This window comes from Agrobacterium sp. B1(2019) (assembly GCF_008274755.1).
Lineage (GTDB): Bacteria > Pseudomonadota > Alphaproteobacteria > Rhizobiales > Rhizobiaceae > Agrobacterium > Agrobacterium salinitolerans.
In genome coordinates, this window is sequence record NZ_VTPB01000001.1 from 1,692,012 (window position 1) to 1,748,904 (window position 56,893).

50 protein-coding genes, 1 tRNA gene and 1 pseudogene (1 of these 52 running past the window's edge) are annotated in these 56,893 nt (G+C 59.9%); 25 read left to right on the top strand and 27 right to left on the bottom strand.

The window, feature by feature from the left end; all coding sequences use genetic code 11:
* Window positions 1-1,297, top strand: partial view of a globin-coupled sensor protein gene (locus tag AGR1_RS08420; RefSeq protein WP_137410016.1) — the 3' portion only. The gene continues 203 nt to the left of window position 1, outside the view; only the last 1,297 of its 1,500 coding nucleotides appear in the window; the start codon falls outside the window, past its left edge; it ends in the stop codon at window positions 1,295-1,297.
* Window positions 1,298-1,359: 62 nt separating this feature from the next.
* Here AGR1_RS08420 and smpB read toward each other — a convergent pair whose 3' ends face one another.
* A complete protein-coding gene (gene smpB / locus AGR1_RS08425; RefSeq protein ID WP_003524122.1) occupies window positions 1,360-1,842 on the bottom strand; it encodes an SsrA-binding protein SmpB in 483 nt (160 codons plus the stop codon).
* Window positions 1,843-2,002: 160 nt separating this feature from the next.
* Complete coding sequence (gene dapA, locus AGR1_RS08430; protein WP_026363477.1) at window positions 2,003-2,887, bottom strand: 4-hydroxy-tetrahydrodipicolinate synthase; 885 nt, start codon at window positions 2,885-2,887, stop codon at window positions 2,003-2,005.
* 362 nt (window positions 2,888-3,249) lie between these two features.
* Between dapA and AGR1_RS08440 the strand changes: the two genes are divergently transcribed.
* On the top strand, window positions 3,250-5,322 hold the full coding sequence (locus AGR1_RS08440) for a lytic transglycosylase domain-containing protein (RefSeq protein WP_187772086.1): 2,073 nt from the start codon (window positions 3,250-3,252) through the stop codon (window positions 5,320-5,322).
* A gap of 145 nt (window positions 5,323-5,467) precedes the next feature.
* Here the strand turns inward: AGR1_RS08440 and AGR1_RS08445 are convergent, their stop codons facing one another.
* The 3 genes from AGR1_RS08445 to AGR1_RS08460 all read right to left on the bottom strand — a co-directional run bounded on the left by AGR1_RS08445 (window position 5,468) and on the right by AGR1_RS08460 (window position 8,905).
* Entirely contained in the window at window positions 5,468-6,487 is a 1,020-nt protein-coding gene (locus tag AGR1_RS08445) for a porin (protein WP_149146684.1), read from the bottom strand.
* Window positions 6,488-7,034: 547 nt separating this feature from the next.
* Window positions 7,035-8,123 (bottom strand): porin, encoded by a 1,089-nt coding sequence (locus tag AGR1_RS08450; RefSeq protein ID WP_149146685.1) that lies wholly within the window; start codon window positions 8,121-8,123, stop codon window positions 7,035-7,037.
* Between the two features lie 691 nt (window positions 8,124-8,814).
* Window positions 8,815-8,905, bottom strand: a tRNA-Ser gene (locus AGR1_RS08460).
* A 162-nt stretch (window positions 8,906-9,067) separates the two neighbouring features.
* Between AGR1_RS08460 and AGR1_RS08465 the strand changes: the two genes are divergently transcribed.
* Window positions 9,068-9,409: a hypothetical protein gene (locus AGR1_RS08465; protein ID WP_077982618.1), complete on the top strand. Its 342-nt coding sequence runs from the start codon at window positions 9,068-9,070 to the stop codon at window positions 9,407-9,409.
* Window positions 9,410-9,497: 88 nt separating this feature from the next.
* A complete protein-coding gene (locus AGR1_RS29540; protein ID WP_162854288.1) occupies window positions 9,498-9,674 on the top strand; it encodes a hypothetical protein in 177 nt (58 codons plus the stop codon).
* A gap of 1 nt (window position 9,675) precedes the next feature.
* Here the strand turns inward: AGR1_RS29540 and AGR1_RS08470 are convergent, their stop codons facing one another.
* Window positions 9,676-10,476: an HpcH/HpaI aldolase/citrate lyase family protein gene (locus AGR1_RS08470; RefSeq protein WP_149146686.1), complete on the bottom strand. Its 801-nt coding sequence runs from the start codon at window positions 10,474-10,476 to the stop codon at window positions 9,676-9,678.
* 7 nt (window positions 10,477-10,483) lie between these two features.
* Window positions 10,484-11,701, bottom strand: coding sequence for an FAD-dependent oxidoreductase (locus AGR1_RS08475; protein WP_149146687.1), 1,218 nt, complete (start codon window positions 11,699-11,701; stop codon window positions 10,484-10,486).
* A 306-nt stretch (window positions 11,702-12,007) separates the two neighbouring features.
* Between AGR1_RS08475 and AGR1_RS08480 the strand changes: the two genes are divergently transcribed.
* Both AGR1_RS08480 and AGR1_RS08485 read left to right on the top strand, forming a co-directional pair.
* Entirely contained in the window at window positions 12,008-12,355 is a 348-nt protein-coding gene (locus AGR1_RS08480) for a hypothetical protein (RefSeq protein WP_035240153.1), read from the top strand.
* A gap of 158 nt (window positions 12,356-12,513) precedes the next feature.
* Complete coding sequence (locus AGR1_RS08485) at window positions 12,514-13,626, top strand: pyridoxal phosphate-dependent aminotransferase (protein WP_149146688.1); 1,113 nt, start codon at window positions 12,514-12,516, stop codon at window positions 13,624-13,626.
* A 387-nt stretch (window positions 13,627-14,013) separates the two neighbouring features.
* On the opposite strand, the gene AGR1_RS08490 is transcribed toward AGR1_RS08485, so the two are convergent.
* Window positions 14,014-14,277, bottom strand: coding sequence for a sel1 repeat family protein (locus AGR1_RS08490; protein WP_003524109.1), 264 nt, complete (start codon window positions 14,275-14,277; stop codon window positions 14,014-14,016).
* A 578-nt stretch (window positions 14,278-14,855) separates the two neighbouring features.
* Between AGR1_RS08490 and AGR1_RS08500 the strand changes: the two genes are divergently transcribed.
* The 7 genes from AGR1_RS08500 to AGR1_RS08525 all read left to right on the top strand — a co-directional run bounded on the left by AGR1_RS08500 (window position 14,856) and on the right by AGR1_RS08525 (window position 18,765).
* Window positions 14,856-15,194, top strand: coding sequence for a DUF2147 domain-containing protein (locus AGR1_RS08500; protein WP_080791053.1), 339 nt, complete (start codon window positions 14,856-14,858; stop codon window positions 15,192-15,194).
* Between the two features lie 163 nt (window positions 15,195-15,357).
* Entirely contained in the window at window positions 15,358-15,954 is a 597-nt protein-coding gene (locus tag AGR1_RS08505; RefSeq protein WP_149146689.1) for a hypothetical protein, read from the top strand.
* 147 nt (window positions 15,955-16,101) lie between these two features.
* Entirely contained in the window at window positions 16,102-16,284 is a 183-nt protein-coding gene (locus AGR1_RS29545) for a hypothetical protein (RefSeq protein WP_162927392.1), read from the top strand.
* Between the two features lie 11 nt (window positions 16,285-16,295).
* Entirely contained in the window at window positions 16,296-16,472 is a 177-nt protein-coding gene (locus AGR1_RS29550) for a hypothetical protein (protein ID WP_162520402.1), read from the top strand.
* 110 nt (window positions 16,473-16,582) lie between these two features.
* Window positions 16,583-18,082 (top strand): AMP nucleosidase, encoded by a 1,500-nt coding sequence (gene amn, locus AGR1_RS08515; protein WP_187772173.1) that lies wholly within the window; start codon window positions 16,583-16,585, stop codon window positions 18,080-18,082.
* Between the two features lie 66 nt (window positions 18,083-18,148).
* A complete protein-coding gene (locus tag AGR1_RS08520) occupies window positions 18,149-18,379 on the top strand; it encodes a type II toxin-antitoxin system VapB family antitoxin (RefSeq protein ID WP_077982994.1) in 231 nt (76 codons plus the stop codon).
* Window positions 18,376-18,765, top strand: coding sequence for a PIN domain nuclease (locus AGR1_RS08525; protein WP_003524104.1), 390 nt, complete (start codon window positions 18,376-18,378; stop codon window positions 18,763-18,765). Before AGR1_RS08520 ends, AGR1_RS08525 begins: the two co-directional genes overlap by 4 nt.
* 3 nt (window positions 18,766-18,768) lie before the next feature.
* Here the strand turns inward: AGR1_RS08525 and AGR1_RS08530 are convergent, their stop codons facing one another.
* The 3 genes from AGR1_RS08530 to AGR1_RS08540 form a co-directional block, all read right to left on the bottom strand.
* Complete coding sequence (locus AGR1_RS08530; protein WP_137410006.1) at window positions 18,769-19,239, bottom strand: OsmC family protein; 471 nt, start codon at window positions 19,237-19,239, stop codon at window positions 18,769-18,771.
* A 59-nt stretch (window positions 19,240-19,298) separates the two neighbouring features.
* A complete protein-coding gene (locus AGR1_RS08535) occupies window positions 19,299-20,675 on the bottom strand; it encodes an aspartate aminotransferase family protein (RefSeq protein ID WP_187772087.1) in 1,377 nt (458 codons plus the stop codon).
* 145 nt (window positions 20,676-20,820) lie between these two features.
* Window positions 20,821-21,729, bottom strand: coding sequence for a diacylglycerol kinase family protein (locus AGR1_RS08540; RefSeq protein WP_149146691.1), 909 nt, complete (start codon window positions 21,727-21,729; stop codon window positions 20,821-20,823).
* A 235-nt stretch (window positions 21,730-21,964) separates the two neighbouring features.
* On the opposite strand from AGR1_RS08540, the gene AGR1_RS08545 reads away from it, so the two are divergent.
* Both AGR1_RS08545 and mgtE read left to right on the top strand, forming a co-directional pair.
* The gene (locus AGR1_RS08545; protein WP_149146692.1) at window positions 21,965-23,209 is read left to right on the top strand and encodes an MFS transporter; all 1,245 of its coding nucleotides are present in this window, start codon (window positions 21,965-21,967) and stop codon (window positions 23,207-23,209) included.
* Window positions 23,210-23,493: 284 nt separating this feature from the next.
* Entirely contained in the window at window positions 23,494-24,867 is a 1,374-nt protein-coding gene (gene mgtE, locus AGR1_RS08550; protein WP_149146693.1) for a magnesium transporter, read from the top strand.
* Between the two features lie 65 nt (window positions 24,868-24,932).
* On the opposite strand, the gene AGR1_RS08555 is transcribed toward mgtE, so the two are convergent.
* Window positions 24,933-25,769 carry an undecaprenyl-diphosphate phosphatase gene (locus tag AGR1_RS08555; RefSeq protein WP_137410002.1) on the bottom strand — a complete coding sequence of 279 codons (837 nt, stop codon included), beginning with the start codon at window positions 25,767-25,769 and terminating at the stop codon, window positions 24,933-24,935.
* A 119-nt stretch (window positions 25,770-25,888) separates the two neighbouring features.
* Window positions 25,889-26,278, bottom strand: coding sequence for a helix-turn-helix domain-containing protein (locus AGR1_RS08560; protein ID WP_080791059.1), 390 nt, complete (start codon window positions 26,276-26,278; stop codon window positions 25,889-25,891).
* Window positions 26,279-26,381: 103 nt separating this feature from the next.
* On the opposite strand from AGR1_RS08560, the gene AGR1_RS08565 reads away from it, so the two are divergent.
* Entirely contained in the window at window positions 26,382-27,398 is a 1,017-nt protein-coding gene (locus AGR1_RS08565) for a zinc-binding alcohol dehydrogenase family protein (RefSeq protein ID WP_080791060.1), read from the top strand.
* A gap of 87 nt (window positions 27,399-27,485) precedes the next feature.
* Here AGR1_RS08565 and AGR1_RS08570 read toward each other — a convergent pair whose 3' ends face one another.
* From AGR1_RS08570 to AGR1_RS08580, 3 genes are all read right to left on the bottom strand, one after another.
* The gene (locus AGR1_RS08570) at window positions 27,486-28,229 is read right to left on the bottom strand and encodes a pentapeptide repeat-containing protein (protein WP_137410001.1); all 744 of its coding nucleotides are present in this window, start codon (window positions 28,227-28,229) and stop codon (window positions 27,486-27,488) included.
* Window positions 28,230-28,682: 453 nt separating this feature from the next.
* The gene (locus AGR1_RS08575) at window positions 28,683-30,347 is read right to left on the bottom strand and encodes an electron transfer flavoprotein-ubiquinone oxidoreductase (protein WP_080793086.1); all 1,665 of its coding nucleotides are present in this window, start codon (window positions 30,345-30,347) and stop codon (window positions 28,683-28,685) included.
* A gap of 354 nt (window positions 30,348-30,701) precedes the next feature.
* Entirely contained in the window at window positions 30,702-31,328 is a 627-nt protein-coding gene (locus AGR1_RS08580; RefSeq protein ID WP_149146694.1) for a TetR/AcrR family transcriptional regulator, read from the bottom strand.
* A 61-nt stretch (window positions 31,329-31,389) separates the two neighbouring features.
* On the opposite strand from AGR1_RS08580, the gene AGR1_RS08585 reads away from it, so the two are divergent.
* A complete protein-coding gene (locus AGR1_RS08585) occupies window positions 31,390-32,259 on the top strand; it encodes a DMT family transporter (RefSeq protein ID WP_149146695.1) in 870 nt (289 codons plus the stop codon).
* 37 nt (window positions 32,260-32,296) lie between these two features.
* On the opposite strand, the pseudogene AGR1_RS08590 reads toward AGR1_RS08585, so the two are convergent.
* Together AGR1_RS08590 and AGR1_RS08595 are read right to left on the bottom strand one after the other, a co-directional pair.
* Window positions 32,297-32,614 (bottom strand): annotated as a pseudogene (locus tag AGR1_RS08590) (cation transporter); the annotation flags it as partial.
* A gap of 209 nt (window positions 32,615-32,823) precedes the next feature.
* Window positions 32,824-33,171: a hypothetical protein gene (locus AGR1_RS08595; protein WP_149146696.1), complete on the bottom strand. Its 348-nt coding sequence runs from the start codon at window positions 33,169-33,171 to the stop codon at window positions 32,824-32,826.
* 198 nt (window positions 33,172-33,369) lie between these two features.
* On the opposite strand from AGR1_RS08595, the gene AGR1_RS08600 reads away from it, so the two are divergent.
* Window positions 33,370-34,479 (top strand): LuxR C-terminal-related transcriptional regulator, encoded by a 1,110-nt coding sequence (locus tag AGR1_RS08600; RefSeq protein WP_149146697.1) that lies wholly within the window; start codon window positions 33,370-33,372, stop codon window positions 34,477-34,479.
* 49 nt (window positions 34,480-34,528) lie between these two features.
* On the opposite strand, the gene AGR1_RS08605 is transcribed toward AGR1_RS08600, so the two are convergent.
* Complete coding sequence (locus tag AGR1_RS08605; RefSeq protein ID WP_137409995.1) at window positions 34,529-35,449, bottom strand: cation diffusion facilitator family transporter; 921 nt, start codon at window positions 35,447-35,449, stop codon at window positions 34,529-34,531.
* 181 nt (window positions 35,450-35,630) lie between these two features.
* Between AGR1_RS08605 and AGR1_RS08610 the strand changes: the two genes are divergently transcribed.
* On the top strand, window positions 35,631-36,419 hold the full coding sequence (locus tag AGR1_RS08610; RefSeq protein ID WP_080791066.1) for an SDR family oxidoreductase: 789 nt from the start codon (window positions 35,631-35,633) through the stop codon (window positions 36,417-36,419).
* Window positions 36,420-36,441: 22 nt separating this feature from the next.
* Here AGR1_RS08610 and AGR1_RS08615 read toward each other — a convergent pair whose 3' ends face one another.
* On the bottom strand, window positions 36,442-37,419 hold the full coding sequence (locus AGR1_RS08615; protein ID WP_187772088.1) for a sensor domain-containing diguanylate cyclase: 978 nt from the start codon (window positions 37,417-37,419) through the stop codon (window positions 36,442-36,444).
* Window positions 37,420-37,724: 305 nt separating this feature from the next.
* Between AGR1_RS08615 and AGR1_RS08620 the strand changes: the two genes are divergently transcribed.
* From AGR1_RS08620 to AGR1_RS08635, 3 genes are all read left to right on the top strand, one after another.
* A complete protein-coding gene (locus tag AGR1_RS08620) occupies window positions 37,725-39,023 on the top strand; it encodes an Hsp70 family protein (RefSeq protein WP_080793091.1) in 1,299 nt (432 codons plus the stop codon).
* Window positions 39,024-39,066: 43 nt separating this feature from the next.
* Window positions 39,067-39,966: a uracil-DNA glycosylase gene (locus AGR1_RS08625; RefSeq protein WP_149146698.1), complete on the top strand. Its 900-nt coding sequence runs from the start codon at window positions 39,067-39,069 to the stop codon at window positions 39,964-39,966.
* 152 nt (window positions 39,967-40,118) lie between these two features.
* On the top strand, window positions 40,119-40,310 hold the full coding sequence (locus AGR1_RS08635; protein ID WP_003509784.1) for a hypothetical protein: 192 nt from the start codon (window positions 40,119-40,121) through the stop codon (window positions 40,308-40,310).
* Between the two features lie 198 nt (window positions 40,311-40,508).
* On the opposite strand, the gene AGR1_RS08640 is transcribed toward AGR1_RS08635, so the two are convergent.
* Complete coding sequence (locus tag AGR1_RS08640) at window positions 40,509-41,444, bottom strand: DMT family transporter (protein WP_080791068.1); 936 nt, start codon at window positions 41,442-41,444, stop codon at window positions 40,509-40,511.
* 439 nt (window positions 41,445-41,883) lie between these two features.
* Between AGR1_RS08640 and pepN the strand changes: the two genes are divergently transcribed.
* Window positions 41,884-44,532 carry an aminopeptidase N gene (gene pepN / locus AGR1_RS08645; protein ID WP_080791069.1) on the top strand — a complete coding sequence of 883 codons (2,649 nt, stop codon included), beginning with the start codon at window positions 41,884-41,886 and terminating at the stop codon, window positions 44,530-44,532.
* Window positions 44,533-44,800: 268 nt separating this feature from the next.
* Window positions 44,801-47,137, top strand: a complete 2,337-nt coding sequence (locus AGR1_RS08650) for a PAS domain-containing sensor histidine kinase (protein ID WP_149146699.1) — start codon at window positions 44,801-44,803, stop codon at window positions 47,135-47,137.
* 197 nt (window positions 47,138-47,334) lie between these two features.
* Here the strand turns inward: AGR1_RS08650 and AGR1_RS08660 are convergent, their stop codons facing one another.
* A complete protein-coding gene (locus AGR1_RS08660; RefSeq protein WP_149146700.1) occupies window positions 47,335-50,304 on the bottom strand; it encodes a bifunctional [glutamine synthetase] adenylyltransferase/[glutamine synthetase]-adenylyl-L-tyrosine phosphorylase in 2,970 nt (989 codons plus the stop codon).
* A gap of 288 nt (window positions 50,305-50,592) precedes the next feature.
* On the opposite strand from AGR1_RS08660, the gene AGR1_RS08665 reads away from it, so the two are divergent.
* Window positions 50,593-51,456 (top strand): MipA/OmpV family protein, encoded by an 864-nt coding sequence (locus AGR1_RS08665; RefSeq protein ID WP_170985463.1) that lies wholly within the window; start codon window positions 50,593-50,595, stop codon window positions 51,454-51,456.
* A gap of 131 nt (window positions 51,457-51,587) precedes the next feature.
* Here the strand turns inward: AGR1_RS08665 and AGR1_RS08670 are convergent, their stop codons facing one another.
* The 5 genes from AGR1_RS08670 to AGR1_RS08690 all read right to left on the bottom strand — a co-directional run bounded on the left by AGR1_RS08670 (window position 51,588) and on the right by AGR1_RS08690 (window position 56,837).
* Window positions 51,588-52,013, bottom strand: a complete 426-nt coding sequence (locus AGR1_RS08670; RefSeq protein ID WP_149146701.1) for a DCC1-like thiol-disulfide oxidoreductase family protein — start codon at window positions 52,011-52,013, stop codon at window positions 51,588-51,590.
* 173 nt (window positions 52,014-52,186) lie between these two features.
* Window positions 52,187-53,596: an ATP-binding protein gene (locus AGR1_RS08675; protein ID WP_080791073.1), complete on the bottom strand. Its 1,410-nt coding sequence runs from the start codon at window positions 53,594-53,596 to the stop codon at window positions 52,187-52,189.
* A gap of 9 nt (window positions 53,597-53,605) precedes the next feature.
* Entirely contained in the window at window positions 53,606-54,364 is a 759-nt protein-coding gene (locus AGR1_RS08680) for a response regulator transcription factor (protein WP_080791074.1), read from the bottom strand.
* Window positions 54,365-54,666: 302 nt separating this feature from the next.
* Complete coding sequence (locus AGR1_RS08685) at window positions 54,667-56,220, bottom strand: Do family serine endopeptidase (protein ID WP_137409988.1); 1,554 nt, start codon at window positions 56,218-56,220, stop codon at window positions 54,667-54,669.
* 152 nt (window positions 56,221-56,372) lie between these two features.
* Window positions 56,373-56,837 (bottom strand): cytochrome c-type biogenesis protein CcmH, encoded by a 465-nt coding sequence (locus tag AGR1_RS08690; RefSeq protein ID WP_187772174.1) that lies wholly within the window; start codon window positions 56,835-56,837, stop codon window positions 56,373-56,375.
* Window positions 56,838-56,893 lie beyond the last annotated feature (56 nt).

Genomic DNA, 56,893 nt, shown 5'->3' on the forward strand with positions numbered 1-56,893 from the left:
CGCCAAGGGCATGCAGCTCAAGCACTGGGAGAGGATAGCCTCCGGCACATTCAACGCGGATTATACCGATGCCGTGACCGCCATCGGCCGCACCCATGCAAGACTGGGGCTGGAGCCGAGATGGTACATCGGCGGTTATGCGCTGATGCTCGATGGCATCGTCAAGGCACTGGTCGAGTCCGAGCTGAAGGGCCTTTTCATGGAAAAGAAGGCCAAAAAGGTGAAGGACGCCTTGTCGGCCACCATCAAGGCCGCCCTTCTCGACATGGATTATTCGATCTCCGTCTATCTCGACGTGTTGGCCGCCGAGCGGCAGAAGGTGGAAGCCGAACAGGCGCAGATGAAGAAGGAGCAGGAGCACGTTCTCGCACTGCTCAACAGCGCTCTCGACAGGCTGGCCAATGGCGACCTCACCTCCAGTATCGGCGAAAAAACCGCACCGCAATTTGAAGGGCTGGTCGCCAATTTCAACGCTGCGGTCGGCAATCTCTCCGGCGCATTTGCGCAGATCGTTGAAGAGGCGAACAAGATTTCCGGCAATACGCGCGAGCTGACATCTGCGACCGACGACATGGCTCGCCGCACGGAACAGCAGGCCGCCGCCCTTGAGGAAACCGCCGCCGCCGTCGAGGAAATCACCACCATTTCCAAATTGTCGGCGCAGCGTTCCGAAGAGGCCAAGGCCATCGTCGAAAGCTCGGCCGTTGAAGCCGCGCGCTCGCGCGATGTGGTAACGGAAGCGGTGAAGGCGATGGGAGCCATCGAGGACTCATCGCAGAAGATCACCCAGATCATCTCCGTCATCGACGAGATTTCGTTCCAGACCAACCTCCTGGCGCTGAATGCCGGCGTGGAGGCCGCGCGCGCTGGCGAGGCCGGCAAGGGTTTCGCCGTCGTCGCCCAGGAAGTACGTGAACTCGCACAGCGCTCCGCCACCGCCGCGAAGGAAATCAAGACGCTGATCGCCAAGTCTTCCGAAGACGTGATGCAAGGTGTTTCGCTGGTCAACAAGACGGGCGAATCGCTCAATACGATCGGCAACAAGGTGGATCACATTCAGGAACATATCGCCTCGCTGACCAAGGCGGCGCAGGAGCAGTCCGTCGGCATCCAGGAAATCAATGCCGCCATCAGCAGCATGGACAACCTGACCCAGAAGAATGCGGCCATGGTGGAAGAGACGAATGCGGCAACGCATAATCTGAGCGATGTCAGCGCCAATCTGGCGGCGCTTGTCAGCCGGTTCAGCGTTTCGACGACGAAGGCGCATGTGGAGCGGACGTACCGGGCGGCGTGACGGGCATCAGGCACCTCCCTCTCCTCATTCCTGTCTCGTCACAAGAATGAGGGAGGCGGGTCTCAGGCGTTGCCGCCCTTCAGCAACCGCGATTTCTGCCGGTTCCAGTCGCGTTCCTTCTCCGTCTCGCGCTTGTCGTGCAGCTTCTTGCCCTTGGCGAGCGCCAGTTCCAGCTTCGCGCGACCCCTATCGTTGAAATAGATTTTCAAGGGCACCAGCGTCATGCCTTCACGGTTGATACCGGCGCGCAGACGGTTGATCTCGCGCTTGCTCAAAAGCAGCTTGCGGCGGCGGCGCGGCTCGTGGTTGAAGCGGTTGGCCTGCAGATATTCCGGCAGGTGGGAATTGATGAGCCAGATTTCATCGCCCTCGTCCGAAGCGTAGGATTCGGCGATATTCGCCTTGCCTTCGCGCAGCGACTTGACCTCGGTGCCGGTCAGCACGAGCCCTGCCTCATAGGTGTCGATGATTTCGTAGTTGAAGCGAGCCTTGCGGTTTTCCGCAACGATCTTGTTCACCACGCGCTGGCTGCCTTTGGGGGCCATGATATTTCAATCCCTTGTTTTTCTTATTGCGCCTTCGGCTTACCGCCGAGAGCGGTTTTCGAACCCCTATTTAATGTTGTCGCCGCGAAAAGAAAAGGCGCGCCGAACGGCTTCTGTCGCGAAGCGGTTCAGGGCGCGCCTTAAACGCTTTCGGGCTGCCTCAGTTCATCAGGCCGGCATGCTTCAGCGCCGCATCGATGGCCGCTTCCGTTGCCGGTTCCAGCGTGCTCATCAAGGGCGAGCGGACCCGGCGATTGCCGCCGCGGGTCTTCGACAGCGCATATTTGGTGCCGCAGACGCCGGGCTCCATGAAGATCGCCTTGTGCAGCGGCATCAGGCGATCCTGATATTCCAGCGCCTTGGCATAATCGCCGGCGAGCATCGCCGCCTGGAATTCCGAACAGAGGCGCGGCGCGACATTGGCGGAGACCGAAATGCAGCCGACGCCGCCATGGGCGTTGAAGCCGAGCGCCGTGCCATCCTCGCCCGAAAGCTGGATGAAGTCCTTGCCGCAGGAAATGCGCTGCTCGGAAACGCGGTCGATCTTGCCGGTCGCGTCCTTGACGCCGACGATGTTCTTATGCGCCTTGACCAGCGCGCCCATGGTTTCCGGCGACATGTCCACCACCGAGCGCGGCGGGATATTATAGATGACGATCGGCAGTTTCACGGCTTCGGCGACTGCCGAGAAATGGGCGAACAGGCCTTTCTGCGTCGGCTTGTTATAATAGGGTGTGACCACCAGGAGCGCATCCGCGCCGGCTTCCTGCGCATGCAGTGCAAGCTCGATCGCCTCATCGGTATTGTTAGAGCCTGCGCCCGCAATGACCGGAACCCGTTTCGCCGCCACCTCGATGCACAGCTCAACGACACGTTTGTGTTCGTCGTGGGACAGGGTTGGAGATTCCCCTGTCGTGCCCACGGGCACAAGTCCGCTGCTGCCTTCGGCGATCTGCCATTCCACATGGGCGGCAAATGCCTGTTCGTCCACGGCGCCATTGTCCGTGAACGGGGTAATGAGGGCGGGAATTGATCCCTTGAACATGCAAAGCTCCTGGCGCCGAGCCGGTTCATGCTTCGGCCGCATTCGATGGTTAAAACCGGCACACATTAGAGCCAGCCCTTGACGCCGACAAGCGCAAAGGCACCGTATTTTGTCCGAAATTGTCGGAAGTGTGACAGTCTCCGGACCATGACCGGAAAGTGCAAAAAGCCGGCACCGAAAAGAGACGTCGCTCGCGGGCCGGTGAATAAAAGTTGATTGAATTGCGGGGCGGTTATTAAGATTTCATTAAGGCTGAAATCTCAAGATTCCGGTGTGGGACATCAGACCGTTTTCGGCAATCCTGCTGCAATGAAGCGATATTACAGGAAAGTCGGCAACGCCTTTACACAATGAAGAACGGCATGAAAAAGACAGTCTGGGGATTGATGGCGGCGGGTCTTGCCGCAACCGTTTGGAACGCATTGGCCGGGCCGCTGCCGGAAGGTGCGGCGCCGCTTCCCTATGTCAAGCCGAATGCGCCGACCGTTCCGGCCTTCATACCGGCCTCGCCAGAGATCACCGGCGCCATACCGCGCCTCAACCGTCCCGACGATATCAGCCAGTTGAAGGCCGGCCTCGACGCGCTTTCCAGCCGGGACGCGACCCGCGCAATTGCGCTGCGCAACACCATGCCGAGCGGCAGTCTCGACCGCCATATACTCACCTGGGCAATCGCTGTTTCCGGGCAGAAGGATGTCGCTTCCGCCGAGATTGCCGCAGCCCAGCGCGAACTTTCCGGCTGGCCGGGCGCCTCCGCCCTGCGCGCCAACTCCGAAAGAGCGCTTTACCGCGAAGATCCGCCCGCACCCCAGGTGCTTGCCGCCTTCGGCAATAGCCGGACGGAAACCGCGGAAGGCGCATTCGTGCTCGCCAAAGCGCTCGCCTCCTCCGGCAAGGTGGCAGAATCGCAGCGCCTCATTCGCCAGCTCTGGGTGAGCGAAGGTATGGACAAGGACATGGAAGACCGTGTGCTTGCCGAGTTTCCCACCTATCTGACGCCCGCCGACCACAAGGCGCGCATGGATTATCTGATGTATCGCAGCCGCATCAGCCAGGCCAAGCGTTTCGGCGATCTCGGCAAGGCGCAGTCGCTTTATAATGCCTGGGCGGCGGTGCTGCAGCGGTCCGCCAATGCCGGCGCATTATTGGGCAAGGTCGACGCCTCCTGGCGCAACGATCCGACCTATCTCTTCGCGCGCATCGAGAACCTGCGCAACCAGCAGAAATATCCGGAAGCCGCCGTGCTTCTGCGGCAGGCGCCGAAGGAAACGGCCAGGCTCGTCAACCCCGGCGAATGGTGGAATGAGCGCCGTATCGTCGCCCGCGGCCTTGCCGATCTCGGTGATTTTGCCGAAGCCTATCGCATCGTCGCCAATCATTCGGCCACTTCACCCGTCGATATTGCCGATGCCGAATTCCATGCCGGCTGGTATGCGCTGAGGGCGCTGCGCGATCCGGCGGCGGCCTCGCGCCATTTCAATACGTTGTTGCAGACGTCGAACCGGCCGCTTTCGGCATCGCGCGCCTATTATTGGCTCGGACGGGCGGCGGAAGCGGGCGGACCGGGAAATGCCCGTGACTATTTCGAGAAAGCCGCCGCGCATCCCGGCACGTTTTACGGCCAGCTCGCCGCCGCGCGGATAGGTAAGAAGACACTGAACGTCACCTATCCAAGCCCCAGCAGCGGCGACCGCGAACGTTTCGCCGGCCGCGAAGCCGTGCGCGCCATCGACCGGCTGGAAGCGGCCGGGTATGGCTGGCGGGCTGACAGCCTTTACCGGTCGCTGGCGGAACAGCTCGACAGCCCCGGCGAACTTGCCATTCTGGCGGCGCGGGCGGAGGGCAACGGCAATCATCAGGTTTCGCTGCAAATCGGCAAGACGGCGTTCAGCCGCGGCATCGATGCGGCCGCACTCGCCTATCCGCTCGGCGTCATTCCCGCCAGCGCCAATATTGCCGGCTCCGGCAAGGCGCTTGCCTATGCCATCGCCCGGCAGGAAAGCGCCTTCAACCCGGCCGCCGTCTCCGCCGCCAATGCGCGCGGCCTTTTGCAACTGCTGCCCGGAACCGCCAAGGGCGTGGCCGGACGCCATGGCCTGCCCTACACCCAGGCTCGGCTGACCACCGATGCGGGTTATAACGCCACGCTCGGCGCGCATTACCTCGGCGAGCAGATCGACAGTTTCGGCGGCTCCTATATCCTCACTTTCATCGCCTATAATGCCGGGCCCAAGCGCGTGCCGGAATGGATCGCCCGCTATGGCGACCCGCGCGGCAAGCCAATCGACGAGGTGATTGACTGGATCGAGCGCATCCCCTTCCCCGAAACCCGAAATTACGTGCAGCGGGTGATGGAGAATTATCAGGTTTACAAAACGAGGCTCGGGCAGCAAGCCGATATCGTTGACGACCTGCGCCATGGGCGGGCGGGATAGAAACCCCGCACATCGGTTGATCGCTGTTAAACTATCGAAGCACCGGCAGGCCCGGTGCTTTTTTTGTTTAATGGACTGACCGCACTCAAACGAAAAACCCCGGCATTTCTGCCGGGGTTTCCATCACTGACTATGTCAGATCAGATTAGAACGAACGCTGAAGGCGAACGAAACCGGTGACTTCGTCGTCACGACCATCTTCGTCGTAGTAGTTGGCGGTGATCTTGGTAGCCAGACCTTCGGTGATCTTGTAGTCAACCGTCAGACCAGCAGTCCAAGCGTCACGGTCGCCAACGAAGTCACCATCAGCCGCTACGTCGAGCTTGCCGAGGTATTCAAAGCCAGGGGTAAGTGTCAGGCGATCGGTTGCCTTGATCGCATACTCAACGGCAACAGCCCATTCAGACTTCGCGTAGTATGCGTTGTCGCCAGAAGCCCATACACCGGCAAGACCGAAAGTACCCGGGCCGATATCTGCAAACAGAATGCTACGGATAGCAACGTTTTCTGCATCGAAATCGTAGGAAGCGATCAGGTTGGCCGTAACAGCGCCGAACGTGCCGCCGATCATGCCGCCGATACCGACATTGTTGTCAGCGCCGTACTGGAACTGACCGTACTGGCCTTCAAGCTCGTCGACCGAGATCGCGGCCTGGAAAGAACCAGCATCGTAGGTGTACTTGATCGAGTTGAACAGGGTGTTGGTCGACAGAATGTCGGTTTCGCCGTTCAGATCGTCATCCCACCAGCTATAGAACTTACCAACCTTCAGCCCGCCGAGTTCGATGAACGCCTGGTCAACGAAAACGCTGGAGTCAGCTGCTGAACCGTTGTCGGCATTGCCACGGAAGCCGATGAAGCCGCGCAGAGCACCGAGTTCGGTGTCAGTGCGGGTGTCGACTTCGAACTGAGCGCGCGTGAACGAATCCCAGTCAGAGGTGCCCGACGAATCACGGCCGAAGTTGGTCTGGAAACGAATGTAACCGCCGAACTTCAGGCAGGTTTCGGTGCCGGGGATGTAGAAGAAGCCGGTGCCGAAAGCGTCGCAAACGCGAACGTATTCCATGGGCTCAGGCTCAGCAGCGACGATAGCGTCGGCAGCGTGAGCGCCGGATACTGCTGCGAGAGCCGCAGCGGAGCCGATGAGAAGGCTCTTGATATTCATGGTTGACCTCCAGTCAAACGCTTAATCTTCTAAGCAGCGGGTGGGAGCACTTCAGAAATGCGTGCCGCTTATGACATCGATTAGAGCCAAAACCGCCCGCACAGGCAATCGCAATCGTGACAGAAGGAAGACAGTAAGGTGTCCTTAGTTTTTCATTGTTGCGAAATAGCTACAATTCTAACGCACCTCGCCGGATTTATTAAAGAATGGTTAATTTCCAATTTATTTCAGTGACTTAGCTGGGGACTTCAACACTCATCCAAAAACAAGATATATACCATCGGGAAATCTGGCCATAATTGGGACGCAGCAAATTGTCCAAAAGTTGATCTGCACGTTGCCGAATCGATCATTTTGCAATCCGGCCGCCCGCAATTTCGATTAATCTGGCGCTGCCATCGGTGACGAACACAGAGCGGATTCGGCCAATCTGAATCACAAGCGATAATCGATCGCTTAAGCCCGATGCCCACACCCAAAGATCGCCTTAATACAAAAAAGCCCGGCTCGAAAGCCGGGCTCCCATTACTGACACTGTCAGATCAGATTAGAACGAACGCTGAAGGCGAACGAAGCCCTTCCACTGTTCCTGGTCTGCGCCGTCTTCGTCGTAGTAGTTAACTGCGACCTTCGTGGAGAGACCCTGCGTGATCTTGTAGTCGATCGTTACGCCAGCCTGCCAAGCGTCGTTATTAGACCAGTCGTTGGTCAGGTAGTACTTCGTGTCGTCAACAGTAGCCGAGAAAGCAACGTTACCGAAGTACTGAGCGCCGGGGGTGATCGTCAGACGGTCAGTTGCCTTGATTGCGTATTCAGCAGCAACTGCCCATTCAGACTCTGCGTAGTAAGCATTTACGCCGGAAGCCCAAACACCAGCAAGACCGAACGTGCCAGGACCGATGTCAGCCGTGGCGATCAGGCGGATAGCGCCTTCTTCCTGGTCGACGTCGTAGCCGCCGATGAGCTGCAGGGATGCAGCGCCCAGTTTGGCGCCGAGGCCGAGAGCGATACCAACGTTGTTGTCAGCTTCTTGAGTTACGTCGATCAGATCGCCAGCACCGTCGAATACAGCAGTTGCGAACTTGGAGTTCGTGCCTTCGAGTTCGTCAACCGAAACGCCTGCCCAGAAGGAACCAGCGTCGTAGGTGTAACGAATGGAGTTAAACAGAGCGTTCGTGGAGAGAACGTCAGCTTCGCCAGAAAGACCATCGTCCCACCAGCTGTAGAACTTACCGACCTTCAGGCCGCCGAGTTCGATGAACGCCTGATCAACGAAAACGCTCGAAGATGAAGAAGAACCGTTGTCAGCGTTGCCGCGGAAGCCGATGAAACCGCGCAGAGCACCGAGTTCGGTATCGGTGCGGGTGTCAACTTCGAACTGAGCGCGGGTGAACGAATCCCAGTCAGAGGTGCCAGACTTGTCACGACCGAAGTCGGTCTGGAAACGGATGTAACCGCCGAACTTCAGGCAGGTTTCGGTGCCGGGGATGTAGAAGAAGCCGGTGCCGAATGCGTCGCAAACGCGAACGTATTCCATGGGCTCAGGCTCAGCAGCGACGATAGCGTCAGCGGCCTGTGCGCCGGATACTGCTGCGAGAGCCGCAGCGGAGCCGATGAGAAGGCTCTTGATGTTCATGGTTGACCTCCAGTCAAAGTTTTTAAGTGGGTCTGGGTACTTTCGCTGAAGGACAGCATTCCCTGCCCCATTCCCGTGTTCTTAGAAGCCAAACGATCCACCGCCTCGCTTCTGGTGGTGAAAATACAAAAGGTTTCGCCGCATGCAATCGCCAACATCCGATAAATAGCATTTACGTATATGCTTCATTTCGATTTGTTGCGGAAACAACACACCATGCGCTGTCAACCCGCAGGCGGCTTTACCATGCGTTAAGAAATTGATTGAAAATCCGTTAGTTAGTGAGATTAACAAGATATTTACAAACTGCCGGCTTTTTCGGAGAAACCTTGCCTCGTCGGGCAAGAAAGGTGGAAACCGTCGCATCCTTACACCCCTGCATCTGACACACCCTCACGGCGCGCGTGAAGAGACGAGGGAAAAGCCAAGCCGTTTGACACCGATTCCCCACGCAACGATTCGAGGGACCAACGTCGTATCGATCGCGTCTATTTGCTCGGGATATCTGATGTGATGAGGCGGCGTCGCATTCGACAATTGGCTTTTATGATCGGCAGCAGCCGATTTGTTGCGCGCCAATTCGAAACGGACGGAAGAACAGGTGACAAGCGGCGACAGTCGCCAAAGCGCTCCGGCTGCAGTCTTGAAGTGAAGGATCGTTCGGGCTGGAATTTTCGGTCTTGCGCCGAAATGGCGGAGAGGATGGGATTCGAACCCACGATACGCTTTTGACGTATACTCCCTTAGCAGGGGAGCGCCTTCGACCACTCGGCCACCTCTCCGGTGCGGCCTGATTATTGCGTAAAAAAAATGATTGCAAGGCTTTTTCGCCAAGAAGCACAAAAACCTGTTGGCTGAACATACCGCCGCGAAACTTTGCGGGCCTTTCGGGAACTTCTTTCAGGCCGGCACGTTCTGGCTTCGGTAACAAAAGAGGTGTTCTAATGGCTCAGACCAAACTGAATGTTGTCGAAGACACGATCGAAAACCAGATTGCGGAGCTGCGTTCGCAAATCGCATCCCTCTCCAAATCCGTCTCGGCCCGCGCGGAAGGCGTGGGCGAAGATGCATCCGAATTTCTGGATGAGGCGCGCGGGCGCGTTCGCAAGGCGGCCCACAATGTGCGCGCCCAGGGCCAGCATGTCGTCGAAGCGGTCAAGGAGAATCCCGGCACGGCGACCTCCCTGCTGACGATCGTTGGCGCACTCGGTTTTGCCATCGGTTATGCGGTCGGCACAAGCACGCAGCAGAATTCGTCGAACGGCAGCCTTTATCGCTGGCGCTGATTGCCGCGCGGGCTTAAAATTCAGGCAAGGCGGGTCAATCCGCCTTGCCTTTTCGTATTGATTTGAAATGGGATGAATGGGGGCGAATATGCGGTTCAGCGACGATCTTGAAACGGCTTTGTCGGATTTTGCGAGGGATCACGGCATCGACAGGGATGAGGCCATCCAGCGCATCGTTCGCGCCGCCCTTATTAATGGCGGTTATCTCGCCTCCGGCGAAGAAGGCATTCCGCCGGAAAAGCTGAACGCCAGCAATGACGACTGAATCAATATCCCGACCGCGATGGCGCAGGTGCTGCCCCGCCCTTGTAACGGGCCGATAGCGCACGCAGGGTGCTGGCGAATTCCGTTACATCGGCGCCGACGGCCACGAAGGAAGCGCCGAGTTCGAGATAGCGGCGATTATAGGTTTCGTTGAAGGTGAGAATGCCGGCGGCCTTGCCCGCCTTGACAATCTTGACAATGGCCGCCTCGATCACTGTCTGCACTTCCGGCTCGTCTATTCTGCCGAGATAACCCATATCGGCGGCCAGATCCGCCGGGCCGATGAACACGCCGTCCACGCCTTCCACCACAAGAATATTGTCGAGATCGTCGATCGCCGCACGCGTTTCGGCCTGCACCAGCAGGCAGACGCCGTCCGAGGCGCTGTCGGCGTAATCGGTTATCGTGTTGAAGGCGGAAGCGCGGGCGACGGCAGCCCCCATGCCGCGAATGCCGCGCGGCGGATAATGCATGGCGCTGACCAGATCTTTCGCCTGATCGGCCGAATCGACCATAGGCACGAGAAGCGTGCGCGCACCTGCATCCAGAAGCTGCTTGATCATCCAGCTTTCGTCGACGGGCACGCGCACCACCGGCTCGGCGGGCGATGTGGCAAGCGCGCGAAGCTGATCGATGATGCTGCGCAGATCGTTCGGCCCGTGCTCGCCGTCAATCACTAGCCAGTCAAAACCCGCAGTGCCGGCGATTTCCGCCGTGATGGCCTCGCCCATATCGAGCCAGAGGCCAATCTGCGGCTTGCCGGCATGGATGGCGGTTTTGAAACGGTTTTCGGGAGCGGGCATGATGTCCTCAGGAAAGCAGTAATTTCAGATCGGCGGAAGCATCCGCCAGGATGGCGCGATCCGGCTCCGCGCCGGTATCGAGCAGTTTCTTGCCCGCGACATAGGCCTTGGCGTCGTTGACGGCATCCACCGCCGCGAATCGCCCATCGCGAAAATACCAGACGGACCAGCTGCCCTCGCGCGCGCCCTGCCTCAGTATCGTCTCGTCGTAACCAAGATTGAAGCCGGCGATCTGCAGTTTGGCGTCATATTGATCCGACCAGAACCATGGCTTGGGATCATAGCCGGTTGCAGCCCCGGTGAGAACGGCAGCCGCCGCCTCAGCCTGATCGACTGCGTTCTGTACCGATTCGAGACGCACATGCTGGCCGCGCCAGGGCAGCAGCGCGCAATCGCCCACCGCATGAATGGCGCTGTCGGAGGTGCGGGTATGGTCGTCCACCACGATGCCATTGCCGACATCGAGGCCCGATTCGCGAGCGAGGCGATCATTCGGCGTCACGCCGATGCCGACAATCACAAAGTCCACATCCAGCGTCGAGCCGTCGGAGAGTTCGGCAGCGGCCACCCGGCCATCCATGCCGACAAGGCGCACAAGGCCGGTCTTTTCGCGAATGGAAACGCCGTGGGCCTGATGGATGCGGCGCATGATATCGGCGGTTTCCTTCGCCGCCACGCGCTGGAGAATACGGTCGGCCATTTCGATCAAGGTCACTTCGAGGCCGAGCTTGCAGGCGACGGCCGCTGCTTCGAGACCGATATAACCGCCGCCGATTACCAGCAGCCTGCGGCCGGGTTTCATCTCCTCCATCAGACGGTCGGCATCGCGTTTGTCGCGAACGGTCAGGACGCCTTCCAGATCGCCGCCAATGCTGGCGGGCAGCAGCCGGGGAGCAGCCCCGGTCGCCAGCACCAGCCGGTCATAGGAAAGCGTGCCGCCGTCCTGCATGCGCAGGGTTTTTGCTGCGCGGTCTATCTCCTCGACCAAGGTGGAAAGCCGCATATCGACATTGTTCTCCGCGTACCATTCCTCCGGCCGGAACATCAGCCGGTCGAAGCTCATCTCGCCGAGGAGGTATTTTTTGGAGAGCGGCGGCCGCTGGTAGGGATAGGCGTCTTCGGAACCGATGATGGTGATGGGGCGCTCATCCTTCAGCGCCCGAAGCTTCGACGCCAGCGCGAAAGCGGCCTGCCCCGCCCCGACGATTACCAGCCTTTCCGTCACAGTCCACTCCCAGAAGAATCACGAAGCGCCGGTCCTGTCGAGCCTCGTGAAGCGATATTGCAAGGCTCAGGCGTAACGCCAAGTACGGTCCTAGTCAACACCAGCCCCGTGCAAGCGTGACGCAGTATCAGCACAGGCTGCAACCGGATGAGACCGAACGCATTTCCATAGTGGAAACATCAGCTTCCGAAGGGACGATTGGTCGAGATCGAGACACAGAACAGACAATTGCGCGCATTTCCTTCATGCCCTGGCAAGGAAGCGGCGTTAAAATCGGCATCAAAAGAGGCAATCCGGGAGGTTGTCATGGCTTTGCATATGGATCCCCGTCAGAACGTCCCCCAGGACGAAATGTACGAGAAATTTCAGATCGACCGGCCCGGCAAGATCACCTTCATCGGGCATCATCTCAGCGCCAAGGACACCATGCGCTGCCTGGTGCGGACCATTTCCCTTTACGGCGCGGAACTGGATGTCAGCCCCGATCTGGAAATGCCGGCCAATTTCTATCTGGAAATTCTCGGTATCCGCGATGAGATCGGCTGCACGCTGATCCGGCGCGAAGAAGAAAAAGTGACGATCGGCTTCAATATGCTGATCGATGCGGAGTTCCTGCACCATGTGCGACGCCTGAGCTTCGAGACCAACGCGTGACCCCGGCACGATAGGCCGATGGCTTTTCCGTCCCCTCACCGGGACGTAAAATTCTGTTCCAAAACAGTCATGCCACAACCGGCTGCGCCTTGCGTCCGGTTTTTTTGCACCTATTGTGAGCCGGGTTTTAAACACAGATATCGGAAACTCTGAAGCCAATGTCCGCTTTTTCACGCCTTACCCCCCTCGCCGTCTCGCTTCCCTCCACCGTTCCCTTCGTCGGCCCGGAGGCCATCGAGCGGAACCGCGGCTTGAAGGTTGAAGCGCGTATCGGCGCAAACGAAAGCGGCTTCGGCCCTGCCCCTTCCGTGCTTGTGGCCATGCGCGATGCGGCAGCAGAGACATGGATGTACAGCGATCCGGAAAATTTCGAGCTGAAGGAAGCACTCGCCATCCACCATGGCGTCTCGCGTGGCAATATTGCCATCGGCAGCGGCGTCGATGGGCTGCTGGGCGAGATCGCCAGGCTGATCGTCGAGCCGGGCACGCCTGTCGTCACCTCTTTCGGCGGCTACCCCACCTTCAATTATCATGTGAACGGTTTTGGCGGCAAACTCGTGACCACGCCCTATGTCGACGATCACGAAGATCTTGACGGGCTGCTCGATCTCGTCATCCGGGAAAATGCGCCGCTCGTTTATTTCGCCAATCCCGACAATCCGATGGGAAGCTGGTGGGAAGCGAGCGAAGTCGTCGCCTTCGCCCGCGCATTGCCGGAAACCTGCCTGCTCATTCTGGATGAAGCCTATTGCGAAACCGCGCCGGCCAGCGCGGTGCCGGCCATCGACGCGCTGATCGGCCAGCCGAACATTCTGCGCATGCGCACCTTCTCGAAAGCCTATGGGCTTGCGGGTGCGCGCGTGGGTTACGCCATCGGCACGCTCGGCAATGTCGAAGCCTTCGACAAGATCCGCAACCATTTCGGCATGGCGCGCATTTCGGTCGCCGGCGCTTTGGCGGCACTGAAAGATCAAGCCTATCTGCACGAAGTCGTTGGTAAAATTTCTGACGCCCGTGAGCGCATTTCGACAATTGCCCGAGATAACGGCCTTTCACCGCTCCCCTCCGCCACCAATTTCGTCACCATCGATTGCCACCGCGACGGGGCTTATGCCCGCGCCATCGTCGATGGGCTGATGGAGCACGGCGTCTTCATCCGCATGCCGGGCGTCGCTCCTCTCAACCGCTGCATTCGCGTGAGCGTGGGGCCGGGTGACAAGCTCGATCTTTTCGAGCAGGCGCTGCCGAAGGTCCTCAAGGCTATCGGCTAAGCTCCCACCCCACCCTCCTGTGCTCGTCACAGGAATCTAGCCAGCCCAAGTCCTTGGGCTGGAGGGACTCTTTTCGCCGCGCAGACGCGCGTCGGCTGGATTTCTGTGACAAGCACAGGAACGAGGGTTGGAAAGTGCCGCGCATTGCACGCATCGATTCAACATCCTCCCGCAAGCCCCTGCCCGCGAATCGTTTTCCGGCAACGGACATCGCCAAATATAAGAAAACCGCGCCCGCCTTGTTCCTGCCGGTCGCGGTTTGATGTGTCAGCGCAAAAGCTTGTTTTCAAAGCCCTCGCCGCGTTCCCCTTCGGGTTTACTTTCCTTTGCGCCGGTCATCGGGACTGGAGGGAACCGGACCGGAAATCTCAATAAGGCTTGGGTAAATCAGTGCATCGTCATCCAGTCGCGGGCGGCGCGCAGCGCTTCGGCCAGTTCCGATTTCGTCATGTTGCGGGCGAGATCGGCGCGCAGCGAAGCCGCTCTTTCCGATCCGCGGATCGCGGCGATGTTGAGCCATTTATGGGCGGCGATCAGGTCCACCTTGCAGCCCCGGCCGGTCGCATAGACCAGGCCGAGATTGCAAAGAGTGTCGGCGCGGGTTTCGCCACCGGCAGCCATTTCGATATCGCGGATTTCAAAGCGTGCCATTGTTTTTATCCCTGTCTTTCAGAACTTTCCGCTTTTCGTCGAAAAGCGAACCGCTCTGTCTCTTTGTTTTTTCGCATTTCCGGACGCAAAACCGCTTCGCACTTTTGCTGGAATGCTCTCGCCTGTTTCATCATTGCCTTCTTGCCGAGGCTATCGTCCGGACCTGCCGTCTTTTGCGGCTTTTTCGTCCTTTCGTCCGGCAGGTTTTCCCTGCGCTTTTGATGAGTTCACTATGCCACCGGGCATTCAACACCCGCTTAAAAGGCATGATTAATGGGCAGCAAACAAACTGCAAACGATTGGTAAAATTGGGTTTTTATTAAATATCAGGAGGTGCGGAAATTAAGGACTTTCGGGCGATTTTTACGAAAAGTTTACATCTGGATTTAAACCCTTCGTTCACCACGATCCAAACACCGATTTTCTGTTTTCCTCTTTTCTTCGCTTTCAAACGTCGCAAATGCCGTGCAATGGACGCAAATTTCTGTTTCCTTTTACGTTAACGTCAAATACTATCCGCCTGCCCGTGCGGAGGATGAACGGGCAAAGACCAGCGCGACGTGACCGGAGGAGTTTCCATGAAGCGTGTGATGATGATGACCGCTGCCCTGCTGATGGGCAGCAACCTTGCCTTTGCCGCAGAAGCCATCGAGGGCAACTGGAAGACGGCCAGCGGCGAAACCGCCGTGATCGGCCCCTGCGGCGGCGCTTTCTGCGTGACGCTGAAGACCGGCAAACATGCCGGAAAACAGATTGGCAAACTTTCCGGCAAGGGAAACATCTATTCGGGTGAAATCACCGACCCCGCAAACGACAAGACCTATAGCGGCTCCGGCACCGTTTCCGGCAACTCGCTGAGCATGAAGGGCTGCGTGCTGAAGGTTCTGTGCAAATCGCAGACCTGGACGCGCCTGTAATCGGCAAGGCGGCGGGTGGGCTTTCTGGCCTGCCGCCTGCGGCCCCGCGGCTGACGGCGCGGTGCGCCGCCCAAGGACTTCGCCCGAACCTGCGGGCGCACGCCGCATGGAAGCCGCATATCCGTTGATGTATCGTTGCGCCCGACACCAACGAGAGCGACGCATGCGCCCTATCCTTTCGACAATCCTGATCGCAGGCACCTCCCATGTCGGCAAAAGCACCTTTGCCGGCCTCTTGAGCGATAGGCTGCGTTGCGAGGCGATATCGACCGACAGTCTCGCCCGCCATCCGGGAAGGCCATGGCCGGGCATTCCGGCGCCGGTGGAGGAATATTACTCGCAGCTCTCGGCGGAAACGATCCACTGGTTTCTCAAGATACATCATCGGAACATCTGGCCATTGATCCGCACGATGATCGACAGCAGGTCAGGCACCGGCACGACCGCAATCTTCGAGGGCGCGGCCCTGCGGCCGGAATTGATATCGCCTCTGCTTGGCAACACCGCCGCCGGTGTCTTTCTTCATGCTGGCAATGATTTTCTTCTTGAGAGAATGCGCTCTCATGCGCGCTATGAAGATGCACCGGCCGACAAGCGGCGGATCATGGATGCGTTCATCGAGCGTTCGTTGCGGGAAAACACGGATATGCTGGCATCCGCTCGGGAACACCATGTACCGGTTGTCGATGTGACCCAGCCTCAGGCGTTCGAGACCCTGCTGACCGATCTTGCGGCGCGTGCGCAAGCCCCTCTGCCCTGATCGAAAAGCGGGTGGTCCGCGCCACTGCGGTATCAATCCGCCATGTCACCACCCGTTAACATCCCTGAACACCATATGAACCGGGGCCTCAGGGTCCGTTCAGTCCGAGTGTGGCAAAACTCTGTCCATCAACTCCAATAAAGGGGAATGGGCATGACAAAGCTGATCCGCCGACTGGTAATCTTCGCGTTTCTCATGGCGATCTTCGCCATGTCCTTCGCCTCGCTCGTCGTTAATCCGAACCGCAATTTCCAGCGGGTGAATGCCGGTGCGGCAATTGCCTGCCAGCACAGCCCGGCGCCCGCCGCCAATTGCCCCGTTGTACTGTAAGAAGGGATCTGATGATGACGACAAGCTTCTCCAACGGCCTGTTTTCCGCCTTGCGGCTGATGCTGATGGCCTCGATCTTTCTCGGCCCGGTGGCCGGACTTGCGGTTTACAAGGCCGATCCCCGCCCGGCCTCGAAGGGCGCCGGCTTCGTGCTTCTGATGAGCCTGCAGCGCGGCGCGCTCGGCTGAAATTTCTGCCCCCCACAGTTATTCGAACTGCATTTTCACGTTTCTTTTCAGCTTCTTCGTATTTCTGTCGCTTGCCTGTCGAAATTGGCCTCTTATAATGGGCCATGACAATAGCAAAACGAATGATTCCGCCCCTCACCTTCGTCAGCCCCGAGCCTTTCGCGCCGCAGACATTCACGGATCCGAAAGAAGCTGTGGCGGCTTTGTCCGCGCTTTACGAACGCAATACGGCGTTCCTGATCAACTCCTTCACCGAACTTGCAAAGGGCGCGCCGATCGCCGGCCGTTACCGCGCCTGCTATCCGCAGGTGAGCCTTGAGACCGCCACCTTCGGCCATGTCGATTCACGTCTCTCCTACGGCCATGTCACCGCCCCCGGCGTCTATACGACGACGATCACCCGGCCGGAGCTTTTCCGTCACTACCTGAAAGAGCAGCTGGGGCTTCTGATCAAGAACCACGGCGTTCCGGTCACGGTGTCGGAATCGGCCACGCCCATTCCGCTGCATTTCGCCTTCGGCGAAGGCGCGTATGTCGAGGCGGCGGCGGCGTCTTCGCTCTCCGACGTGCCGCTGCGCGATCTTTTCGATACGCCCGATCTCAACAATACCGACGATCTCATCGCCAATGGCGAATATGATCAGGTGCCCGGCGAACCGGCGCCGCTTGCGCCCTTTACCGCACAGCGCATCGATTATTCGCTGGCCCGCCTCAGCCACTATACGGCAACGAGCGCCAGCCATTTCCAGAACTTCGTGCTGTTCACCAACTACCAGTTCTATATCGATGAATTCGCCGCCTGGGCGCGGCAGCTGATGAAGAATGGCGGCGAGGGTTACACGGCTTTCGTGGAGCCCGGCAATTTCGTCACCCCCGCCGGTTGCGAAAAGCCGGAAACAGACGCCGTGCTGGCCCGCCTGCCGCAAATGCCCGCCTATCACCTGAAGAAAAAGGGCCATGCCGGCATCACGCTCGTCAATATCGGCGTCGGCCCTTCCAACGCCAAGACGATTACCGACCACATCGCCGTGCTGCGGCCGCATGCCTGGCTGATGGTCGGCCATTGCGCCGGCCTGCGCAACAGCCAGCGGCTGGGCGACTATGTTCTGGCGCATGCCTATGTGCGCGAGGACCACGTCCTCGATGACGACCTGCCCGTCTGGGTGCCCATCCCGGCTCTCGCCGAAGTGCAACTGGCTCTGGAAGGCGCTGTGGCGGAAGTCACGGGTTACGAGGGTTTCGAGCTGAAGCGCATCATGCGCACCGGCACCGTCGCCACCATCGACAACCGCAACTGGGAGCTTCGCGACCAGGCCGGCCCGGTCAAACGCCTGTCGCAATCCCGCGCCATCGCACTCGATATGGAATCGGCCACCATAGCCGCCAACGGTTTCCGCTTCCGCGTGCCCTACGGCACCCTGCTCTGCGTTTCCGACAAGCCGCTGCATGGCGAATTGAAGCTGCCGGGCATGGCGACGGAGTTCTACCGCACGCAGGTCGCCCAGCATCTGCAAATCGGCATCCGCGCCGTGCAGAAGCTTGCGGCCATGCCAACGGAAACGCTGCATTCGCGCAAGCTTCGAAGCTTTTACGAGACGGCGTTCCAGTAAAAACAGATATCGCGGAAAGCGTCCTTGGTGTATAATTTCGAAAATCGCTACACCAAGGATTTTTCGATGCGCACCAACATTGAACTCGATGACGCCTTGCTCGCCGAGGCGATGGAAATCACCGGCCTTTCGACAAAAAAGGCAACGGTGGAAAAGGCGTTGCGCGATCTGGTGCGCATTCATCGTCAGATGCGTGCCCTCGACGCGTTGGAGGGCATGGGCTGGGAAGGTGATCTGGACGAGATGCGGACGGATTGGGATGCTGAGACGGACTGGGACGTGAAGAACACCAAATGATCGTAGCAGATAGCTCTGCCTGGATTTCATTTATTCGAAAAGACGCGCCTACCCTCTCCGCCAAGTTTCGCGCCTTAATGGCGCAGGGCGAAATTCTGATCGGCGACATCATTCTTCTTGAGGTGCTTAGAGGCGCGCGTGACGGTCATCATGCGCGCCGACTTGAGCAGATGCTGGGCGAATTTCCCTGCGTCGCGATGATGTCGCCCCAGCTCGCCATCAAGGCCGCCGCCAATTACCGCTTCCTGCGGGAGCGCGGCTATACGATCAGAAAAAGCAACGACCTCATTATCGGTACCTACTGTATCGAGCACGGGCACAAGCTGTTGCAAAATGACCGAGACTTTCAGCCGATGGCCGATCATCTCGGTCTGCGACTGGCGTGAGCCTCAAACCATCTTCACCGTCCCCTCCACGCGGATGGGAAAATTCACCGAGCGCGCGATGAAGCATTTGTCATGCGCATCATGGTGCAGCTCATCCGCCCGGGCGGGATCACCCTTCGAGATGGTAATGACCGGTTTCAGCACCACTTCGCTGAATTGCCCCGCGCCATCCTTTTCCATCACCAGCGTGCCTTCGGCATTGTCGACATAGTCTTCAACGATGATGCCATTGACCGAGCAGAAATGCAGGTACCACAGCTTGTGGCAGGCCGAGAGCGAGGCGACCAGCAGGTCTTCCGGGTTCCAGCGGGAGGCATCACCGCGGAAGGCGGGGTCGGAGGAACCGGCGATGTCGGCCTTTCCCGAAGTGGAGATCGTGTAGTCGCGTTCATAATCGCGGTAGCCTGATGTCCCCTTGCCGCGATTGCCGGTCCATTTCACCTGAACGGCGTAATGATGTTCCTGTCCTGCCATGTTTAGTCCTCCCTAAGAGTTTTCGTCGCATTTTCCGGACGTAAAACCGCTACGCGCTTTTACTGGAAATGCTCCCGCGTATCGCGCAGGTGGTCGAGCCCCTTGCGCAGCGTTTCGATGATTTCATCCACTTCCAAGCGGCTGATCGTCAGCGCCGGTGAGGCCAGCATGCGGTCGCCGGTGGCGCGCATCACAAGGCCGTTTGCCAGACAATGGTTGCGCACGGCGGTTCCGATGTCGTCCGGCTTGGCGAAACGCCGGCGCGTCGCCTTGTCGACCGTTATCTGCAGGCCGCCCATCAGGCCGACATTCACCACCTCGCCGACCAGTTCGTGATCCGTCAGGCTTTTCCAGCCCTCGGAAAAATAAGGGCCGATATCGTCGCGCACCCGCTCCACCAGTCCCTCGGTCTCGATGATGCGGAGATTTTCCAGCGCCGCGGCGGCGCAGACTGGGTGGCCGGAATAGGTGAAACCGTGGTTGAAGTCACCGACCTCGCACAACATCACCTCCGCCACCCGATCCGAGACGATGACGCCGCCAATCGGCAGGTAACCGGAAGACAGGCCCTTGGCGACGGGAGCAAAATCCGGCTCCACACCGAAATGCTGGTAACCGAACCAGGAACCGAGACGGCCGAAACCGCAGATCACCTCATCGGAGACGAGAAGAATGTTGCGCGCCTTGCAGATGCGGGTGATTTCCGGCCAGTAGGTTTCCGGCGGCACGATGACGCCGCCGGCGCCCTGAATGGGTTCGGCCACGAAAGCGGCGACATTTTCCTCGCCGAGTTCATCGATCTTCGCCTCCAGTTCACGCGCCACCTTCAGGCCGAATTCAGCCGGCGAAAGATCGCCGCCCTCGGCATACCAATAGGGCTGGCCGATATGGGCCACGCCCTCGATCGGCAGATCGCCCTGCTCGTGCATCCATTTCATGCCGCCGAGCGAGGCTCCGGCCACCGTCGAGCCGTGATAGCCGTTGCGCCTTGCGATTACCCTGGTCTTCGTCGGATGGCCGAGCGCCTTCCAGTAGACCCGCGCCATGCGGAACCAGGTGTCGGTCGCTTCCGAACCGGAATTGGTGAAGAACACATGGTTCATTTTCGGCCCGGCGCGCGAGGCGATCTTCTGCGCCAGCAGTGTCGCTGGCGGCGTGGTGGTGCCGAAAAACGCGTTGTAGTAGGGCAGCTCGTTCATCTGCCGCTGCACGACATCGGCGATCTCGCGGCGTCCGTAACCGATATTCACGCACCAGAGCCCGGCAAAGGCGTCGAGATATTTCTTGCCGGTACTGTCATAGATGAACACCCCTTCGGCGCGCTCGATGATGCGGGTGCCGGCGGCGTTGAGCTTGCCCATGTCGGAAAAAGGGTGGAGGTGATGGGCGGCATCGATGGCGGCGAGATTGGACATCGGCTTGGATATTTCATTCATGACAGATCGCACTCCCATAAAGGCAACGGCGCTCACGCCGTCACGCCCGCCGAACATGGCCGGGCGGCTTCGATTTGGCAAGGCTGGCGTTTTTCAGGGAGGCGGCTTGGACAAGCGGCGATCGCCCGATTCACAGTCGGTTGCGCTAGGTGAGGAATCCCCGCCCGACCAGGACCCTCAATTCGCCCGCATGAATTTTGAGAGCCACATCCCGTTCCATCGGCAACAATTCGCCATCGATCACGCATCGCACGTCGTGGCGTTTCTTCGGAAAATGAAGCTCCACATCAGTCGAGGTCATGGCCGTCACGGCATCGTTCTCCTTGAGCTTGCCGCGCAAAATGTCGAAGGCGAGTTTTGCAACGCCGGAAGGGCGTAGCGGATCGGTGAGGTAAAAGCCGAGATGGCCGCCGGAAACATTGTCCGCCACCAGGAGCGAGTTCTGGCCGAACTCGTTGTTGGAGACGGAAATGGCCGAGACTTTACGGTACTGGGTTTCACCATTCACGGTATATTCCACCTCGAACACCGGCGGATTGAGGATAACGCTGATGGCGGCGCGGATGCTTGCCTTGATCTTGCCGAGACGGGAGGCAAAAGCGAGGTTGTTTCTGTAGCGCACCATGCGCGAATGCAGGCCTGCCGAAAACTGGTGAACGAAAAGGCGGCCATTGGCGCTGGCGATATCCACACTGGCAACCTCGCCATGCGCCAGCGTCTCCAGAACCTCGCGAATATCGAGAGGCAGCTTCAAAGAGCGGGCAAAGAGGTTCATGGTGCCGGCCGGCACGATGCCGAGCGCGATGCCGTGTTTCCAGGCGATGGCCGCCGCTGCGGAAATTGTGCCGTCACCGCCGCCGGCAATGATGCCCTCGATGCCCGGCTCATCGGCGGCGCGTTCCATTTCCTCCACGATATCCTTTCCGGAGACCAGACGGCACTCGATGGCGTGGCCAGCGCGGCTGAAAACCTCGCGGGCATGATCGCAATAGGCCTCCATGCCTGTGGTACGAAACGTGCCGCCGTCACGATTGAAAATTGCAATGAGCTTCATGTTTCCAACCCGATCCAACAAGGCAGCCGCGCGTAAATGCCTGACCATATATACGGTTCCGAACACCATCGCGTGAAGATGCTCTTTTGCCGAGAATCGCTCTACCGCAACGCATCATTTCATGTTAGGGATCACTTAAGGTCATTTTCATGACCGCGCATCTCCAGTCAGGGCAGACCGGTCCCATACGGTCTTGCCCTTTTTTCTGTGGGCCCTTCCCGCTTTTCAGGTCACGATGAGCCACTCGAATTTCTCTGAAGCCCGCCTTGGCGCGGAGAATGAAAACGTTTACACGGCCGCTCCTGCCGTGGCCCTCTCCCCGCTTGCCATCGCGCTCATCGAACTGGCGCTTGCCGCCGGCGGCTTCGGTATCGGTACGGGCGAATTCGCCATCATGGGCCTGCTTCCCGACGTCGCCGCCACCTATGGCGTCACCGTTCCGCAGGCGGGTTATGTCATCACGGCCTATGCGCTCGGCGTCGTCATCGGCGCGCCGATCATCGCGGTTCTCGCCGCACGCATGACGCGTCGCACCCTGCTTCTCGGCCTGATGGGGCTTTTTGCGACCGGTAATATCTTGAGCGCCGTCGCACCGGATTTCCTGAGCTTCACCGTTCTGCGCTTCATCACCGGCCTGCCGCACGGGGCTTATTTCGGCGTTGCGGCACTGGTGGCGGCCTCCATGGCACCGATCCACAAGCGCGCCCGCGCCGTTGGCCGTGTCATGCTCGGCCTCACCATCGCCACCCTGCTCGGCACGCCGCTCGCCACTTTCTTCGGCCAGCTGCTTTCCTGGCGTGCGGCCTTCATGCTGGTCGGCGGCATCGCACTTCTGACCGTGGCGCTGCTCTGGTTCTTCCAGCCGCGTGATCGGGTAGAGGAAGGCGCCAGCGTCTGGCGCGAACTCGGCGCTTTCCGTCGTGTGCAGGTGTGGCTGACGCTCGCCATCGCCGCCGTCGGCTTCGGCGGCATGTTCTCGGTCTTCAGCTATATCGCCAAGACCACCACCGATGTGGCGATGATGCCGGTTTCCACAGTCTCCATGGTCCTGGCGCTGTTCGGCATCGGCATGAATGTCGGCAATGTGGTCGGCTCGCGGCTGGCCGATATCTCGCTCAACGGCACGATTGGCGGCATGCTGGCCTTCAACGTGCTTGTCATGACCGTATTCGGCATGACGGCAGACAATCCTTTCATGCTCTGCCTCTACGTGTTCCTGATCGGCTGCGGTTTCGCCGCCTGCCCCGCGGTTCAAACACGACTGATGGATGTGGCGCAAGATGCGCAGACGCTGGCCGCCGCCTCCAACCACTCCGCCTTCAACATCGCCAATGCGCTCGGCGCCTGGCTCGGCGGCCTCGTCATCGCCATGGGTTTCGGTTACGCCTCCACCGGTTATGTGGGCGCGGTTCTTTCCCTTCTCGGGCTTGGCGTTTTCCTTGTTTCCGTCACCGTCGAGCGGCGCGAAAAGGCGGCTTGAAGCCGCCTTTTTTACAGCCTGCGCCGCCGCCCCTCGCCGCGGTGCACAACCTTGCGGAAATTTCATGGTCGGGCGCTTGACTCTTTTCGGTTTCAGGCGCAACACGGCCACACGCGCATGCCGGATCGGGCGCTGCGCGGATTTCAACGGAGCATCATTGGATGTCTAGCGACAGTAGCAGTCGATTGCCTTTGCCGAGACCGGCGAACGTGAACTGATCCGACCGCTGTCGGCTCACCACCGCGTTCGCCGTGATCGGCGAATCGACGGAAAGGTGAGCAATCATGAACTTCCACAACCTCTCCCAGAGGGCCAGCAAGGCCGCACGTCTTCTTCGTAGCGGAAACGCCGGCTCCACCACCATTGCCGAACGCGTCGAGCACCTCAACACGCTGGATGTCAGCGAAGCCGTAACCGCCATCCTCGCCATGCCGCAGGCAAAAGCCGTCGCCATTCTCGACCGGCCGGAACTGCATGGCGCCGCCGCCATCATCGCCGATCTTCCGGTCGAACAGGCCGCCCGCCTCGTCAACCTGATGTCCGACGACCGTGTGGCCGACGTCATGGCGGAAATGGCCGAAGAGCCGCGGGCAAAGCTGTTTTCCCGGCTGGACCGCACGACGGCGCTCTCCATCCAGCACCTGATGGGTTATCCGCCGCGTACCGCCGGCTCGATCATGACCACGGAATTCGTCAGCGTGCCGGACAATTGGACGGTGGAACAGACCCTTTCGCACATCCGCGTCGTCGAGCGCTCGCGTGAAACGGTCTATGCCATCTATGTGTTGGCTGAGGACGGAACGCTCTCCACCGTCGTGACGCTGCGCCGCCTGCTGACCGGCCAAGCCGGCGCTTCCATTCTGTCCGTCGCATCGAAAGAAGGCATTGCCTATGCAAGCCCGCTGATGTCGCAGGAGGATGTCGCCCGGCTGATCCGCAAGCACGACCTGCTGGCGCTGCCCGTCGTCGATGACCGCTCGCATATTCTCGGCATCGTCACCGTTGACGACGTGATCGACACCATGATCGCCGACACGACGGAAGACGCCCACAAGTTCGGCGGCATGGAGGCGCTGGGCAAGCCCTATATGACGATCGGCTTTCCGGACATGATCCGCAAGCGCGCCGGCTGGCTCGCAGCCCTCTTCCTTGGTGAAATGCTGACGGCCAGCGCCATGCAGCATTTCGAAGGCGAGCTGGAAAAGGCCGTGGTGCTGACGCTGTTCATTCCGCTGATCATGTCCTCGGGCGGCAACTCCGGTTCGCAGGCCACATCGCTCATCATCCGGGCGCTGGCGCTCGGCGAGTTGAAGCTTTCTGACTGGTGGCGGGTGCTGCTGCGGGAAATCCCGACGGGCCTGACGCTCGGCTGCATTCTGGGCGCCATCGGCTTCCTGCGTCTGAGCCTCTGGCAGCAGGCGGGCTTTTATGACTATGGCGAGCACTGGCTGCTGGTCGGCGCCACCGTTTTCGCAGCCCTCGTCGGCATCGTGACCTTCGGCTCGCTGGCCGGCTCGATGCTGCCCTTCGTGCTGCAACGCCTGCGGCTCGACCCCGCCAGCGCGTCCGCCCCCTTTGTCGCGACGCTGGTGGATGTCAGCGGCCTCGTCATCTACTTCTCGGTGGCGCTGGTGATCCTCAGCGGCACGTTGCTCTAAAAGACGAAATGCCCGCTCGGAGGAGCGGGCCTTTTCATTTGGGCATACGCACGCGTCAACGCTGATCAACCGCCGGCATTGATGACGCCCGTTGCCAATAGTCCAAGCAGAATAAAGCCTATGACCACGCGGTACCAGACGAAGGGCATGTAGCTCCTGGTGGAGACCAGCTTGAGGAAGACGACGATCACGGCATAACCGACCACGAAGGCGATCAATGTCGCGAGCCCCGTCGGACCCCAGCCGACCGGATTGTCCTCGCCGATGCTCTTGAAAAGCTGGTAAAAGCCGGAGCCGAAGACGGCGGGAACAGCGAGCAGGAAGGAATAGCGGGCCGCCGCCTCGCGGGTATAGCCTAAAAGCAGACCGGCGCTGATGGTGCCGCCCGAGCGCGAGACGCCGGGAATGAGCGCCATGGCCTGCGCGAAACCGAACAGGATGCCATCGCGCCAGATAAGCTGGTTCAGCTTGTAACGCTTCTGACCGATCCTGTCGGCAACGCCGAGAACGATGCCGAAGACAATCAGCATTACGGCGGTGATGTAAAGATTGCGCAGCGAGTGCTCGATGGCGTCCTTGAAGAACAGGCCAAGAAACACGATCGGCACGGAACCGACGATGATGAGCCAGCCAAGCCGGGCATCGGCCTTGTTATATTCGCCGAGGCGAAGGTTCTGCCGGAGCCAAGCGATGGCGATACGCATGATATCGGACCAGAAATAAACCAGCACGGCGGCTTCGGTGCCGATCTGTGTAATCGCGGTGAAGGCCGCTCCCGGATCCGCGCCGGAGGGCAGGAACTCCCCGGCGATGCGTAGATGCGCGCTTGAAGAAATCGGAAGAAATTCCGTAAGCCCTTGCAAAAGGCCGAGAAATGCGGCCTCTAACCAACCAATGCTCATCTGTGTGATGTCCCTGCTGCGAATCGAGATCGCAGCATTATGCATCAATCAGGGCAAATACATGTTGCATCGCACCATAAAAAAGGCGCGCGGTGGGGTGCGCTTTTACCCGTGATTTTTCAGGCGGCCTTTTCCTTCATCTCGGGAAGACGGGTATATTTCGCGCCGTTCTTGCAGACGATATGGGCGTCGCCCCAGCTTTTCAGGGCCGAGATCACCGGCCTCATGGTCTCGCCAAGCGGCGTCAGCGCATAGTCCACACGCGGCGGCACCACCGGAAAAACGGTGCGGGAAATCAGGCCGGCTTCTTCCAGCTCGCGTAGTTGTTTGGTGAGCATGCGCTGGGTGACGCTGGGAATACGGCGGCGCAACTCGTTGAAGCGCAGGGTGCCCTCATTGATGAGATGATAGAGGATCACGCCTTTCCATTTGCCATCGAGAAAACTCAAGGTCGATTCCACCGGGCAGCCGGGAAAGTTGCCGGTGAGCTTGGCGCGCGGTCGCGACATCACAGTATCCTTTTTGTATGTATCATCACAAAATGTGCATTCTTGCGATCGATGTTCATATGTATCAAGTAAGAGGCACGCAAACAAGCAAAGGAGACTGTTCATGCGCGCCATCGGTTACAGGACGAACCAGCCCATCACGGCGAAAGACGCCCTCGTCGATATCGACCTGCCCCAGCCGGAAGCGAAGGGGCATGATATTCTGGTGGAGGTGAAGGCCGTTTCGGTGAACCCTGTCGATACCAAAGTGCGCCGCAACCAGTCGCCGGAAAACGGCGAACCGCGCGTGCTCGGCTTCGATGCGGCGGGTGTGGTGAAAGCCGTCGGCGACAAGGTCTCGCTGTTCAAGCCCGGCGACGAGGTGTTTTACGCAGGCGTCATCAACCGCCCCGGCTCCAACAGCGAGCTCCATCTGGTCGACGAGCGCATCGTCGGTGCAAAGCCGAAATCGCTGAATTTCGAGGAAGCCGCCGCACTGCCGCTGACCGCCATCACCGCTTACGAGACGCTGTTCGACCGGCTGCGGGTGAAAGAGCCGGTTCCGGGCGCGGCCAACGCCGTGCTGGTTATTGGCGGCGCGGGCGGCGTCGGCTCCATCGCCGTCCAGCTTCTGCGGGCGCTGACGGATCTGACCGTCATTGCCACCGCCTCACGGCCGGAGACGGTTGCGTGGGTGAAGGAACTCGGCGCGCATCACGTCATCGATCACAGCAAGCCGATTGCCCCGCAGGTGGAAGCGCTCGGGCTCGGTGCGCCGGGCTTTGTCTTCTCCACCACCCATAGCGACATTCATGCCGCTGACAGCGTGGCGACCATCGCGCCGCAGGGCCGTTTCGCGCTGATCGACGATCCGGCCGGCGGTTTCGATGTCATGGCCTTCAAGCGCAAATGCGTGTCCATCCATTGGGAAATGATGTTCGCCCGCGCCGTCTTCCAGACGCCTGACATGATCGAACAGCACAAGCTGCTGAACCATGTGGCCGGGCTTGTCGATGCCGGCAAGATCAAGACGACGCTGACCGAGGTTTTCGGCACCATCAACGCCGCAAATCTCATCAAGGCGCATGCGCTGGTCGAGAGCAACAAGGCCAAGGGCAAGATCGTGCTTTCCGGCTTCTGACGACCAATGAGGCGTCCGCATTGCGGGCGCTTCTCTTCCGCTCATGGCGATGTTTAGGTCCAGAACAAGACCCCGCGGCTATTCCTGTCAATCGTCGTCGTCCGGCTCTTCCGGGCACGGCCAGGAGGCCGGCGCAGTCAGGCCGTTCGGCAATTTGGTCTTGGCGTCACCGCAGGCAATGTCGATCTGCTTCTGATCAAGGCCGGTGGCCATGGAAAGATCGACCCCTTCAATCCGGGTCAGGAGCAGGAAGGCGCTGGTGAAATCCACCTGGCCGCCGAGCTTGGCACCGCCGAAACGGGCCCGTGACAGGTTAGTCAGCGAGAATTTCGAGCCGTTCAGCGAGGCGCCCTCGAAATCGGCCCGGCCAAGTTCGGCCTTGGTGAAGTCCGTGCCGTCCAGCTTGGCTTTTTCGAATTTGGTTCGCTGCATTTCAGCATTGATGAATTTGGCATTGGTGGCGTCGGCGGCGGAAAAATCGCTGCGATAGGCTTCCACCTTGGTCAGATTGGCGCCCTGCAGGTTCGCACCGCCGAGGGCCGTGCGAATAAGCTTCGCCTTTTCGAGATTGGCGCCCTTGAGCGACGAGCCGCGCAGGTCGGTATAGGTGAAATCCGTGCCGTAGAGCATTGCCGAATCGAGATTGCTATCGCCCAGCATCAACAGACGCTTGTTGCATTCGCGCCAGTCGATGCCGGCCATGGCGTCGGTGCGGCAGCTTGCGGCGACCAGCGGACCGCCACTGAAAGAAACGGCAATCATCGCAAGCGTCGCCAAACCGGCGCCGAACCCTGTCTTCCGCACGATATTCAGCCTTTGAAAGCCGGACATTCTTTCACTCCCTGTCGTCGGGCGACGGCACTTAGGGCCATATGCACATTCAAGGCGTTACCGTATCGCTGAACCACAATCCACGGGCCGCGCGACCATGCAACACCCCAACATCCTATATGTAAGAAATCGAAGAGCAATCCACAAATACTGACGGGGAACCGGCTGTGGACGCTGCTCTTGCGCCATGCCCAGAGTTGATCCGGCATCCAGTCAAGGCGCGTCTGCATTGTGGGAAATGAGTCCGATTGGAGGTCTGCTCGTTCCGCACATGTCGTCACTCTTGGCCGCATGACGTAATGGCTCAAAGTGATTGCGAGCGATCTCCCCACGCTCAATGTCATCCCCGAGCCTGTCCCGGGGATCTATCCACGTATCGTAAAATCAAACCGTTGCAGTCGCTCGGGACAAGCCCGAGCATAACGGAAGAGAAGGCTTCGGCCGTAATCGCCATCACATATTGGCGTAGACCGGCCCCTCGCCGCCCTGCGGCGGCACCCAGTTGATGTTCTGGTTGGGATCCTTGATATCGCAGGTCTTGCAGTGCACGCAGTTTTGGGCGTTGATGACGTAAACCTCCTCACCGTCCTTCTCCACCCACTCATAAACGCCTGCAGGACAGTAGCGCGTCGAGGGACCGGCAAAGACGTCATGCTCGGAGCGCTTCTGCAGCTCCATGTCCTTCACCTGAAGATGCACCGGCTGGTCTTCCTCATGGTTGGTGGAGGAGAGGAACACCGAGGAGAGGCGGTCGAAGGTGAGCACGCCGTCAGGCCTTGGATAATCGATTTTCTTGTGCTTCGAGGCCGGTTCAAGGCTCTGGGCGTCCGTCTTGCCGTGTTTCAGCGTGCCGAAGAACGAGAAGCCGAACAACTGGTTGGTCCACATGTCGAGACCGCCAAGCCCGACGCCGACCAGCGTGCCGAATTTCGACCACAGCGGCTTGACGTTGCGCACCCGCTTCAGATCCTTGCCGATATCGCCGTCGCGCCATTCGGCCTCGATCTCCGCCACCTCGTCATGGGCGCGGCCGGCGGAAAGGGCCGCGGCGATCTTGTCTGCCGCCAGCATGCCCGACAGCACCGCATTATGGCTGCCCTTGATGCGCGGCACGTTGACGAAACCGGCGGAACAGCCGATCAGCGCGCCACCCGGGAAAGTGAGTTTCGGCACCGACTGATAGCCGCCCTCGGTGATGGCGCGCGCGCCATAGGAGATGCGCTTGCCGCCCTCGAAGGTCTCGCGGATGGCCGGATGCGTCTTGAAGCGCTGAAATTCCTCGAAAGGATAAAGATAGGGGTTCTTGTAATTGAGATGCACCACGAAGCCGACGGCAACGAGGTTGTCTTCCAGATGATAAAGGAACGAACCGCCGCCGGTCTTGAAACCGAGCGGCCAGCCGAAGGAATGCTGCACGAGACCCTGTTTGTGCTTCTCCGGCTTGACCTGCCAGAGTTCTTTGATGCCAATGCCGAATTTCTGCGGCTCGCGATCCCTGGACAGGTCGAATTTGGAAATCAGCTGCTTGGCGAGCGAACCGCGCACACCTTCGCCGATCAGCACATATTTGCCATGCAGCTCCATGCCGCGGGTGAAGTTCGGACCCGGCTCGCCATTCTTCTCGATGCCCATATCGCCGGTGGCGACGCCGATGACGGCGCCCTGCTCATTATAAAGCACTTCGGTTGCGGCAAAGCCCGGATAAATCTCGACGCCGAGCCCTTCCGCCTTTTCCGCCAGCCAGCGACAGACCAGCCCAAGCGAGACGATGTAATTGCCGTGATTGTTCATCAAAGGCGGCATCATGAAATTCGGCAGGCGGATGGAGCCGGCCGGTCCGAGAAACAGGAACTGATCATCCTTGACTTCGGTCTTGAAGGGATGCCCCTCCTCTTCGCGCCAGCCCGGCAGCAGCCTGTCGATGCCAATCGGATCGACCACGGCGCCGGAAAGAATATGCGCGCCGACTTCGGCACCCTTTTCGAGAACGACGACCGAAAGCTCCGGCTCCACCTGCTTTAGCCGGATTGCCGCGGCAAGGCCCGCAGGACCCGCGCCAACGATCACAACGTCGAACTCCATCGCTTCGCGTTCGGGCAGTTCCATCGCTTCCGTCATGTCCATCCTCTCCGCATCGCCGGTCCCATCCAGCTGTTGTTATATCCGCTTGTCGGCATTCCTGGCGCATCGACTGCGCCGGTCAAAAAGCCATCCGCGACACCGCATCCGCCAGCGCCTGTCTTCGCAAAGCCGGACGCCTTTGTCGAGCTTCTATAGCGGCAAAACATGTCGCACGCCAGTCAATTGTCAGACAACCTGATGAATGATTTATTACCTTTACGTTCACGTAATAAAAAGGATAAGCATTGCCCTTCCAGCCGTCAAGCGTGATCGGTTCAACATCTCGAAACGAAAGGTCGCAAAAGGCAGATCTTTAACCCTGGACTTCGGCGCCATCCTGAGCACGGTCAATCAGGCGTCTCTGCCGGACAACAAGCGGTCATCGCACTGAATCTGCGCCATCAGCCTTTTCAACCCCCTGGTGCGAAACCGCGTGAGAGCGCCAATATCGCCCGTGGCTTTCACGCGGATAAGTGCGCCCTCATACGCCTCGATGATACATGCGCATAGATCCGAGATGTCCTCATCGCCTGGGATGTCGCCTTCATATTGGGCTTGCATGAGCAGTTCGCGCATACTCGTCTCCCATCGCCCAAATGAAGTGACAAGCGCGTCCCGAACCAAAGCGCTACGGCCCGCAGCAGTTTGCGCAATGACCCCGTAAAGGCAGCCTGCATAAGGCTCGTCTTGCTTAAGCTCCAGTTCGAGCGTTTCAAAATATACCGATAGGCGCTGCAACGCGCGCAGAGAGGTATCAGAAAAAAGTCTTTCCCTGATCCGCGCATATTTCTGCTCATAGGCTTCGATAACCGCCACCACGAAGTCGTCCTTGCTCGCAAAGAAGTAATAGAATGACCCTTTTGGGACATTCACTTCCTTCAGAACCGGACCGATCCCCACGCCCTCATAACCATGAGCGAGCAGCTGGCGCATTCCCTCCGAAATGAGACGCGCGCGCGTCGCAGATTGACCACCCATAACTAGACCGATCGTCTACATTGCTGATTAGACATACTTACCTCCTGGGAGCGATGCCGATATGAGTTTAGCACACGACCGTTATACCGGCATATATCTTGTAGCAGCTTCCGCAGTTTTATGGAGTACCGCGGGGCTTTTCGTCCGCATGGCGGATATGGACGTGTGGTCGATGGTGGCGTGGCGCTCCGCCTTTACCTTCTTGACTCTCGGGGCGTTTCTTCTGCTTCGAAACAAGATTATCAGGCAACGGTCGTCGATGTCATTCGGTCTGCCCGGCGTTGCTGCATGCTTGGTATCTGCAATTGCGGCGATCACATATATCGCGTCCTTGCGATGGACGACCGTCGCCAACGTCATGACAATCTATGCGACACTACCTTTTGTTGTGACCGGAATCGCTTTTGTATGCCTGCGGGATCGGGTTACCCATCGTTTCGTCATCGCTGGCTGTGCGGCTTTCGTCGGCGTATTCATTTCGGTCGGCGCGGCGGTATCACAAAAGGACATGCTCGGTATCTTTGCCGCCTTCATCATGACCACGGGATGCGCCACGCAAATCGTCATCGCAAAGCGCTTCCCTGACATGGACGCCACCCTGATGACCGCTCTTGGCGCTCTGACCTGCCTATGTATCGCGCTGCCGCTGATGCAGTTTGCGATCCCAGCTCCGACGCAGATCATCGCCTGCGCCCTCTACGGCGTCCTAACCACAGCACTCGGCTATATACTTCTGCTCCAAGGGTCCCGGCGTATCAACTCCGGGGAGGCCGGACTGCTTTCCATGCTGGATGTCATCCTCGGGCCTGTATGGGTCTGGCTCTTTTATAACGAAGAAATGTCGCCCCTCGTTCTGACGGGAGGCGCTATCGTGCTGTCTGCTGTCGCCTGGTATCTGGCGGGAGATCGCAGAGCCGCGACAGCACCATGAAACACAACCTTACCGAAGCCGGCCGCTCCGTCCCCACTCATGCCGCCCATTCCTCATCCGTCGTGAACACGATCGTCAGCCAGCGGTCGCTCCCCTCGCCGCCCAGCGCATCGCCGATCTCGTCGCGGATCGCGTCCCATTCCTCCAGACGCCGTGGCGGCCAGTTTTTCGGCACGATGAAAAAGAGTTCGATCTGACGGCCGCGGCCGACGCGGGCGACATAGGAATAGTGGGAGGAGAAACCGAATTTCCCCACCGTCTCGGCCGCCACCCGGTCCACATGCTGCTTGAATTCCAGCGGGGTCACCAGAAGGATCTCAGCCAGCGCCTGTCTCACATTGCCGAGCGGCATGGGACGATGACGCCACAATTGCCAGACGACAGGCGTCTGCATGGTGGGAGCGCCTTTAAAGCCCAGGGCCCCGGGCTGGAAAGGCGCCCCATAACGTACAGACGTGAGAAAATGAACCGCCAGCAGACAGCAAACTTCGCGACAGAAGGATCGGACTCTGCTTTTTTGCTCGTGAGCGCCGGCGGCGCTCTTACGACACTAACCCGTCAGGCTCACTTCACAACGATGGAAATGACATCCTGATAGCGGTGCGTTTCAGTTCCCTTGGCTATACCCGTCGCATTCACCGCACGTGTCGGAACGTTGCGGCCGCACTGCTTGCTTAAACGACTGGAAATGCCGCCATCTGAATAAGAGATGATCTTGGATTTCGGCAGCTTGGGCGCCAGCGCCGCAAAACTCAAAGGATTCGCACCGCAGCTATCCGCTCTGTAAGCCGTGAGATGGCGCGTCTGACCAACCGAAAGTTCCACCGTCTTGTCCGCACTGCCGGCGCTGACGCAACCCGAAAGAGCAAGGACAGCAACCGATACGCAGGTCAGTGAAATATATGTCTTCATAATTTCTCTCCATTAATAGGTCGGCACATTTTAAAAAATAAACGAGAACTTGCACCGCATCCCTTTACACGCGCTAGTTCAAGGCTGGACGATTTTTAGAGCTTCACCTATCATCCTCAATCACCCAATCGGGTGAATTCGGCGAGGTTAGAGGAACCGACCCTTTCGTTGAGGGCTACTCGAGGCAGGGATTGAGGCATGAGCATTCGTGGCTTAAGGCACTCGGACGACGACCTGATAGACCTCATTTATGCGGCGCTGCTCGGCGAGGCGTCATGGCAGCAATTTCTCGACAGGCTTTCTGGGAATGCACCTGATGGCCGAACGGTCTTGTTCTCCATGAATACGCGCGAACCCGACGATTACGTCGGCATGACCTCAAAATTCGACCTGCCGGAGCTTGAAAGCTATGCGGCGTATTATATCAACACCAACCCATGGCTGGAGCATTGCGGCAGGCGAAGCGTAGGCCTGGGCGTTTTCTCCGATCAGATCGTCCCCAGAACGCAGCTGGTTAGAACCGAGTTCTTCAATGACTGGTTGGCGCCCAACAACATTTCGTCCTCCATCGGCGTCACTATTGACAAGAATGGAGACAGCTCCCTGATCGTATCCACCGTTACCAGCCGCGACGATCCCGATGAAAACAGCGCTTTTTCCGACCAGCTTACTCGTATCGCCCCTCATCTGAGGCGTGCCGCGCGTTTTTACAGGAACAGCTCGGCGCGATGGGCGGCCTTCGACCTCAATACGTCGCTGTTTGACGCCGTTGGCACGGGCATCGTCATTGTCGGAGAGAACGCACAAATAAATACAACTTCCCCGATCGGACAGAAGTTTCTGGACAAAGGAACGCTCATATCGGTTTCACCGCTTGGAAAGTTACGCCTGCGCGGCAAGGACGCTCAGACCGCGCTGAACGCCATGTTGATGCGAAATTATGCCGGTCCCAGAACAGCGGATTTTCTCTCGCACGGCATCAGGCTCACGCTTGTCGCAATGAAGAAAGAACGCCTCTCGTTGTACTTCGAGGGACCCACCGTTGCACTCCTGATCCAGCCTTCCGGCGCGCCTGGCGGAACACCGGGAATCGACCAGTTCTCTGAATTTCATCGGTTGACGATGGGAGAGCGGCGCGCATTTCTCGGCGTCATAAATGGTAAGACAATCACGCAGATAGCGCAGGACGCATCCGTGTCGCGCGAGACGATACGCACGCAGCTCAAAAGCCTATACGCAAAGACCGGGACGCACAGCCAGAACGACCTGCTGCGTCTCGCTTACCGAATGGCGAACCCCGCCCCCTAGGTGTTCTTCGATTCGTACAACGCGTCCTTACGGAAGATGACCTGCCGACTCAAACCGCCCACTCTTCATCCGTCGTGAACACGATCGTCAGCCAGCGGTCGCTCCCCTCGCCGCCCAGCGCATCGCCGATCTCGTCGCGGATCGCGTCCCATTCCTCCAGACGCCGTGGCGGCCAGTTTTTCGGCACGATGAAAAAGAGTTCGATCTGACGGCCGCGGCCGACGCGGGCGACATAGGAATAGTGGGAGGAGAAACCGAATTTCCCCACCGTCTCGGCCGCCACCCGGTCCACATGCTGCTTGAATTCCAGCGGAGTCACCAGAAGAATGTCCGCCAGCGCCTGTCTCACATTGCCGAGCGGCATGGGGATGATGACGAGGCAGACCAGCGCCAGCACGGCCGGATCGATATAAGGCGAAAGCCATGCCTGCGCCGTTCCCGTGAGCCCGTAACCTACGGCGAAGGCGACGAAGAGCGCCGCGCTCAGAAGCGCGCTCATCAACCAGCTTTTGGCGTCCAGCGCCACGAAGGCAGATTTCAGCCGGCGGTTCTGCCGTTTGACGAACCATGCCATGGTAAGCGAGACGGTGAAGCTGACGAAGGTGACAACGATGGCGTAGTCGAACTCGATAGATCTGCCGCCATCCATCAGGCTGTCGACAGCGTTGATGAGGGCGTAGATCGCGGCCCCCATCAGAAGCGTGCCGTTAAGCCCGAGCACCATCGGCTCCAGATGCCAGAAGCCCATGGTGAAACGCTCCGCCAGCCGGCCGCCGGGCTTGGGCGCGGCGGAAGCGGCGATCAGCCGCGCGACAAGCAGCGCCAACACCGTCATGAAAGCATCCGTCAGCGCATAGACACCATCGAAAACCACGGCGAAGGAACCGGAGAACAGACCTGCGCCGATGCCGAAGAGCGCCAGGAGAACCGTGACGGCAATGGAGAATTTGAGCAGGGACTGTTCTGTCATGACGTATATTTTACCTTCAAAATCCGACGCCGACTTCATAGAGGCTTTTCGCTTTCTTCGAATCGCAAAAAATCTCTAACTCTTTGTTTTGTCGCATTTCCGCACGGAAACCCGGGCTCCACTTTTCCTTGAAATGCTCTATAAACAGCACATTGAGCACTCACAAGACAGGACAAAACCCATGGATCTCGGCATTTCCGGCAAACGCGCCCTCGTTCTCGCCTCCTCTCGCGGCCTTGGGCTGGGCATTGCCACCGCGTTGGCGAAAGAAGGCGCGCATGTCCTTCTCGTCGGCAGAAGCGGCGAGAAGCTGGAAGCGAATTGCAAGGCGATCAATGCGCTCGGCAAGGGTAAGGCTGACTGGGTCTGGGGCGATCTGGCCGAGGATAATTTCGTCGAGGCAATGGTTCAGGCCGTCCGGGAAAAGCTCGGCGGCATCGATATTCTCGTCAACAATACCGGCGGCCCGACGCCGGGCCTCGCGCAGGAAATGACCGTCGACAAGCTGGATACCTTCTTCCAGTCGATGGTGCTGCGCGTCATCACGCTTACCAATGCGCTTCTGCCGCAGATGAAGGAGCAGGGTTTCGGCCGCATTCTGACCGTCGCTTCCTCCGGCGTGTTCGAGCCGATCGCCAATCTGGCCCTGTCCAATACGCTGCGCGGCGCGCTTGTCGGCTGGAGCAAGACGCTGTCCTCGGAAGTGGCCTCCTTCGGCGTCACCTCCAACCTGCTGCTGCCCGGCCGTATCCATACCGACCGCATCGATGAACTCGATGGCGCCAACGCCAAGCGTCTTGGCAAAAGCGTCGAAGAAATCCGCGAGGCTTCCGTCAAGAGCATTCCCGCCGGCCGTCTCGGCACGGTCGAGGAATTTGCCGCCGCCGGCGCTTTCCTCTGCTCGGTACCGGCGAGCTACATCACCGGCACGATGCTCAGGGTGGATGGCGGCGCGGCGAAGTCGAATTGAATCCGAATGGGCGCGAAACCCGTCAAGGGGCCGCTCCGTAAATCACGTAGCGGTTCCGGCCGGTATTCTTGGCCTCGTAGAGGGCGGTGTCGGCGCGGCGCAGGACATCGCTCGTGCTTTCGCCCGGATTTGCATAGGCAATGCCCGCCGAGCAGCTGTATCGGAAACCGGGCATGTCTGCGAGCGGTGAGGCCTGCGCCAGTGATGACAGCACCCCCTGCATGAGCGCCTCAACGCCCAAAACGCGCGAACCGGCGAGCATCAGCAGGAACTCCTCACCGCCGATCCGCCCCACGAGATCGTCGCGGGCGACCGCAGCGGAAAGTCGGGCGGCGAAGTCTTTGAGAACCAGATCGCCGCAGGCATGGCCAAAGCGGTCGTTCACCGACTTGAAGTGGTCTATGTCCATGATGATGACGGCAAGGGCCTCGGCCTTGTTGGGGCCAAGCCTGTGATTGAGAATATCCATGACGTAGCGGCGGTTGCCGAGGCCGGTCAACTCGTCGCTCAGGGCGAATTTCAGCGCCCTGTCCCGCTCCTGGCGAAGATCGCGCAGCTCAACACCGAGTTCGGAAATATCGGTGACGACGCAAAGCATCCAGCCGCCCGGCAGCGTCGTCTCGGTCGTCAGCATCCAGCGTCCGTCATTGAGGCTGGTTTCAATGGTGCGGAAGGGCAGCTTGCCGCGCCTCGTTCCAGCCGAGCGCAGCCATAATTCGAAATCGGCGGTCTCGATGGCCGTGCCGGTGGAGTTGCGGTAACCGATGCGCATCAGATCGGCCCATGTCGGAAATTCGTCCGGCCCGATGCCGAGCGCCATGCGGAACGCCGTGTTGGCAAAACGCAGTTCATCTTCGCCGTCGAAAAGGGCATAACCCTGCTGGGACGCCGCCATCAGGCCCATGAGATGGCGGATGAAGCTCTCCGCATCGCCGCGAACGCGGGCGTTTCGCGCCGGCGACACGTCTTCGAGGGTGCAAGGGGCCGGCTTTCGGGACATCAGGGCTCCGCGTCTGCAAACGCAACAAATACAACAATAAATCTGCTCTTTAACGCTATAGTTCAGCCTTATACTCGCTTTATGCGAAAAAATATTTAATGCGGGCGGCCGGACGGCCTTTCACCCATGGCGATTACTTCATGCAAATTTCACAATAAACCCGGGTGCAGATGCTTGCCATTCCGTCAGCCCTGTGCAATCAACCGCCCTCCTCTGACATCGGGGCGCCAAAGGCGTCCCTTATTTTCACGCCGGGCCGTCTTTCAGGCCGGGCGGGTGTTTCTATCGACAACAAGGATATGGCGATGACGCAAAAGCGGGCTCTCGGCCTCGATTTCGGCACGACCAACACGGTCATGGCTCTTTCCGACACGGGCGGCGCCAGCCGTTCCATGCGCTTCACCAGCAGTGCGGGCACGGATGACAGCATGCGCACGGCGCTCTCCTTCATGAAGGATGCCGGCCTTGGTGCGGCCGCCCTGCATGTGGAAGCCGGCCATGCCGCCATCCGGCAATTCATCGACAATGCCGGCGATTGCCGCTTCCTGCAGTCGATCAAAACGTTTGCGGCGTCGCCGCTGTTTCAGGGCACGCTGATCTTCGCCAAGCGCCAGAGCTTCGAAGACCTGATGGACGTGTTCCTGCGCAAGCTGAAGACCTATGCGGGCGAGGAATGGCCGGGAGACGTCTCCACTGTCATCGCCGGCCGGCCGGTGCGTTTCGCCGGCAGCAACCCGGACGAGACGCTGGCGCTCGCCCGTTACAACGAGGCGCTCACCCGGGCCGGCTTCCCGGAAATCCACTATGTCTATGAGCCCGTGGCGGCCGCCTATTATTTCGCGCAAAGCCTGAAGAAGGACGCGAATGTGCTGGTTGCGGATTTTGGCGGCGGCACGACGGACTATTCGCTGATCCGTTTCGAAACCCATGCAGGCAAGCTTTCCGCCACCCCCATCGGTCATTCCGGCGTTGGCGTGGCGGGCGATCATTTCGACTTCCGCATGATCGACAATCTGGTCTCGCCCGAGATCGGCAAGGGCAGCAAGTTCAAAAGCTTCGACAAGGTGCTGGACGTGCCCTCCGGCTATTACGTGAATTTCGGCCGCTGGAACCAGCTGTCGATCTTCAAGACCTCGAAGGAATTCACCGACCTCAAATCGCTGGTACGCTCGGCGCTCGAGCCGGAAAAGCTGGAAATGTTCATCGATCTCGTCGAGCATGACGAGGGTTATCCGCTCTATCAGGCGATTTCCGCCACCAAGATGGCGCTCTCTTCGGCCGAAGAAGCGGAGTTCAACTTCTCGCCGCTCGGCAAGGCCGGACGCAAGATGGTGAAGCGCAGCGATTTCAACAGCTGGATCGCCGAAGACCTCGCCAAGATAGAAGAAGCGCTCGACGAGGTTCTGGAAAAGACGCAGGTTGCGCCTGATGCGATCGACAAGGTGTTCCTGACTGGCGGCACCTCCTTCGTTCCGGCGGTGCGCGAGCTATTCACCCGCCGTTTCGACGCCGACCGCATCGAAAGCGGCGGCGAGCTGCTTTCGATTGCCCATGGTCTGGCCATGATTGGCGAAAGCGGCGATATTCAGCGCTGGACAGTGTGATTTGCGGGTTCCCCGGGCGGGGAACATGGGGTAATTTCCGCCCATGATCGCCGCTCACGACCTCTCCCCGGCCGAACTCGCCGCCCTCCTGCATTTCCATGCGGATGCGGGCGTGGACTGGCTGCTGGAAGAGACGCCGGTCGATCGTTTTGCCGAATTTGCCGCCGCCCGCCCGGCCCGATCAGCGCCTGCGCAGGGGGTGTCCGAGGCATCACGCCAGATGGAAAGGCCGGCGGAACGCCGTGCCGATGCGCCTCAGCGGCAGGCGGCGACGCGCAGCGCCCAGGCACGCGGCGCACCGGCAGCCCCCGCCATTCAGCAGAATGTCGCCATGCCGGACGAGCAGGCCGTGGCGGCGGCGCGTTTTGCGGCGGAAAGCGCAAGATCGCTTGCCGAGTTGAAAACCGCGCTCGACGGTTTCAGCGGCTGCAATCTCAAGAACAGCGCGCGCAATACGATTTTCACCGAGGGTGACCCCGCCTCCGCCATCATGGTCATCGGCCCGATGCCGGATGCCGATGACGACCGCGAAGGTGTGCCCTTCGCCGGCAAGACCGGGCTGTTACTAGACCGCATGCTGGCGGCCATCGGGCTTGAGCGCAGCGCCATCATGCTCGGCAATGTCGTTCCCTGGCGGCCGCCGGGCAACCGCCCGCCGACTCAGGCCGAGATGGATATCTGCCGCCCCTTCATCGAGCGTCAGGTCGCCCTTGCCGAGCCGAAACACCTGTTGCTTCTCGGCAACTTCACCGCACGTTTCTTCTTTGGCGGCGCCGGCACGATCCATACGCTGCGCGGACAGTGGCGCGATGTCGCAGCCGGGCACCTGATTCTGCCGGCTCTCGCCAGCCTGCACCCGCAGGAACTGCTGAATGCGCCAGCCAGCAAGTCATTGGCATGGCAGGATTTATTGGCTTTTCAGGCAAAGATTGCCGAAGGCTGATTGCCTCATTCATGTTCAATGTAAATGAATTATGAAAAAAGCCATGCGCATTACGCATAACAGCGGCGCATTTGGTCCGCTTGCTGAATCCATGCTGCGCTGCGATATAGAGATCATGTCTTGGGAGGAATTCGGTTAAAGGAACCAAGGCAATGACCACTCGCTTCCGTCCGGTACATTCCGGCTTTGAAACGCTCCGCCTGGCGGGCCTCGGCCCTCGCTCCAGTCAGGGCTACCACCGTTTCGGCGCCGCCGCAAACGAACAGATGACCGCACGCGCTGCCATGCAGCAGGTCCGGGTGACGCGTCCTTCGGCAGTCTTTGCGGATTTCCGCGAGCGCTAAGAAGCACTTTCAGGCCAGTTTAGTGCTGGTCCATAGATATGATTGCGCGCTGGCGTCTTTCTTCGGGAAGGCGCCTTTTGCTTTTGTGGGTGTGTGATTGAGGGCGGTGAGGTGAAGGGCACGCCACCAGAGGATGACGGTGAGAAAAATTTCGCTTCGTCATAAAGGCCGACTCAGCACACAGTCGGAGACACGACATCATCCCTGCGGCGTCGAGGCTTTGCGCGCCGCCCGCCTCGCCAATCCCAGCTGATGCTCGCGGAAAATGATGAAGATGCCAGCGAGGATCACGATGGCCGTACCGATCAGCATCGTCGCCGTTGGTATATCTCCGAACAAAATGTAGGAGACCGCAATGCCGAAGATGATGGAGCTGTATTCGAAGGGCGCGATGACCGAGACTTCGGCGTGTCGATAACTCTCCGTCAGGAAGATTTGCGCAACGCCGCCGCAAATGCCGCTGGTGATCAGCAGCATGGCCTGCGTCATGCTCAGCGCGCTCCAGCCCAAGGGCACGCTAACAAGCGACAGCAGGGTGGCGGTAAGCGAGAAATAGAGCACGATGGTCGGCGTTTTCTCCGTTTCGACCAGCTGTCGCACCTGGATCATGGCGAGCCCGCCCAGCGCCGCACCGCATAATACGGCAATAGCCCCCAGCCCCTCGCCCGCAGCTAGGCCACCTTCGCTTAGAAGAGTCATCTTCGGCCACAGGATGACAAGCACGCCCATCATGCCGACGAAGACCGCGCTCCAGCGATAGATGCGCACCTTCTCGCGCAAGATGACGGCGGCAAAAACGACGGCAAGAAGCGGTGAGGCATAACCGATGGCGATGGATTCCGGCAGCGGAAGCATGGTCAATCCATAGAAGCTGCAGACCATCGCTAGGATGCCGAGAAAACCGCGCTTGAAATGGCCGAGAAGATTGTTGGTGTGCAGCGCGCTTGCCAGCGCATGCAGCCAGGCGAGGTAAACGACGATCGGAATGATCGCGAAAGCAGAACGAAAGAAGGTGATCTGGCCGGCCGGCACATCACCTGCCGCCTTGATACAGGTCTGCATGACCAGAAAAAAGCCAACCGAAATCAGCTTCATGCTGATCCCGCGGAAGGGATTCATCGGTTCGGCGTTCATTGGCAGTTACTCATATCGGCTGCACAGACACGCCATCGGGAGGTTTTCACTTGGGGGAGACGACGCAGGGGAAGTGGATGCACCAAGGCTAGAGCATTCTTCCCAGGATTTACAGCAAAAAACGTTATTCACACATGAATTCCGTTGATCTGGCGAAGCTTCGTACTCCCGACCGCACGGATGGTCGCAAACCAAAAGCGACGCGCGCTAAAATTTGAAGAAAATAAAATATAATTTCAGCAATCGTTCAACATTTGCTGCCATGGTCCGCAAGTCCGGCGGCGGGAGGATCGTCTGCATGGCCGGCAAAGCCTTCCATGGCGGGACAGAACGTCCCCCGATGCGCACATGAACGTGACCAATACTCTACCTATTTTACATCCGGGCCTTATGACGACATGATGCCGGGAAGACCACGCCAAGTTATTCAGGGATAGTCATGCGAACAGACACGGGCCAGATCGTTCACCTGGCAGATTACCGCCCCACCGATTTCGTTCTGGAGCGGGTGGATCTCACCTTCGAACTCGACCCCAAGAATACCAAGGTCGAAGCCCGTTTGATCTTTCACCGGCGCGAAGGTGCTGAGCGGCAGGCGCCGCTGGTTCTCGATGGCGACGAGCTGACGCTTTCCAGCCTGTTGCTCGACCAGATGGAGCTTCCAGCCGGTCAATATGATGCAACGCCGGAGAGCCTGACCATCCGCGACCTGCCGCCGGAGGCGCCCTTCGAAATCTGCGTCACCAATTACATCAACCCGCAGGTCAACACCCAGCTGATGGGGCTTTACCGCACCAACGGCGTTTATTGCACCCAATGCGAGGCGGAAGGTTTCCGCCGCATCACTTATTTCCCTGACCGGCCGGATGTTCTGGCGCCCTATACGGTGACGATCATTGCGGCAAAGGAAGGCAACCCGCTGCTCTTGTCGAACGGCAATTTCCTTGGCGGCGGCAATTACGATGAAGGCCGTCACTTTGCGGCATGGTTCGATCCGCATCCCAAGCCCAGCTATCTGTTTGCCCTCGTCGCCGGCGATCTCGGCGTGGTGGAAGACACCTTCACCACCATGTCCGGCCGCGAAGTGGCGCTCAAGATTTACGTCGAGCACGGCAAGGAGCCGCGCGCGGCCTATGCCATGGACGCGCTGAAGCGTTCGATGACATGGGACGAAGAGCGCTTCGGCCGCGAATACGACCTCGATATCTTCATGATCGTCGCCGTATCCGATTTCAACATGGGCGCGATGGAGAACAAGGGTCTCAACGTCTTCAACGACAAATTCGTGCTGGCCGATCCGGAAACCGCCTCCGATGCGGATTACGCCAATATCGAGCGCATCATCGCGCATGAATATTTCCACAACTGGACGGGCAACCGCATCACCTGCCGCGACTGGTTCCAGCTCTGCCTGAAGGAAGGCCTGACGGTCTATCGCGATCAGGAATTTTCCGCAGACATGCGCTCGCGTCCCGTCAAGCGTATCGCCGATGTACGTCACCTGAAATCGGAGCAGTTTCCCGAGGATTCCGGCCCGCTGGCGCATCCGCCGCGCCCGGATACCTATCGCGAAATCAACAATTTCTACACGACGACCGTTTATGAAAAGGGCGCCGAAGTCACCCGCATGATCGCCACGATCCTCGGCGCGGACGACTTCAAGAAGGGCATGGACCTCTATTTCGAGCGCCATGACGGTGAGGCCGCCACGGTGGAGGATTTCGTCAAGAGCTTTACTGACGCCAGCGGCCGCGATCTCTCGCAGTTTTCGCTGTGGTACACGGAAGCAGGAACGCCGCTCGTCTCCGTCTCATCGGCTTATGATGCAGGCAGCTCCACATTCAAGCTTACTCTGGAGCAGACGACCGCGCCGACGCCCGGCCAATCGATGAAGCAGCCGCGCCATATTCCGCTGTCGCTGGCGCTGATCCTCGACAACGGCCAGATCGCCGAGCCGCAGTCCGTCGAAGGCGGCGAGTATCGCGACGGCGTGCTGCACCTGACGGAACGCAACCAGACCTTCTCCTTTTCCGGTATTTCCTCGCGTCCGGTGCTGTCGATCAACCGCAGCTTCTCGGCGCCGATCAATCTGGATTTCGAGCAGAATGCCGCCGATCTGGTGCAGATCGCCCGGCATGAAACCGACATGTTCGCCCGCTTCCAGGCGCTGACCGATCTTGCCCTGCCGGCGCTGATTGCCGCCACCAGGGCCGTGCAGAACGGCAAGGACATTCAAACGGATGCGGAGCTGACCGCAACGCTCATCGAAATCATCGGCAATGACGCACTTGAGCCCGCCTTCCGGGCGCAGGCGCTGGCCTTGCCGAGCGAAACGGATATCGCCCGTGAAATGGGCGGAGACAACGATCCGGACGCCATCCACAAGGCGCGCAACGCCACCATCAAGGCGATTGCGACAGCCGGGCTCGAAACGCTGCGGCGGCTTGCCGACAGCACGGCTGACGACGAATCCTACAGCCCGGATGCGTCGAGTGCGGGACGTCGTTCCTTGCGCAACGGTGCGCTGACCTTCCTCGCTTTTGCCGAGGAAACGCCGGACCGCGCGGCGAAGGCCTTTACTGAGGCCACCAACATGACCGATCTCGCCCATGCGCTCAGTGTCCTGACGCAGCGTTTCCCGGAGAGCACGGAAACAGGAGAAGCGCTCGCCGCCTTCGAAAAGCGCTTTGCCGACAATGCGCTGGTGCTCGACAAGTGGTTCTCGCTGCAGGCCGCCATTCCCGGCGACGGCGCACTTGACCGGATCAGGGCGCTGATGAAATCGAAACATTTCATCGCCACCAATCCGAACCGGGTACGCTCGCTTGTCGGAACGCTCGCCTTCGCCAACCCCACCGGCTTCCACCGTATCGATGGCGCCGCCTACCGCTTTCTCGCCGAGCAGATCATCGCCATCGACAAGCGCAATCCGCAGCTTGCCGCCCGCATTCTCACCTCCATGCGCTCCTGGCGGTCTTTGGAGGCAAGCCGCGCCGAACACGCCAAGGCGGCGCTTTCGACGATCGCCGACGCCAAGGGCCTGTCGACGGATGTGAGCGACATCGTCGGGCGTATCCTTCAGGGCTGATTTCCCTCGCTTTTCCGGCAGTTCGAAACGGACTGCCGGCGTGCTCTGCATCGCTCATTCCTGTGCTTGTCAAAGGAATGAGGAAACGTGGGTATAACGACACCAGAAGTCCTTGCATCCTGTACTGTCCCGAAAAAATACGGAGTCGGTTCAAGGGGTTAAAATTCTTTTAACTTTTGCCTCTGGACAGGGCGAATCGCATTTGATTCATTAGGGATATTCGAGCGGCGGCGCTTCGAATCAGTGGGGATATCTAAAAGGCGGGACAATGACGAACGTGCGGCGGGCGACTGCGGGCGATGAGCGGCCGTATGCCAAATTTTCGGATCTGGCGGCCTGGGGCGAAAGGCTTTCCAGCGACCTGATGGGTTTGATGAATGGCGCCGACCGACCGCCGGCGCAGGTCGAGACCCTGCTGAAGCGCCTGATCCCCATTCTCATCCTCGCCTTCCTCGTCGTCGTTGCCGCCTCGCGCATGATGGGCATCGTTGCCGAATATAGTCGCATGGAAGAAGCCGCCCGCCATTCCACGGCGCTGACAGCGCTGACAGCCAAGGCGGCCCTTCTCAACAATGATACGATCTTCACCGCACAGGATCGCACCCGCGCCGAGGCGAAGCTTGTCGCCGCTTTGCCATCGGGCAGCCTTGCCGATGGCACCATGGTGCTGCTCTCTGGCAGTAATGGCCGCATCTTCGCAGGCGCCGGTAAGGATGCCTTGCTTTACGTCGGCACCTCGCTGCCCGCCCTGCTTCCCGAGATTGCCATCGTGCAGCGTTTCCCCGGCGCACCCGGCACCATCGAGACCAATATTGACGGCCAGCAGCATTATGCGACGATGATCGCCTTCGGCGACGATGGCGCGATGGTGATCGCGGCCCGCTCGTTGCAACCGATCCGTTCCTTCTGGCGCAGCGAAATCGCCATGAACGTGACGCTGTTCGCCGGCATCTCCTCCATCCTGCTTGTCGTGCTCTACGCCTATTACATGCAGGTGAAGCGCGCCCGGGATGCGGACGACATCTTCGCCGAATCCAACCTGCGGGTGGAAACGGCGCTGTCGCGCGGCCGCTGCGGCCTTTGGGATTTCGATCTTGCCAGCCGGCGAATGTTCTGGTCGGGCTCACTCTACGAAATTCTCGGGCGGCCGCCGAAGGCCGCACCGCTCTCCTTCTCCGACGCTGCCCGCATGATGCATTCCGAAGACGGCAATCTTTATGAGCTTGCCCGCGCCGTCGGCTGCGGCAACCTGCGCCAGATCGATCAGATTTTCCGCATGCACCACGCCAAGGGCCATTATGTCTGGCTGCGCGCCCGCGCCCAGGTCATCCGCACCAATAATGGCCCGCGCGTCATCGGCATCGCCATGGACGTCACCGAGCAGCATCGCCTTGCGCAACGCTACGCCGAAGCCGACCAGCGCCTTGCAGACGCCATCGAATCCACCTCGGAAGCCTTCGTGCTGTGGGACAAGAACGATCGCCTCGTGATGTGCAACACCCACTACCAGAAAGCCTATGGCCTGCCGGACAGCGTACTTGTGGCCGGCACGGAAAAAAGCACTGTCCATGCTGCGGCCGCCCGGCCTGTCGTGGAACGACGCGTCGCCGATGCGGACCAGTCCGGGCTGTCACGCACCACGGAAGTGCAGCTTGCCGATGACCGCTGGCTGCAGATCAACGAACGCCGCACCCGCGATGGCGGCCTCGTCTCTGTCGGCACCGATATCACCCTTCTCAAACGCCATCAGGAACGGCTGCGCGATTCCGAGCGCCGGCTGATGGCGACCATCGGCGATCTCTCCGCCTCTCAGCACAAGCTGGAGCGGCAGAAGACGGAACTTTCGGACGCCAACGCCAATTACCTCGCCGAAAAAGAGCGCGCCCAGGCCGCCAATCGGGCGAAGTCGGAATTCCTCGCCAATATGAGCCATGAGCTGCGCACACCGCTCAACGCCATCCTCGGCTTTTCCGAAATCCTGCTGAACGAGATGTTCGGGCCGGTCGGCTCGCCGAAATATTCCGAATATGCCCGCGATATTCACGATAGCGGCAAACACCTGCTCAACGTCATCAACGACATTCTCGACATGTCGAAGATCGAGGCGGGCCATATGCGTATCAACCGCGAGGCCATCGATCTCGCGCCGCTGATCGACGAAACGCTGCGTCTCACCGCCATCCAGGCCGAGCAGAAGAACATCACCGTGCAGCAGAAGGTCTGCGCTGGGCTGACCATGCAGGGCGACCGCCGCGCCATGAAGCAGATCATGCTTAACCTGCTCTCCAACGCCGTGAAATTCACCGGCGAGGGCGGCCGCATTGCGCTACGCACCCATGTGCATGAGGCCGCGATGATCCTCACCATCGCAGATACCGGTATCGGCATTCCCGCCCAGGCGCTCAACAAGATCGGCCAGCCTTTCGAACAGGTGCAGAGCCAATATGCCAAGAGCCAGGGTGGCTCGGGGCTTGGGCTTGCGATTTCCCGCTCGCTTGTGAAGCTGCATGGCGGGACGATGAAAATCCGCTCGTGTGAGGGTCGGGGCACCGTGGTGACGATCATCATCCCGCATGCGGCGGGGCGGTGCGGGATGGTGCATTGAGGCGTGATGTTGGCGGGTGTGGTTTACCCCCCTCTGCCCTGCCGGGCATCTCCCCCACAAGGAGGGAGATCGGTCAGAAGAAAACCCTCGCTCACTCGCAACGTTGGAGATGGCCGAGAGGCCGCCGCATATCGATCTCCCCACCTGTGGGGGAGATGCCCGGCAGGGCAGAGGGGGGGAAGCCTCACCCACCCACATCAACCACTATTCTTCACCGTCGCCACAAACGCCTTCCGCACCGTCTTCGCCAGCCGCTTCACCTCACCCTCCAGCGTCGGAATATCCGGGCAATCCCCCGCCCGGCAAACGAGATCGGTGAGGCCCGCCGGCGCCTCCTTCGGGTTGAAGGCGCCGTCGATGCATAGCCGCACGATCTGGGAAATCTCGGTATAAAGCGCCATCGCCGCCATACAGTCATCGAAAGCCTGCGGCTCCATCACCGGGGCAGCGAGCGCCTGAAGCGCCTCTGCCGTGTTGCGCCCCGGTTCATGCGCGGCAAGTCCCTTCACCGGCCCCACCAGCGCCAGATATTGCGCGATGAATTCGAGGTCGATCAGGCCGCCATTGATGAGCTTGAAGTCCCAGTTGTTTTCCGGCGGTTTTTCCTGCTCGATGAGGCTGCGCATTTCCAGCACATCGGCCGAGACCTTGGCCACATCACGCTTTTGCGAAAGGATGGAGGCGATGATGCGGCGCGCGTCCTCCATCAGCGAGGCATCGCCACAGATGAGCCGCGCGCGCGACAGCGCCATATGCTCCCAGGTCCAGGCCTCCTCGCGCTGGTACTTTTCGAAAGCGGAAATGCGGGTCGCCACCGGCCCCTTGTTGCCGGAGGGACGAAGCCGCATGTCCACCTCGTAAAGCACGCCCTCCGCCGTCGGTGCGGAAAGCGCGGCAATCAGCCTTTGCGTGACGCGGGTGAAATAACGCACCACATCGAGCGGCTTCGCGCCGGTCGATTCATGGGCGGCATCGTCATAATCGTAGAGCAGGATGAGATCGACATCCGAACCGGCCGTCAGCTCGAAGGAGCCGAGCTTGCCCATACCCATGACAGCGACACGGCCGCCGGGATAGGACCCATGCGCCGCTTCCATCTCCGAAAGAACCGCATTCAACGCCGCCTCGATGACAAGATCGGCAAGATGGGTGAACGCGCGGGCGGCGACTTCACCGCGGATTGCGCCGGTCAGCAGCCGAACCCCGATCAGGAAGCGCTGTTCGGCGGCGAAAATGCGCAGCCGGTCGAGAATATCCTCGTAATGGCGGGCATTGGATAGAAAGTTGTCCATGCGGTGGGCGAGATAATCGCGGGTCGGGACGTCGCTCATCAGAGCCGGGTCCAGCATGCCGTCGAAGACATGCGGGCGGGCGGCGATGATTTCGGCAAGACGGGGAGCCGAAGACATGATCGTTACCAAGAGCGACAGGAGCGCCGGGTTGTTGCCGAGCAGCGAGAAAAGCTGGATGCCCGCCGGCAGGCCGGAGAGGAAATTATCGAAGCGCAGCAGCGCGTCATCAGCCCGCTTGCTTTCGCCGAAGGCGCGCAGCAGGTCCGGCGTCAGTTCCGTCAGCCGCTCGCGTGCCTCGACCGATTGCGTCGCACGGTAGCGGCCATTATGCCATGTGCGGATGACGCGGGAAATATCCTCCGGCCGTTGAAAGCCGAGCGTGGAAAGTGTCTTCAGCGTGTCGGGATCGTCCTTCTGGCCGGTGAAGACCAGATTACCCGCCTCGCCTGACAGTTTCACCTCCTGCTCGAACAGCGCCGAATAACGCCGCTCCACCAGCCGCAGCACGTCTTCCAGCTTCTCCGAGAAGGCCCTGGTGTCATCGAAGCCGAGCATGAAGGCGATGCGCTTCAATTCGGTTTCAGTGTCTGGCAACACATGGGTCTGCTCGTCGCGCACCATCTGGATGCGGTGTTCCACCTCGCGCAGGAACCAATAGGCTTCCGTCAGGCTGTCGCGGGTTTCTGCATCGATCCATTTCGCCTCGGTCAGCGCGGCCAGCGCCTCTTCGGTTGCACGCACGCGCAGCGGTGGCATACGGCCGCCGGCGATCAGCTGCTGCGTCTGGGCGAAGAACTCGATCTCGCGGATGCCGCCGCGCCCGAGCTTGACGTTATGCCCCTTCACCGCAATGGCGCCATGGCCCTTATGGGCGTGGATCTGCCGCTTGATGGAGTGGATATCGGCAATCGCCGCATAATCGAGATATTTGCGGAAGATGAAGGGCGTCAGCTCGCGCAGGAAATTCTCCCCCGCCTTGATATCGCCGGCGACCGGCCGCGCCTTGATATAGGCCGCCCGTTCCCAGTTCTGGCCCCTGCCCTCGTAATAGAGCAGCGCCGCCTCCACGGGGATGGCGAGCGGTGTCGAGCCGGGGTCGGGCCGCAGCCGCAGATCGGTGCGGAAGACGTAACCATCGGCCGTGCGCTCCTGCATGATCCGCACGAGGCGGCGCATCATGCGGCCGAAATTCTCCGTCGCATCATAGGGATCGTCCATGATGCCGGCGGAGGGTTCGAAGAACACCACGGCGTCAATATCGGAGGAATAGTTCAGTTCGCGCGCGCCGAGCTTGCCCATGCCGAGCACGATCAGGCCCGACCCGTCGCTGGGGGCTGCGACATTCTTCAGCTTCAGCTTGCCGCTCTCATGGGCTGCCAGCAACAGGTGATCGATGGCGGCGGAAAGCGATGCATCCGCCATGTCGCTCAGCCAGCGTGTCGTATCGCGCGCGGTGAAGATGCGGGCGAGATCGGCAAGCGCTGCGATGAAAGAGAGCCGCCGCTTGGCGACCCTCAGCCGCGACATCACCTCGTTTTCGCTCGGCGCCCCACCTTCTTCGCCCGGCTTCCAGCAATCGCGCGCATCACGGACAAGCTCGGTCAGCAGCGGCTCGAGCGGTTTCGACATCGCCAGCGACAAAAGCCCCTCATCCGCCGACGCCATATCACGCAGATAGGGGGACAGCGTAAAAGCCGTGGCGATAAATTCCTTCAGCGGGCTTTCTCCGGCGAGCAGCGCGGCGACCGCCGGTTCGCTTTTGCCGATATCCTTCAGCGTCGAAAGAACGGATTTCAGTTCCGTCTGCGTATAGGGGCGGATCACGCCCGGCAGAACCTCGCTCAGCCGCCTTTGGGCGGTTTCCCGTTGCGTCACTGTGTCTCTCCCTCTTCCGGTCATCCTCTCGCCGCTCCCGACATGCGCGGCTTTCAGGACTGGATGCACCGCACCCGAAACGTCCCTGCCGCCGCACCTCTTAGAATCCTCCCGGCGCGCACATCTGGCGTTTTAACAAATGCAGGCCGCTTTGCGATCACAAAACCGCCGATGGTGATGTTTTCCAAAGCGCCGTACCCCGTAATGTCTCCGCAATTGTGCCCGCGTAGCGTCAGCCTCAACGAAACCCGACTCCCCAGTTTTCCAACGCTCGATGCTGCAACGGATATGATCATGAAACAGATTTTTACAGTGAAATTGCAAAAGAACCTGCGCGCGGTGGCCCTTTGCCTGACAACGCTGCCCATGGTGCAAGCCGTCTGCACCCCCGTTTTTGCCGCCGACATCGGCAAATCGGACCGGGTGGCCGATCCACAGGGCAATTTCGACAATGCCCGCTACAGCAGCTCCAGCGACTGGAAGATCACGCTCGGTGTCGGTGCCGCCTACGCCCCGAAATATGAGGGTTCGGACAAGCTGAAAGCAGGCGCCGTACCGTTGGTTTCCATCGCCTATGGAGATACGCTGAGTATCGATTTCAGCGGCGTCACCGTCAACCTGCTGAACCACAACGGCTTCAGGCTGGGTGTGAAGGGCGGCTGGGAAGCCGGGCGCAAGGAAAAGGACGACAGAAAAAACCTGCGGGGAATGGGCGATATCAAGGCGGCCGGTGTGGTCGGCGGCGTTATCGCCTATGGCGTGGACCCGTTCGAAATCTACGCCAAGCTGGACAAGACCATTGACGGCAGCGAAGGTCTGACCGCGACCATCGGCGCCAGCGTCTCACATAAAATGGATCAATTCATCCTGGGCGCAGACCTCTCCGCCACCTGGGCGGACGACAAGCACATGAAATCCTATTTCGGCGTCACCTCGGCCCAGTCCGCCCGCTCGGGTCTGCGCCGCTTCGACGCGAAATCGGGCTTCAAGCGCGTCGACGCCAGCGCTTCCGTCACTTACCTTGTGACCGAGAACTGGTCGATCACCGGCACAGGCGGCGTCGGCTTCCTGCTGGGCGACGCCAAGGACAGTCCCCTGTCGAAGAAGGATATTCAGCCGTTCGCGATGGTGGGCGTCGCTTATACGTTCTGAACAGCGGGCAGGAGGAATGCACGGCGACGGATGCCTGCCGCTCGGCAGTCCCCAATGAGGAAAGGCGTGCCTGTCCTCACGTCTCCTCACCCGGTGAAGCGCCGCAAGGCGTTTCACCGGGGCCGCCATGCTTAGAGTATCCTGTCCCGGTATTCCGGCGGCGCCACCCAGCACTCTTCGCGTTTTCCGAACCAGCGGTAGCGATTGCGGGCGACAAAGCGATAAACGGGATCGCGCAGCAATGCGGGAACGATGCGTAATATGGTGATCAGCCGCCAGGGCATGCCCAGCGCTTCATATATGCTCAGCACCGCATCGCTGTCCTGCCGCACCCTGCCGCCCACCACGACCAGCATGCTGACGGGATCTTTCGGATTCATGCCGCAACGCCGGTAGATTTCCGCGCCGATCTCGCCCTGCATGGACGCCAGGCGGAAATATCCGGCCCTGTCATGCCGCAGCACGAATTGCGCATTTAAGGCGCACAGCACACATTCCGCATCGAACAGAATGATCGGGCCATGCCCGTCGTCGGTCAAGGGAACCGTAGCTGCCACCCGTCACACATCCTCTCGTCCATCGCACGCGATTTCCGAACTGAGCCATTGCAGTCAAATCAATCGGACTATTCTTCAGATGACCTTGCAATACAACCTTGAAAAACAGTCATTTTCCGCATGTGGAAACCTCGCGGACAAACCCGGGTGAACCGCATCCTCCGCCGGGATGCCTAAACCTTCGAGACGGGAAACACCATCGAAACGGTCAGCCCCGGGCAGGCCGCATTCGCGGCGTCCGTGTCCGACAGCTTCAGCGATCCGCCATGCAGTTCCATCACGGCCTCCACCAGCGACAGGCCGAGCCCGGTCCCGGGTTTCGAGCGGCTTTCATCCAGCCTGACGAAGCGTTTCAGCACCTCGCCGCGTTTGTCGGCGGGAATGCCGGGGCCGTTATCGGCGACGGAGAGCACAATGGCCTCCTGCTCTCTTGCCAGACGCACGACGAGTTTTTTATCACCTTCGCCTTCGCAGGCATATTTCATGGCGTTGTCGATGAGGTTGGAGAGCGCCTGGCCGATCAGTTCGCGGTTACCCTTGACGGCAAGGCCCTGCTCGATTTCGGTTTCCAGAGCCAGCCCTGCATCCTCAGCCACCGGCTCGTAGAGTTCGGCGCTGTCTTCGGCAATCGCCGAGACGTCCACATCGGTCATTTCGGCGGCGATCGAACCGGCCTCGACGCGGGAGATCATCAGCAGCGCATTGAAGGTGCGGATAAGCTGGTCGGATTCAGCGATGATGCCTTCAAGCGCTGCGCGCCGTTTCGTCTCGTCATCGTCGTCAAGCGCTGCGGCCGCCTTGTTGCGCAGCCGCGTCAGCGGCGTCTTCAGGTCGTGGGCGATATTGTCGGAGACCTGCCGCAGACCCTCATTCAGCTTTTCGATGCGGCCGAGCATGGCGTTGAGCGAGCCGGACAGGCGGTCGAATTCATCGCCGGAGCGGCCCTGCGGCAGGCGCTGCGAAAGGTCGCCCGCCATGATCTTCTTGGTCGCCGCCGACATGCGGTCGATACGTTTCAGCGCATTACGGCCGATACCGAACCAGATGAGCAGCGCGCCGCCGCCCATGATGGCGAGCGCCACCATCAGCGCGTTGCGCACCAGCGCCCGGAACTTGGTGGGTTCGCCGAGGTCGCGGCCGATCAGGATGCGCAGGCCGTTGTCCAGCATGAAGACATTGGCGGTGGCCAGGTGCTGCACGCTGTCGCCGCTTTCGGAGTAACGCTCGTAACGGAAAGGAAAACCGGTCCAGCCTTCCTTGTCGAAAACGCCCGGCTGCACCGAAGCGACGTTGCCGGCAAGGATTTCGCCGTTCGGACCGGCAATGATGTAGAGGCTCGCACCCGGCTGACGGGCGCGTCGCTCCATCATCCTCAGTAGCGGGTTGATGCCGCCACGATTATAGATGCGCTGCACATCCGAGACTTCCTGCAACACGGCATCGCGCGTCTGCTGGTTCAGCAACCGTTCGGAAAGGGCGGTGACATAGAAGACCAGGAAGGCGGCGCAGAGTGCGAACAGCAGAATATAGAGCGCCGAAAGGCGCACCGCCGTCGATCTGAACAATATTCTGAGGCGGGCCATTTTCGGCAATCAGCCCTCGTCCTTCATCATGTAGCCCGCGCCGCGAATGGTCTTCAAGAGCGGCTTCTCAAAGTCCTTCTCGATCTTCGAGCGCAGGCGGGATACATGCACGTCGATGACATTGGTCTGCGGATCGAAATGATAGTCCCAGACATTTTCCAGAAGCATGGTGCGGGTTACGACCTGACCGGCATTCTTCATCAGATATTCCAGCAGGCGGAATTCGCGCGGCTGCAGCAGGATTTCCTTGCCGCCCCGGCGGACATCATGGGACAGCCGGTCCAGCTCGAGATCACCCACCCGGTAGATCATGTCTTGCTCGGGCTTGCCCTTGCGGCGACCCAGCACCTCGATACGGGCGAGCAGTTCGGAAAAGGCATAGGGCTTCGGCAGATAATCATCACCGCCGGCGCGCAGGCCCGTCACGCGGTCATCCACCTGTCCCAGCGCGGAAAGGATCAGAACCGGCGTCTCGATGCCGCGGCGGCGCAGCTCGCTGATGACGGAAAGTCCGTCGCGGCGCGGCAACATGCGATCGATCACCATCACGTCGTAAGCGTTCTCGCAGCCCATGAACAGGCCGCTCTCACCGTCGCTCGCATGATCGGCGACGATCCCGGCTTCGCGGAACGCCTTGGTCATATAGGCCGCAGCCTCGAGGTCGTCTTCAATGACAAGAATCTTCATGTGCGGGACAATAGCGCCCTCGCCCTTTTCCGCACAACCGGAAACAGATGCGGGAGTAACTTCCTGAACTTTGTTTTCCATGAGGTTTCCTCCGAAGACTTGGCCTTGAAGCACCATCGCGCTTCAAGGCGGAACAATCGCCTATGGATCAGGCGGGCGCCGCTTGTTTCTTCTCCCCGCCGGGGAGAAGGTCGCGGCAGCGGGATGAGGGGGCAAGGCCAGAGATTTACCGGGAGGTTACCCCCTCATCCGACCCTTCGGGCCACCTTCTCCCCGGCGGGGAGAAGAAACGGGCCGCAACGCCCTGCCATACTCAACCGCCCCGTCTCAAGAGCGCAATGCGACGCCGGCTCCCGAAAGAACCGGCATCGCCTTTCCGCCTATCAACCCTGATCGATATCCAGCGCGATAAATCGGCTGCCGTCATTCGTCTGGATCTGGAACAGCGCCTTGGAACGACCGTCCTTCTTGGCCTGCTCGAGGATTTTCTCGATATCGGCGGCGGAAGCGACCTGCTGGTTGTTGACCGAGGTGATCTTCTCACCCGTCTTCAGACCACGGGCAGCGGCATCACTGTCGGGATCGACATCGGTAATGGCGAGGCCATTTCCGTCATCGGCGGGCGCAACCGTCAGTCCGAGGCTGGAGAGCACCTTCTCGCTGGAGGACTGGCCGCCCTTGTCGTCGTTCTGGCTCGGTGTCGACTTGGAGGCCTCGTCGCTGGCGAGATCGCCCAGCGTCACCGTGACGGACTGCGACTTGCCGTCGCGCCACAGCGAGATTTCCACCTTGCTGTTGGGCGCCATGCCGCCGATGCGGCGCGACAGGTCGCGGGCGTCCTTGACGGGATCGCCATTGACGGCGGTGATGATGTCACCCTGCTTGATACCGGCCTTGTCGCCCGGCGAGCCGGACTGCGGCGAAACGACAAGCGCGCCCTTTGCCTCGGACAGGCCGAGCGATTCGGCGATATCCTTGCTGACGGGCTGGATCTGCACGCCGAGCCAGCCGCGTTCGACCTTGCCGTCCTTCTGCAGGTCGGCGATCACGTCCTTGGCGACCGATGCCGGAATGGCGAAGGCGATGCCGACATTGCCGCCGGAAGGCGAGAAGATGGCGGTGTTGATGCCAACGACTTCGCCGTTGAGGTTGAAAGCCGGGCCGCCCGAGTTACCACGGTTCACGGCAGCGTCGATCTGCAGGTAATCGTCATAGGGGCCGGAGCCGATATCGCGGCCACGGGCCGAGATAATGCCGGATGTCACCGTGCCGCCGAGGCCGAAGGGGTTGCCGACGGCGACGACCCAGTCGCCGACGCGGATCTTGCTGTCATCGGCGAACTGCACATAGGTGAACTTGCGGTTCACATCGACCTTCAGCAGCGCCAGATCGGTGCGCGGATCGCGGCCAACGAGCTTGGCATCGAGTTCGGTGCCGTCATTCATCACGATCGTGTAGGCGGAACCGTCATCGACAACGTGGTTGTTGGTAACGATGTAACCGTCTTCGGAAATGAAGAAGCCGGAGCCTTGGGCGACGGGGCGTAGCGGACCCTTGCCGCCACGGTGGCGGTTCGGGCCACGGTCGGAGCGATCCTGGTTGGGGCCGCCGAATTCCTTGAAGAAGCGCTTCAGCGGGTGATCATCCGGCAGCTGGTCGAGGCCACGGCCGCCGAAGTTGAAGGAGAAGTTGCTGGAATCGTCGGAAGCCGGCTGCACATTCGACTGCACGCGAACAGAGACGACGGCGGGCGAGACGGCATCAACCACATTGGCGAAGCTCGGAACCTGCGGTGCGGTTACTTCGACAGGGGCGGCAAACGAGTGAAGGATCGGAGCGGCGATGCCGGTGGAAAGCATCAGCGCCGCAAGGCCGCCAACGGTCGTGGCCTTCAGGGCCGTCTTCAGCGAGGAATGGCCGTTTTGCGAATGAGACATGTTGTACCTTCTTTCTTCATTCAGACTGGAACCCGTGTGACCGGGGAAGCGGTGGATGATGAAGATATAGGAGGCAACACCTTACGGCGAAGTGTCTGATGAATGAAAAATCCGTAATGTTGAAAAAGAACCGGGAGGAAAAAGGAAACCGATTATTTTTCAATGAGATTACGAATTCGCTCTTCTTCGTCCGCGCTCAGTTTTTGTGGCTGTTCCTGAGTGGCGCGGCGACGCGAAAACACGAAGACGGCGAAAATCCCGGCAAGGGTGAGGCCGATGGGCGCGCCCCACAAAAGCACGGTTCGAAGGCTGAGGCGTGGTTTCAAGAGCACGAATTCGCCGTAACGCGACACGACATAATCGATGACGGCCTTGTCGCTGTCGCCCTCGACCAGCCGTTCGCGCACGAGGACGCGCAGGTCACGCGCCAGTTCCGCATTGCTGTCGTCGATGGACTGGTTTTGGCAGACCATGCAGCGGAGCTGAAACGTGAGGTTACGGGCGCGCTGCTCCAGCACGGGGTCTTTGAGGACTTCGTCGGGGTTGAAGGCGAAGGCCGGCCATGACGTAAACATGAGGACGAGAAGGAGCGTGAGCCCCGCCACAACCTCCCTCATTCCTGTGCTTGTCACAGGAATCCAGCCAGCCCAAGTCCTTGGGCTGAAAAGGCTCT

What these genes read in the sequence shown, in the direction of transcription:
- AGR1_RS08525 (WP_003524104.1), top strand. Translation starts at nt 18,376, where the DNA reads ATGATCGTAGCAGATAGCTCTGCCTGGATTTCATTTATTCGAAAAGAC.
- AGR1_RS08665 (WP_170985463.1), top strand. Translation starts at nt 50,593, where the DNA reads ATGATCATGAAACAGATTTTTACAGTGAAATTGCAAAAGAACCTGCGC.
- pepN (WP_080791069.1), top strand. Translation starts at nt 41,884, where the DNA reads ATGCGAACAGACACGGGCCAGATCGTTCACCTGGCAGATTACCGCCCC.
- AGR1_RS08465 (WP_077982618.1), top strand. Translation starts at nt 9,068, where the DNA reads ATGGCTCAGACCAAACTGAATGTTGTCGAAGACACGATCGAAAACCAG.
- AGR1_RS08690 (WP_187772174.1), bottom strand. Translation starts at nt 56,837, where the DNA reads ATGAGGGAGGTTGTGGCGGGGCTCACGCTCCTTCTCGTCCTCATGTTT.
- AGR1_RS08570 (WP_137410001.1), bottom strand. Translation starts at nt 28,229, where the DNA reads ATGTCCGGCTTTCAAAGGCTGAATATCGTGCGGAAGACAGGGTTCGGC.
- AGR1_RS08610 (WP_080791066.1), top strand. Translation starts at nt 35,631, where the DNA reads ATGGATCTCGGCATTTCCGGCAAACGCGCCCTCGTTCTCGCCTCCTCT.
- AGR1_RS29550 (WP_162520402.1), top strand. Translation starts at nt 16,296, where the DNA reads ATGATGACGACAAGCTTCTCCAACGGCCTGTTTTCCGCCTTGCGGCTG.
- AGR1_RS08440 (WP_187772086.1), top strand. Translation starts at nt 3,250, where the DNA reads ATGAAAAAGACAGTCTGGGGATTGATGGCGGCGGGTCTTGCCGCAACC.
- AGR1_RS08580 (WP_149146694.1), bottom strand. Translation starts at nt 31,328, where the DNA reads ATGGGTGGTCAATCTGCGACGCGCGCGCGTCTCATTTCGGAGGGAATG.
- AGR1_RS08635 (WP_003509784.1), top strand. Translation starts at nt 40,119, where the DNA reads ATGACCACTCGCTTCCGTCCGGTACATTCCGGCTTTGAAACGCTCCGC.
- AGR1_RS08640 (WP_080791068.1), bottom strand. Translation starts at nt 41,444, where the DNA reads ATGAACGCCGAACCGATGAATCCCTTCCGCGGGATCAGCATGAAGCTG.
- AGR1_RS08685 (WP_137409988.1), bottom strand. Translation starts at nt 56,220, where the DNA reads ATGTCTCATTCGCAAAACGGCCATTCCTCGCTGAAGACGGCCCTGAAG.
- AGR1_RS08605 (WP_137409995.1), bottom strand. Translation starts at nt 35,449, where the DNA reads ATGACAGAACAGTCCCTGCTCAAATTCTCCATTGCCGTCACGGTTCTC.
- AGR1_RS08595 (WP_149146696.1), bottom strand. Translation starts at nt 33,171, where the DNA reads ATGAAGACATATATTTCACTGACCTGCGTATCGGTTGCTGTCCTTGCT.
- AGR1_RS08625 (WP_149146698.1), top strand. Translation starts at nt 39,067, where the DNA reads ATGATCGCCGCTCACGACCTCTCCCCGGCCGAACTCGCCGCCCTCCTG.
- AGR1_RS08600 (WP_149146697.1), top strand. Translation starts at nt 33,370, where the DNA reads ATGAGCATTCGTGGCTTAAGGCACTCGGACGACGACCTGATAGACCTC.
- AGR1_RS08545 (WP_149146692.1), top strand. Translation starts at nt 21,965, where the DNA reads ATGAGCCACTCGAATTTCTCTGAAGCCCGCCTTGGCGCGGAGAATGAA.
- AGR1_RS08535 (WP_187772087.1), bottom strand. Translation starts at nt 20,675, where the DNA reads ATGAATGAAATATCCAAGCCGATGTCCAATCTCGCCGCCATCGATGCC.
- AGR1_RS08560 (WP_080791059.1), bottom strand. Translation starts at nt 26,278, where the DNA reads ATGTCGCGACCGCGCGCCAAGCTCACCGGCAACTTTCCCGGCTGCCCG.
- AGR1_RS08450 (WP_149146685.1), bottom strand. Translation starts at nt 8,123, where the DNA reads ATGAACATCAAGAGCCTTCTCATCGGCTCCGCTGCGGCTCTCGCAGCA.
- AGR1_RS08575 (WP_080793086.1), bottom strand. Translation starts at nt 30,347, where the DNA reads ATGACGGAAGCGATGGAACTGCCCGAACGCGAAGCGATGGAGTTCGAC.
- AGR1_RS08445 (WP_149146684.1), bottom strand. Translation starts at nt 6,487, where the DNA reads ATGAATATCAAGAGCCTTCTCATCGGCTCCGCTGCGGCTCTCGCAGCA.
- AGR1_RS08540 (WP_149146691.1), bottom strand. Translation starts at nt 21,729, where the DNA reads ATGAAGCTCATTGCAATTTTCAATCGTGACGGCGGCACGTTTCGTACC.
- AGR1_RS29545 (WP_162927392.1), top strand. Translation starts at nt 16,102, where the DNA reads ATGGGCATGACAAAGCTGATCCGCCGACTGGTAATCTTCGCGTTTCTC.
- AGR1_RS08470 (WP_149146686.1), bottom strand. Translation starts at nt 10,476, where the DNA reads ATGCCCGCTCCCGAAAACCGTTTCAAAACCGCCATCCATGCCGGCAAG.
- AGR1_RS29540 (WP_162854288.1), top strand. Translation starts at nt 9,498, where the DNA reads ATGCGGTTCAGCGACGATCTTGAAACGGCTTTGTCGGATTTTGCGAGG.
- dapA (WP_026363477.1), bottom strand. Translation starts at nt 2,887, where the DNA reads ATGTTCAAGGGATCAATTCCCGCCCTCATTACCCCGTTCACGGACAAT.
- AGR1_RS08675 (WP_080791073.1), bottom strand. Translation starts at nt 53,596, where the DNA reads ATGGCCCGCCTCAGAATATTGTTCAGATCGACGGCGGTGCGCCTTTCG.
- mgtE (WP_149146693.1), top strand. Translation starts at nt 23,494, where the DNA reads ATGAACTTCCACAACCTCTCCCAGAGGGCCAGCAAGGCCGCACGTCTT.
- AGR1_RS08565 (WP_080791060.1), top strand. Translation starts at nt 26,382, where the DNA reads ATGCGCGCCATCGGTTACAGGACGAACCAGCCCATCACGGCGAAAGAC.
- AGR1_RS08555 (WP_137410002.1), bottom strand. Translation starts at nt 25,769, where the DNA reads ATGAGCATTGGTTGGTTAGAGGCCGCATTTCTCGGCCTTTTGCAAGGG.
- smpB (WP_003524122.1), bottom strand. Translation starts at nt 1,842, where the DNA reads ATGGCCCCCAAAGGCAGCCAGCGCGTGGTGAACAAGATCGTTGCGGAA.
- AGR1_RS08615 (WP_187772088.1), bottom strand. Translation starts at nt 37,419, where the DNA reads ATGTCCCGAAAGCCGGCCCCTTGCACCCTCGAAGACGTGTCGCCGGCG.
- AGR1_RS08650 (WP_149146699.1), top strand. Translation starts at nt 44,801, where the DNA reads ATGACGAACGTGCGGCGGGCGACTGCGGGCGATGAGCGGCCGTATGCC.
- AGR1_RS08485 (WP_149146688.1), top strand. Translation starts at nt 12,514, where the DNA reads ATGTCCGCTTTTTCACGCCTTACCCCCCTCGCCGTCTCGCTTCCCTCC.
- AGR1_RS08530 (WP_137410006.1), bottom strand. Translation starts at nt 19,239, where the DNA reads ATGGCAGGACAGGAACATCATTACGCCGTTCAGGTGAAATGGACCGGC.
- AGR1_RS08585 (WP_149146695.1), top strand. Translation starts at nt 31,390, where the DNA reads ATGAGTTTAGCACACGACCGTTATACCGGCATATATCTTGTAGCAGCT.
- AGR1_RS08490 (WP_003524109.1), bottom strand. Translation starts at nt 14,277, where the DNA reads ATGGCACGCTTTGAAATCCGCGATATCGAAATGGCTGCCGGTGGCGAA.
- AGR1_RS08520 (WP_077982994.1), top strand. Translation starts at nt 18,149, where the DNA reads ATGCGCACCAACATTGAACTCGATGACGCCTTGCTCGCCGAGGCGATG.
- AGR1_RS08680 (WP_080791074.1), bottom strand. Translation starts at nt 54,364, where the DNA reads ATGGAAAACAAAGTTCAGGAAGTTACTCCCGCATCTGTTTCCGGTTGT.
- AGR1_RS08480 (WP_035240153.1), top strand. Translation starts at nt 12,008, where the DNA reads ATGGCTTTGCATATGGATCCCCGTCAGAACGTCCCCCAGGACGAAATG.
- AGR1_RS08500 (WP_080791053.1), top strand. Translation starts at nt 14,856, where the DNA reads ATGAAGCGTGTGATGATGATGACCGCTGCCCTGCTGATGGGCAGCAAC.
- AGR1_RS08505 (WP_149146689.1), top strand. Translation starts at nt 15,358, where the DNA reads ATGCGCCCTATCCTTTCGACAATCCTGATCGCAGGCACCTCCCATGTC.
- AGR1_RS08620 (WP_080793091.1), top strand. Translation starts at nt 37,725, where the DNA reads ATGACGCAAAAGCGGGCTCTCGGCCTCGATTTCGGCACGACCAACACG.